The following is a 50,060-nucleotide window of genomic DNA, read 5'->3' on the forward strand; positions in this document are numbered from 1 at the left end:
ACGACCACTGACCTTCCAAGAATTTATTTACGCATCCAACGAGCAAGCACTGATCAAAGCATTTGATAGTCAAGCAAGCACACCGGCGGTACACACTAAATTGATGGATAAACTAACCGACTATTTTTTTACCGGTGGTATGCCGGAAGCCGTTTCTGCTTGGTATCAGTTTAAGGATTCAAGCATTCTAGAGCGTGTTGAAAAAGTCACAAAAATTCATGCCGATTTAGTTGAAGGTTATCGCCGAGATTTCGGTAAGTACGCGGGCAAGGTCAATGCCACACTGATTGAATCGGTGTTTAATAGCATTCCAGCCCAGCTATCACTTGTCAGCGATGAGTCGGTTAAACGCTTTAAATTTAAGCATGTGCATGAGCGTAAATCTCGTTATAGCGATTTTGAAACCGCGATCCATTGGCTTAACTGCTGCCGCTTAGCTTTGCCAAACTACCCTATTGAAGGATTGCCGAAATCTCCGTTGGCGGCCTATAAAAAAGACAATATGGTTAAACTGTTTCTGTTTGATGTGGGCCTGCTCAATCATATGCTGGGCAGCAGTTATAAAGAGATTAAGCAACAAAACTATGAATACAAAGGCTATGTGGCTGAAAACTTTGTGCAACAAGAGCTCACAGCTATTGGCGTTGACCCAAGCTATTCATGGAATGACGCCCGCGCCGAAATCGAATTTATTTTGGCGACCGATGAAGGCGATATCATCCCTGTTGAAGTCAAAAGTGGTAAACGTACAAGAGCAAAATCGTTGGCATCCTACGTTGAAAAATGTACTCCAAGTAAAACCTTTAAGTTAACGGGTACACAAGGCTCTTCAGCGTTAGAACAAACCAATATCGTGATGCCTTTGTATTTCACGCAGTATTTACCTCAGAGATGGTAAAGGCGCGTTGCCTAGCCCCGAAGGTCTACACAAAGTTGCCTTAGGGATAACAATTTGCAGACCTGATGCTTACCATTCGACACTCAGTCTTATCTCTCTTGGATACCATAGTATCCATATTGAGCTTATTTCTATTAAAATGGACACCATAATATCCATTTAAGGCTAATTGAGCTTTCTGCTGACTCATTACTATCGCGTAGAACCAGTGAAAAAATGGCAAAGCTATGTTGACGGAAATCGTGCTCGATAAAGCCCTTCAAAACTGCTATGTTTTAGCTCTAACAGCAGCATAAAAACGGCGCTGTTTTTCCATTGCTAACCACTAAGATGTAGTAAAAGCCATAGGCAAGTGGTGGGCAGTTTGGTGGGCAAACAGGCATTTTTGATCGGTTTCTTTTCGATAAATCATTGAGTTTATTAAGGTCTAGGCCACTACTGAATGAGCAGATCCGAAATGTCGAATAGTGTGTTGTCGTGTTTAACTGCAATCTAATAAATAAAAACCCTAATAAAAACCCTGATTTATCAGGGTTTTTATTTGGGTAACTCAATCTAATTCACTTTTAATAAAGCAAAACACATCACTCGTTCACAGCGCCATAGCTATGTGAATTGAAAAAACTAAATCAAAGCGATAGCACAATTTTCTGTAGTGGCTCTAACCGCTTAATCAGTGCTTTACGCTGTTTATTTTTGCTAATAAAAACATCAAAATTTTGTTTAAACTCGCTGGAAGATTGTTTTAGTTGATAAGCATCAAACAACACTTGCAAGGTACGGCTGGCATTATCATAGCCACTGGCACACCCACGAGCCGCCTCCTCAAAAGCACTATCCCAATGGCTTTGATGCGCTTTATAAACCGCTTCAAGATGTTCATTACGCAATAACGTCTCACGGGCAAGACGCTCGGCCTCAGCCATGCGATCTTCTTGCATCACTTCTTTTTCTGCTACATGCCAGAATGGATGCAACGATGCAACGGTTACCCAGTGGGAGTACTCTATTGGTGTTTCTTGCGTTCTGAGGAGCGCATACGCATCCGCCGCAAATATTTTCCCTTCATCAAATAAGCGACAAAGCAACGCGTCCTTCTCGGCATCCGTTAGCTTAGCCACCTGCTGCTGTGCCGTTAATACTGTGGTTTGAGGAGCATGTGCAGGCATTGACTGCAGCAAAAGATGTAAAGCACGTATCGATGGTAAAGGGATGTTAAAGAGTGTGGTAAATGCCAATTGCGCCTGGGTTAACTGGTGAAAATCAAAGGCTATAAGCGGCAAGGGCTCTAATCCCATATCATCGTTGGCTTGGCTTAACCAATGAAAATACAAGACGCGATAATCCCCCGCCAATAACTCCGTCCTTAGCGCCGCCAAATCAAATATAAAGGCTTCCGCATCTTCATCGTCACGGTAGTTATCGTCTTCCTCTAAAGAAAATATCAGTAATTGGTTCTGTTCATTTTCGACAAGAGACACATAATACTCAACATTTATTGCCTTGAAATCACTGGGGATTGTACCTGCTGGCAATTTAAGATACGCATTCACTTGCCCCCAATTGGTGTAATAAAAGCCAATATCAAAAAAATCCATCATCAAGGCTTCTGGATCGGCACTTAAATCACCGTAATGATATTGAACACAAAAGGAGTGGCTAGTGATCTCTGCTCGGCTAGAAATATTCCTTAATCTATTCCGCTGCGGGACCGACAAGCTACTGTTAACACATTCGAATCGATAATACTGATATTCACTCATAGCTAACTCACATTGATTTTCTAGCGCTGTCTTAATGCAGCAGGCCAAACGAACAGATATAGGTATAACTAAATTTTAACTAGGCGACTCAGAAAGCTGAAGACAACTTTTGTGCTTGTTGTTCAGCCTGACTACACTCATAAACAATCCTGAATATGTCACTCGGTTGAGGTTAAAATTGGCAGCGGCTAAAATCCCTCTCTTTTATGACGATAGAGAACATGCAGAAAAAATCATCTATGAGCTGTCACTGCACGAAGATCTCTCACTCATCAAAAAACGCCTAAAATTGGGTGATTATCAACTCAATGGTTGGCTGATTGAACGTAAAACGTTGCCCGATTTCGTGCAATCATTATGCGATGGGCGCCTATTCTCACAGGTGGCCAGATTAGCCCAGAGCCCAAATCATACCGCCCTGCTTATCGAAGGTTATACACAAGATATCGCATGTTACCAGATACGCAGAGAAGCGTTAATCGGGGCGCTGTGCTCGATTTCAATCAATTTCCACATCCCAATACTGCGCAGTTTATCGCAAACTGAAACAGCCAAAATTCTGTATTTTTGCGCCACTCAGTTAAACCGTAGAGAACATGAATTAACCCTCACGGGACGTAAGCCCAAACGCAAGAAAAATCAGCAATTATTCATCTTGCAAAGCCTACCCGAGGTAGGCCCTAAACTCGCCAATAAACTTTTATGCCATTTCGCCAGTGTCGAGGCAGTCGTAACAGCATCTGAAGAGGCATTGATGCAAGTGGGTGGTATAGGTAAAAATAAAGCAAGTAAGATCCGTGAAGTGCTGACTCGCTAAGTGACTTCACAGCATAAGCTGAGTGCCTGTTGACTTACCCGAACAATAAACTATATAGCTCTTGGTGCGAGCTCACTTGATAGTGCGGGGCGATACCGGCGGGTACATCGTGGCCGTGGACGTTATACCAGCAAGTATGAATACCGGCATTGATGCCGCCTTGGATATCTGAATGCGGGTTATCACCGACCATGAGCACAGCATCGCGCTCAGGATGGCCCATGAGTTCGAAAGCATGTTCGAAGATACCCACATCAGGTTTGGCTATGCCGACTTTTTCTGAAATCACTAAAATATCAAAATGATGCTGTAATCCTGTACGCTCTAATCGCACGGTTTGTAGCTCAGTGAAACCGTTAGTGATGATACCTAATTTGGCTTTGCCTTGGAGCGCGGCTAATAACTCGCGGGCACCGGGTAGCGGCGAACAAATTTCGGCCATTGCTGATAAAAAGGCACTATTGAGCGTCATGGCCGTGACAGATAATTTGGCAGCCCAAGGTTCGAAACGTATGGTTTGCAACTCGGCGGCAGTTATCTTGCCATCTTGATAATCAACCCAAAGTGGTTTGTTAACTAACTGATACTCGTCAAAATCGGCTTGGGTAAAATCGACCCCAAACTCACTAAACATCAACTTAAGCCCTTTTAAAGCATCGAAATAAAATAGGGTTTCATCGGCATCGAACAAAATCCATTGGTAAGGCAAGGACATAGGAACTCTCTTTCTGACAAAATAGCTAAGACCCATCCCCATGCCGTTCAGTGGCATCGAGAATGGTACATCGGCGATTGCGGCAATGCTGTGGCTAGCTGCCTAGCAGTAATCAAGATAAGCGATAAACATGAGCGATGAGCCCGAAAATAACTCGGCTTCACAGTCGACACCCGCAATCAGCAAGTGCATTAGTCTACCTTGCATCAAAGGCAATGATAACGACGATAATAAAAACTGACTGTTGAGGTATCATCAACAATAATGGCAGGGGAACGCGATAATCTAAGGACACCATGGAGCACTTTTCAGCACTACCTATCTTTGTCACTGTAGTGGAATGCGGTAGCTTTTCGCTGGCAGGTCAAAAGCTTGGACTGAGTAAATCGGCGGTGAGTAAACGCATTACTCTATTAGAACAAAGTCTGGGTATTCAACTTTTGCGCCGTACCACTCGCAGCTTAAGTCTTACCGAGGCAGGCGCCCGCTACTTCGACTATGTTCGCCCTGCAGTTAAGCTCGCAGAGGAAGGATTGGACGCCATTTCCGAGCTACAACAAGCGCCTCAGGGCAATTTACGCATTGCAGTCCCTATGGTATTTGGCCGCTTGCATATCGCCCCTTTGATCCCCGAGTTTCTGCGCCGTTACTCGAAAATACAGCTGCAAATGCAGATGGATGATAAGACAACCGATTTAATTGCTGGCGGATTCGATCTGGCGATTCGCATCGGCGAACTGCCAGATTCAAGTCTTATTGCCCGTAAAATTGCCCCTTGTTTAAGTGTCATTTGCGCCTCACCCGAATATCTCGCTCGCCACGCTGCGCCACAAACGCCGCAGCAACTCAGCCAACATAACTGTTTGTTCTACTCATATTTTCGTGATGGTGTTGAATGGACCTTCTTAAGCCCGCAGGGCCCAACTCGCATTCAGCCGAACGGTAACTATCAAGTCAACAATAGTGATGCCATCCACCAAGCCACACTCGATGGTTTAGGCATAGCCAACCTGCCCCGTTTCATGGTCGACACCGACTTACAAACAGGCCGCCTACAAGCCTTGCTCGCAGACCATCCCCTCCCAGAACATGGCATTTATGCGGTTTATCCGCAGCGAAAACATTTGCCGACTAAGGTGAGTGTATTGATCGAGTTTTTGATGGAGAAGTTAGCAGAAAGACTGGGGAAGTAGTACTTAGCCCACTGCCAGTTTAGCCGTGTCATGCCACATAACATCAGGGATTGGCTGTTCTAATCGCCATGTGACATTCATGGGTTGTGAACCGTTATGACTGACATAATGTACTTTTCCAAAATTAACAAATCCCATAGTGCGGCCATTTTCATCTTTTGATTGCTCTCGAACAAACAACAGCACGGTTTTCCCCAGCTTTTGTTGCTCAATATAACTTAAACCCCTACCTCGTTCTGGCCGTGCGCTATTTTGCGATTGCCAGTGGAATAGATGTTCGCTAATGGCATAGTCGTGATACATGGTTGTCGGTGAAAACTGCTTCTCCGATTTGTTTAACGTGACAAATAAACACTCAAGGTTTTGCTCATTAATCGCAAGCACACCCTCCCTAGAAGGCGATTTAGCTGTAAATGTGCTTGCTCCTATCGCCGCTAAAATTTGCTCACGGGTATAACGAGAGTGCACTTTCAACGCTGTGGGTTGGAGTAATTCCAAATCCATTTCTTGATGGTGTATCCGGTTGATCAGTATCGCCAATACAGCCAATAACTCTTCCTGTAATGGCTTGTTGCGTAGCATCAGCAAGCTAGCTGTTAAACTTTTAACGTTTAAAGCCGTACCTGATTTATCCCAAAAGTTGTAGTGGCACATCAAAGCAAACTGATTTTGAATAGGATCTAGCCAGTCAAATACAAAATTATTTTGGCATAACTGTTTGATAAAGATTAAATAGGATAGTGAAGTACAACTGAGTAAATGAAAGTTTATCGCACGATAATAAGCCTTGGCTAAATTGGGCAGCGCTGCAGGTTCTGCCATCTGACTCCCTTGAACAGCCTCGACTAATAAGGTCCAGCCACATTGACCATTAATCCTTATTCGATAAATGTCTTCCAAGGTCACTTGCGGGTTCATGCGCAAAAAATTGCCTAGCGTGAGCGGCAAGTCAGTTTGATGTTTAAAGTTTGCCATTAGACTGGTTAATCGATTGGCATTGAGCGTTGCGCGGCTAATATTACGCAAAATCATTGACTGCGCTTTTTCCTCAAGCTCAATTCGACACCCAAGCGGTAGATGCGGAAAGTCATTGAGAATTTCATCTTTTATCGACTGATTCGTTTTACCGACTAATGCCCTAAATTTTTGCGAGAAATCATATTCATCACGTGAATTTCCGACAAAATCTAATATTGTACAGCACTGCTTATCATCGGTGAGACGCAAGCCACGGCCAAGTTGCTGAAGGAATATGGTCAAGCTTTCCGTTGGCCGTAAAAACAACAAGGTGTCCACTTCTGGAATGTCGACACCTTCGTTAAAAATATCCACCACACACAAAATGGATAATTTGCCACTGACCAAGCTCTGCCGCTTTTGTTGCCGTTCAGAGCTATTATCACTGGTCAGCACATCGGCGCTGATCCCAGCCAAATTGAACTTCTTCGCCATGTATTCGGCGTGTTCCTTGGTTACACAAAAGGCTAACGCCTTGATATTATTTATATCTGTTACAGTTTCAACTAGGCTGCGAATAATGCGCGTCACGCGTTGTTCATTGTGAGTGTATAAATTGCTCAGCTCAGCGACATCATAACGACCACGACTCCAATTTAACTTGCGAAGATCGGTCTCATCATCGATCGCAAAATATTGAAATGGACATAAATGCCGTTGATTAATAGCTTCGGGTAAACGTATTTCAGCGGCAATGACACCGCAAAAGTCAGCCAAAATATCGACACCATCATGACGCTCTGGTGTAGCCGTAAGCCCCAGTAAAACCTTAGATTCAAAATGAGCTAAGAGTCCACGATAACTGCTCGCAGCAACATGATGGACTTCATCAATCACAATATAATCATAAAAATCAGCCGCTAATGGCAGGTTATCAAGTTGCAGATTCAAGCTTTGGATTGATGCAAATAAGTGTTTGTAACTATTAGGTTTATGCTCTGCCACCCATAGCTCGCCAAATTGATTATTCTTTAACACACCGCGATAAGCGCTGAGGGCTTGCTGTAAAATTTCTTGCCTATGGCAAACAAATAGAAAATTGGCTTCTGGATACCGTTTATAAAACCGAGCGAAATCGAACGCAGATATAATAGTCTTACCCGTGCCTGTTGCCGCGACGATGAGATTTTTAAAACGGCCATGAACGCTTCGCTCTACTGCAAGCTGTTCGAGGATTTCTCGCTGATGCGCAAACGGCTTAATGTCAAAATGAAATGAGCTCGATTCAGTGCCACTGCTTTTCGCTTCTTTGAGCGCATTGTTTAACTTTTCTTTACTGCTCGCATCACCGCTAAAAAGCTCAAATTCGTTCGATTCCCAGTAAGTTTCAAAGGTACTGAGTGATTTCTCAATGATGTGGGGAATTTCTTGGGTGGTGATCTTAAGGTTCCACTCAAGCCCGCTGGTCAATGCTGAATGCGATAAATTTGAAGAACCGATATAACCGGTATGAAAACCCGTATTTCGTAGAAATAAATAGGACTTTGCATGCAGCCTTTCACGCTTGGTGTTGTAACTTAATTTAACTTGGGTATTGGGTAAACTGGCTAGAAACTCGACGGCTTTAGCATCAGTCGCGCCCATATAAGATGTAGTGATGATGCGTAACTCTTTACCGCTGCGTGTAAATTCCTCAAGTTCATTTTTGAAGATGCGAATCCCCGCCCACTTGATAAATGACACCAGCCAATAGATTTTATCTGATGATCGGATCTCACGTTTAAGCTCACTTTCAAGTGATAATCCCGCATTACTACCGCAAAAAAGCTCACTCTGAGTGAGCCCCGTTAATGGAAATATGGCGGCCGTATATTTAGGTAAATCAGTCGCTATCGGATTTTGTTTGTTAAAAAGAGCCGTGAGTATCCGACCTTGGCTATCGATGAGATTTTCATCGATAAAGTCATCATCGTTGATGTGCTCCTTTAGCCACATCACTAACCGATTAGCCAAACTGATTTGATTGATAACTTGGTTTTCATCTGCTGGAACAGAATTAATAACATATTCAATTACTTTAGTCAGAAAACGTGAGAGCCAAATACTTGCTTCAGCAACCTCTAGCTTCCTTTCTCCAACAAAAAATATGTCCTTATCTAAACGCTTCTCAACGAGTTGAGTAATAAGCTTTTCGTAAATCCCGACCTGTTCCATAGCCAGATATGCCCCAAGACTAACAATCAAAGTTGTAGCGAATATATCACATAACAATTTGATTCAAATTGCGATTTGTAGAATGGTTTTGTCTTTTTCGATAGGGTGTTAATACTGCTTGGCTTTAGTGGAACTAATTACCTATGACTGACTCAGCAGCAACACTTTCAAAAGCGCTTTAGGCTATTGATAATTGAGCATCCAACACCAAGGTAAACTTGCCGCTATTTCCCACTCGGCAATAAGTATCTGGTACTTCGGCCGCCGGCGTCGGCTTTAACTAAAAAGCGCTGTTCGACCATTTGAGCAAGATGACGGGTGGCGGTGGCGCGACTCACCTTCGCGACTTTTTGGTACTGGCTACTATTAATCCCTAGTTCAAAATCGCCGTCTAACATCCGATTGAGTACTTTGGCTTGCTCCTGACTCAATAAAGATTGGTCGATACTTTGCCAATACTGAGTTTTCGACAGCGTTCTGCTCACATCTGCCATCGCATTGAGTAAGCAGTCATTGAGGGTTTCAAAAAACCAGACTAACCAAGGAGTAATATCTACATCGCCCCTTTGAGTGGACTCTAAAATGTCATAGTAGGCTTGGCGACGGGCAAGAATACTGACCGACATAGCGTAAAAACAAATCGAGCGTTTCTCCGCTTGCGCCAAAGCTAAATCAGTCAATAAACGCGTGATGCGCCCATTACCATCATCAAGCGGATGCAGAGTCACAAACCAAAGGTGAGTTATCGCCGCACGGATAAGCGGATCTAAACCCAGATCTTGCCGTGAAACATTAAACCATTCAATAAACTGCGAGAGTTCAGCGTCCAAAGTCGCTCGAGAGGGGGCCTCAAAATGCACCGTTGGTTTATCAATGCGGCCTGAGACAACTTGCATAGGCGTATCGCCACGTAGCGTTCCACCAATAACGGGGTTAAACAATGTATAACCCTGCGGAAATAACTGCTGATGCCAGCCCAATATCCGTTCGAGGGTTAATTCAGTCTCTAAATTTTTTAAAGCATCGAGCATAATGTCAGCTAAACCATCGGTTTGCGCTGTGGTCGGATACGGTTTTTCCTCAGTCACGCCGAGTTTTTTAGCTAAGGATGAGCGCACTGAAGCAGCATTGAGCTTTTCACCTTCGATGGCACTGGAATGGATAATGTTAGCGAGTAAGGTATCGAGTGCAGCGTCTGACGTTAACAGGCTGTCGTCGTGACTTAGCATTTGCTTGCCAAGCAGCTGGCCCTGATTGAAATAGACCTGACGCAGCAAGGCATCAATGCTGCTGGTATTCCAATGAAACTTAGGCCAATCAGCTTGCTGCCAAATCCACATATCTTACCCCACGAGTCAAATAACAAGTCTATTCTACTCACACAATGAGGCGATTAACAAGCATATTCGCCTCACATTATGAGTCGAATAGCGCTACTAATCGCCTCATTAATACCAACATGCTATCCAATGCAGGGAAATGAGCCTTGTAGGTAATCTGGGATCTCGTTTCTAAGCCTTGTGGTCATCCATTTTTATCGTACAGCGACCATACAATACTGTGGCGCATTGCCGTTGTTCGTGACTTTTATGTATATACCCAAGCTACCTGAATATACGAGTTTCAGAGCGTCTAGGGTGATTCAATTCAAGGCGCATCAATGACAGAATGTCGGCCACCTTTTGAATTGATGCAACACGGAAGTGGAGTGCCCTAGGCGCTCCGTCCCGGCGGCTGATGTTAACCACGGGGTAACGCACTTTATGCGGTATTGGTTATTTTTAACTTAGCCCGCTAGGTCTGCAAATAACCGCAATCGCCATGGATGGCGTGAATGCCATTTATGCAGGAGCAATAAATGGCCTTGCCTAAAGTGCGTTAAACTCCCGCTGAATCCTGCTTCTTCAGGTTGTTTGGGTATACTACCGACAAAGCCTTCGCGCTGAGATATACTGTCGCCGCTGATTTGACACGCCAATGCGAAACGCCGATGTGAAAACTCATTGCTTACACCGCACCACTTGCACACACATTCTGAGCCCAATCTATGCCTGATAATGCCAACAATTCACCTATCACTACTCATGTTCAACCTACTGGCAATGCAAAGCACACTGGTCATTCACAGGTTGCCACGCCAGATGAGATGAATCCTGAACAGTCCAGTACGCTCAGTAGTGAACAGGCAAGTGTAGAAAAACAGAAGGTTTTTATCATAGGCCTACCGCGTACGGGTACGACGAGTGTGAGTGTGGCGTTATTGGAGCAAGGGCTTAAAGTGGCGCACATGGCCTTTACTAAACAGGCGTTTATGTTGGCCGATGCGATTTCTGATGTGCCCTGTTTTAGTGATTATCGGCAGCTTGATGGTCTATTCCCGCAGGCCAAATTTGTCTACCTCGATCGTGAAATGGCGAAGTGGGTGCCTTCAATGCAGATGCTGCTGGGTAAAATGCTGCCGCATTTAGAAGCAAAATCGGGGCGATTCCACCCGATTATGAAACGCAGTTTTCGGCACACGTTTGCTATCGATAAAGTGGCGGATCCCGCAGACGAGGCACATCTTATTGATTGTTATCAAAGGCATCAAAACGAAGTGTTCGCTTACTTTCATGGCCGCGATGATTTTATCACGCTCGATATAAGCCATGCGGGGAGTTTGAGTCGCTTGCTGCAATTTTTAGGGTTAACCACGGATTGCCCAACCTTAGGCCAAGTGACGGATAGGGCGCTCTCGGACTCTCAAATAAAAAGTGCACCAAACCAGATATCACAGGAAGGAATAAGTCAGGCAAAGGGAAACATTCAGCCACAGAGAGTCAACACCAGCGAGCATGGACTGGATTTCCCTAAATTAAACGCTGGCACACACGTCGCGGCTTGGCATGAATATAAGCATCCTAATAAGGTGAACAGTAATAGCGCTGGCCCGCAAAGCCGTAAGTTTTTCGACTATACGCTTTAGCTGTACGCCCTATTGCTTGCGGCGTTTTACCACAGTGAGCCAATCGAGGCTCACGCCCGAAATGGCATTAAAGCCGCGGATACGGAAAATAAGTTGCAGTAGCTGCGGCCTTGGACGCACTTTAGGTTCGACCGAGCGCGGAATAAACCAGAGTGTCACTAAGGCTCGCAGTACGGTCGAGACTAAAAACACCACGAAGATAGGGCTAGATAACACGCTATTCCAACCCGACCAAACTAAAAAATCCGCCGCATGGGAGGCAATCGTGCCGCCCAATATCGCGCCAACAAATACACAGGCCGCACTCAAGGCTGCTTGCAAAGCGGCGTAGGTCGCAAAGTCACTGCGAAAGGGTCGGATATCATAAAGGTAATTTGCCGTGCTTAAGGTGAAGCCGCTCCACGCCAAGCCAGAGAAAGCTTGGATTGCTAATATATACAGATAGTTATCCGAGAATAGCCACATCAGCGGCAAGCTTGGGATCATACAACTGGTGATGATCATCACTAATCGATTGCCGAATTGGTCGCTAAAGCGGCCCCAAAATCGCAGGGTGACAAATTGAGTCGCTATCGAAGCCACACTGGCGAACACAAATTCGAGATAAGTAAACTTCAAGCCTTCCAACATATAAACGGCAAAAAATGGTGCCGAGATCGCCACCATGCCCTGCATACTGGCGACAAACAAACTGTACTGACGAAAAGTTTTATCCTTCCACGCCTCACGAAAATGACCAATCGTCTGCAAAAATACGCCGCGCTGTTTGGGCTCGCGCGGATCGGGATCGTGCATCTGCAGCAGTAACCAAGCCGACACAAACCGCCCCATCGCCGCGATAGAAAACAACAGACTAAAGCCCAGCCACGCCATCTGCATCGAGTCGGTTAAGGTGAGTATGCCGCCGCCAATAAAGAACACACTCAAAGATGCGCCCATAGTGAGCCGAGTGCGCGCGGCGAAAAAAGTGCCACGGCGCCGTTCGGGAACAATAGAGCCCATCCACGCCCGCCAATGGGGTTGAATTAGATTAATAAAGCCATGGTAACCAACAGCTAAAGCGATAAAGATCCACACCGCATGTTCAGGGCCAAAAGCGGCTAACGCGCCCATCGCCAGCACAACACAGGCCTGAAAGGCCGCACAAAAAACAATAAAAGTTCGGCGGGAGAAATGGCTAGCGAGCCAGACAGATAAAAGCTGGGAGATAGCGCCAAAAAGCTGAGGTAATCCCGTGACAAAGCCCATCTGCGCTAGGCTGGCACCGAGAAAAATAGCGTAGGCATTGAAGAAGTTATCGCTGGTCGCCGTCATCATAGACGAGGCAACCGCCTCCTGCTGCGAGCGACGCAGGGTACATCTTAACCAAGAGTTACGTTCGCTGCGCCGTGAACAAGTGACTAACGGCTGCGCCACAGATGAATCCATACCAAGCACAAATCCATATAATATTAAGGGATTAATGATTGCTCGATTATGTCGGATGAAATGCCATCTGCCTAGAACTTATAACAATCGTATTAAAGCAAAACGCCCAAAGCAAAGCCTTGGGCGTTTTGTTTATCAGTGCATTGGAACTATAAACTGGCGCAATCACAAAAATCCATATCCTGACTTAGAAATGGGCTTTAAGTACCGTCTCTTGGTCGAGCAAGCTTTGGTACAGGGTAAACTGATTGGCGGCGCGGTCCAGATTGTGGCCTTCGCGGTGAATATGGAAATACACATCACCGTTAAGATAATCCGTTAAAAAACGCACGCCTATCATCAAACAAATCACCCGCGCACCGAGCCACAGACTACGTTTTTCGTCTTCTGTTAAGACATCGCCCAACTCGCTCAAGTAGCCACGGCAAATCGCAGCGAAGATATCTTGTCGCACTTCGACTTTATCCAAGGCCGTTGAGTCTTCTTCCTCTGGCGAGCAGAAGGTGCGAACCATGTCGCCAAAGTCATACATCAGATGACCTTTCATGCAGGTATCTAAATCGATAATCGCCATGCTGGACATATCGCGTTTATCGAAAAGCATATTATTGATTTTAGTGTCGTTATGACAAATTCGCAGCGGCAGCTTTGGCGATATTTCCGCGAGTTCATCCAACAATGCCTGCTGAGATAACGCGTAATCAACCCAATGACGGCAGAGATCTAAACGGTGTTGGCTATCGAGCTCGGCGGCCTGTTGTAACAAGGCCATGCGTCCCGGTAAGTGGTGAAACTGGGGGATCACATCTTCGAGCTGAGTCGCATCAAAGTCACTCAAGGCTGAAGCAAAATGACCAAAAGCCTTGGCCGCCATTTCCGCTTCTTGTTCCGACTTAACCACTTCAATGCTGAGACTATGGGGCAAGTAACTGATCGCGCGCCAAAATCCTTGTTCGCCTAAATCGATAGCCAATTCACCCTCTTGGGTTAAACAAGGGCTAACGACTTTCAGGCCGTATTGTTGCTGCAACGACTTAGCGCATAAATGATGGCTAATTTTATCGGCATTGCTAACCAAAGCGTTGGGCGTTTTAAATACCTCAGTATTAATTCGCTGCAATACTAATTCGCCCGCAGGCCAGCGCACCAAAAGGGTGTCATTAATGTGGCCATTACCGAGGGCAGAAATTTTTGCCTCGGCGGCTTCAATACCAAAATGAGGCAACACTGACTGCCTGATGAGTTTAATCACTCAATAACTCCGTTAATTTTTGTTTTACCCAGACAGTGTCCTGCGGATAAGTCACGCCGAGCCAAGGCTCACAGGCAACATCGACATAGACAGGCAAACCTTGCTCAATGCCCGCTTGTACTATGGCGGGTAAGTAACATTCAGACTTAGGTAGTTGACCTTGTTGCCCGATAAATTCGGTTAATTCACGTTTAATAACATCAAATATGCTTGGGGAGAAGCCCCAGCAAGTCATAGAGACCAAGGACTCGGGCGGCAAACTCGCATGTCCCTGTGGGCCATCACCCACCAATTCGCCTGCTTGCTCGGCGATATTAAGCCACTCGGCGACCGATTTAAGCTGACCATTTTCAACCTGACACAGACCCCGGTTAACACCGCCGTGCTCCGACAATGTGAGTTCTATGGGATAGGCCACCATCATCCACTCTGTCGGTCTCATGCTTAAGCCTTTGGCTAACGAGGCAAAAGCGCTATCACCATAAAAATCATCGGCATTGATAACGGCCATTGGCCCTTTAACGAGATGGCGCGCACTCCACAGTGCATGGGCCGTGCCCCAAGGTTTTAGCCTGTGGCTAAGATCAGCCAGCTGCGCCGCTTCGGGTAAATCTGTTAGGTCTTGATAGCAAAAATGATAAACAAAATCGGTGGGCAAAAACCGTGTCAGTATCTCAGTTAATTCAGTTTCTAACTCGGGGCGGATCACCAGCACAGCACGCTGAAAGCCACTGCGAATAGCCGACATGATCGATAACACCAACATGGGTTCGCCAGCGGGACCGAGCGCTGCCAATTGCTTATCGCCGCCGAAACGACTACCTAGCCCTGCAGCCATAATGACTAAGGTCAATTCTGTATTCATGCTGGATTGATATATTCAGTTCAAATTTAAAGATGTTTCCCCCAAACCGCCGCGCCTAATACCAAGGCATAGCGCATTTAAAACGCGGTTTGAGAAAAAGAGGAGCAAAAGTGTAATCTACCCCTCTAATTGTGACTAGCATTTAAGCAGAAATTTTATCAACTTAAGTTGCAGGCCTAACTTGCAAACTTAATTAACGCGCGATGTAATCACCAAAAGTGCGATTCTGTTCCAATATCGCTTGGCTGCCCTTAAGGCTGAACTTATAACCACATAGGCTGATACTGCCACGGCGCGCAAGGTCCACTATGATGGCTTGGGTGTCGAGCGGGGTGAATCGCGCCTCGGTTGCTGAGTCGGCTTTCAAATCCACAGTCACAGGGCGATAGTCAGTGCCATTGTTAAAGGACAACAGGCTACAGGTTTTATCGCCCTTTGCCGTCGCTAAGGACCACAGGTTTTGCGCTTTACCTTTCTCACCGAGCCAACGCATGATCAAGATGTCATCCTCCAGCGCCACAGAAAAGCCGTCCGGTAGCGCGAGCGTCACCCGCTCACCCGCATAGGGTGCAATCGCGTTAACCGTTACCACTTCTGCGCCGTCGCCTGTCTCAGCATCGCCATTTGGCCAAAGGCCCCACACTAAGGCGAGCACGACCACAACACCACAACCTATCCCCGCAGGACGCCAATAACGGCGTTCCAGTTTAGGCAGCTTAATCTTAGGTAGTACGAAGAACCGCTTTAGCGGCGCTAAAAACTCGAACAAACCGCGAAACAGCTCGGTCATCGAGCCAGAATCTTTCGCTTCGGCGCGGCGTTGACGTACTTCTTCGGCATGATCTCGATCGTTAAAGCTATCTAGTTCGTCATCTTCTTCGGCGGCAAAACGCCAACCGGGTTCTGTACTACGTTCGGCAGGATCTAATTGGGCCGCGTTAAAGTCGACATGTTTTAAATCTACATTGGCGACATCAACGTCGACTAAATCAATGTTGGTCTGTTCAATACGACTGGCGTTAGCGGGGCGAAAATCCGCATGACTGTCGGGCACCACAAAATCGGCAGGATTTTGCGTCATCCGAGTTAGGGCATCAAAACGCAGTTCATCTTGGCGCTGGGCCTCAAGCTCGGCATCCGCCGCGCTCATAGTCGAGGCGACAATAGGTTCTGCAACTGTTGATTTAGCGACTATTGGTTCAGGGGCAATGGGTTCAACATGGGCAGATAAATCCACCTCAGGCTCAGAGGCCGTTGCGGCGCTAATGGCCTGTGCATGCGACTGCTCAACATGCGGCTCATGTCGTTCAACTTGAGGCTGCGCTTGAATATGGGCGGTCGATTTGGCTGCCTGTCTTGCGGCAACATCTTGAGTTTCTATCTCTTTAGCCGCCGCCTTTGGAACGATCGTCGGCTCCACACGGCGCCTAGGCATAGCTTGTGATGTGGGCGCATCCAGCTCAGGGCCAAAATAACCGTAGCGATAATCGACTATGGTTGGTGCCGGTAAACGCCAGCCCCAAAACGTCAGTCCAGCGGCTAACACTAAACTCAAGCCGATCAAGGCAATATGCACATCGGCCGTTAACAGCCCGATGAAAATAAATAATGGTAATAGGAATACGCCAATCAAGCCTTTTGATTTATCGGCATCAGCCAAACGACGCAAACTGGCGAGCCCTAATAAAGGTAAGCCCAACAATGCCAGTAAATACATCAGGAAATTAGCCCCAAAAGCAGCGGCGGCAAGTGCAATACAGACGTAAACGCCAACACTGATTGCGACAAAGCGGGGACGAGAATCACGCCCGTGAAGGCAGAAAAGAGATTTTAACAGCACGACCCTTCCTTTATTGTTGTAAAAACGAGATACAAAAAGACACTCATTGCCTTATTCGCACGAGCGTAACCAATTTACCCGCAATTGTCAGTGCCTACGACCCTAGTCGGATAAAAATGCGCATAATATCGAAGTAAATCTAAAATAGGCTTAAATTGCTGGCCTTCTAGCCCTAGTATTTCTATGGTCAAAATCGGTATAATGCTCGGCTTTCTGGGCCCTTCTTGCGTTAACCAATTGGATATTTAGCTCATGACCGCACGCGGAAATTTATTTATTGTGTCGGCGCCAAGTGGCGCAGGTAAATCCTCGCTGATCTCGGCCTTGCTTAAAGACAAGCCCGCTGACATGCAGGTTTCGGTATCACACACCACCCGCGCGCCACGCCCAGGTGAAGTCGATGGTCAACACTATCACTTCGTTAATGTTGAGCAATTCAAAGCCTTAATTGCTGAAAATGCCTTTTTTGAATGGGCAGAAGTGTTCGGCAATTACTATGGTACCTCGCGCCATGTGATTGAACATACGCTCACCCAAGGTATCGATGTTTTCCTCGATATCGACTGGCAAGGTGCCGAGCAAGTGAAAGCCGTGATGCCCGATGCCGTTGGTGTGTTTATTCTGCCACCCTCGAAAGCCGAGCTAGAACGCCGCCTCACCGGCCGTGGACAAGACAGTAGCGATGTGATCGCCAGCCGTATGGCACAAGCCGTATCGGAAATGTCCCACTATAAAGAATATGATTTTATTATCGTCAACGACGATTTTGACACTGCCTTAGCCGATTTGCGTGCCATCATTCGCAGTCAGCGCTTAACAGGTGCTAGTCAGATCCACGCGCAAAATGATATGCTTCACGATCTGTTGGCAGGATAGCTGTCATAGTGTACAATTTTGCGTCATTTTTTCCCTAGATAAACTGGAGTTTCAACACATGGCTCGCGTAACTGTAGAAGACGCCGTAGAACAAATCGGCAACCGTTTTGATATGATCTTGGTTGCGGCGCGTCGTGCTCGCCAAATCGCCGTGCAGGGTAAAGACCCTATGGTTGAAGAGATGAACGACAAACCAACGGTTATCGCCCTGCGTGAAATCGAACTAGGTTTAGTTAACGCTCACACCTTAGATGCCGATGAGCGTCAAACGGTACGTGAACGTGAAGCCGCTGAAATTGCAGCGGTTTCAGCCATTGCTGAAGGCCGTTCATTATAAGCGTTATTGAGTAAACACCTGTTTAGGTAAAAGGAGAGCTGCCACTTGTATCTGTTTGAAGGTCTAAAGGAGTCTGCTTCCGGTTACTTAGAACCCGAACAGGTAGAATTGCTCAAGCAGGCGTACCAGATTGCGCGTGATGCCCACGAAGGGCAAATGCGCACGAGTGGCGAACCTTATATTACTCATCCGGTTGCGGTTGCCCGCATCCTTGCTGACATGCGTCTTGATCATGAGACGCTGATGGCAGCACTGCTACACGACACTATCGAAGATACTCATGTCACCAAAGACGATTTAGCCGAACTATTCGGTGTCGCGGTGGCCGAGCTCGTCGAAGGCGTGTCAAAACTCGATAAGCTAAAATTTCGCGACAAGAAAGAAGCTCAGGCTGAAAACTTCCGTAAAATGATGATGGCGATGACGCAGGATATCCGCGTTATCCTCATCAAGCTTGCCGATAGAACCCACAATATGCGTACCTTAGGCGCCCTACGTCCCGACAAACGTCGCCGTATCGCCCGTGAAACCTTAGAAATCTACGCGCCCATCGCTAACCGTCTCGGTATCCATAACATCAAGACAGAGTTAGAAGACTTAGGTTTCCAAGCGTATTACCCCATGCGATATCGGGTGCTTAAAGAAGTCGTTAAAGCTGCCCGTGGCAATCGTAAAGAATTGATCCAAGGCATTGAAGCCGCTGTTTATACGCGCTTAAACGATGCGGGTATTCCAGGAAAAGTTAAAGGCCGCGAGAAAAACCTCTACTCCATCTATAACAAGATGCAGAGTAAAGAGCTGCAATTCCAAGAAGTGATGGATATCTACGCCTTTAGGGTGATAGTCGATTCCATCGACACTTGTTATCGCGTACTCGGCGCCATGCACGGACTGTATAAACCTCGCCCCGGTCGTTTCAAAGATTATATCGCTATCCCTAAAGCCAACGGCTATCAGTCACTTCATACCTCTTTGTTTGGTCCACACGGCGTGCCCGTTGAGATCCAAATTCGTACCGAAGATATGGACCAGATGGCCGACAAAGGGGTTGCTGCACACTGGGCCTACAAAGGCGGTGCGCAAACAGGCCAAGGCACGACGACTCAAGTGCGTGCCCGTAAGTGGATGCAAAGCTTGTTGGAATTACAACAAAGCGCCAGCACCTCATTCGAATTCGTTGAAAACGTGAAGACGGAACTCTTCCCAGAAGAGATTTATGTGTTCACCCCTGAAGGTCGCATTCTGGAATTACCCGTGAATGCCACCGCGGTAGACTTTGCCTACGAAGTGCATACAGATGTGGGGAATACCTGCGTCGGTGCCCGCGTTAACCGCCAAGCGTATCCGCTCAGCCAGCCGTTAATTTCAGGCCAAACCGTTGAAATCATTACCGCTAAAGGCGCACGTCCGAATGCCGCTTGGCTGAACTTTGTGGTAACAGGTAAGGCCCGCGCCAAAATCCGCCAAGTGCTTAAAAGCCTTAAGGGTGATGACGCGATTGCGCTCGGTCGCCGCCTGCTCAACCATGCGCTCGGCAAGACTAAGCTCGACAGTATTCCGCCTGAGCAGATTGAAAAAGTCATTCGCGATACTAAACATACCACGCTCGATTCACTGCTCGCCGATATCGGCCTTGGCAATGCCATGAGCATCGTTATCGCCCAGCGTTTGATTGGCGATAATCTTGAGAATCAAGAAAGCCGCGACGGCCACATGATGCCAATTCGTGGCGCCGAAGGTATGCTCGTTACCTTCGCCAACTGTTGCCGCCCAATCCCTGGTGATGCCGTAATTGCCCACGTGAGCCAAGGTAAGGGCTTAGTGGTGCACATGGAAAACTGCGCCAACATTCGTGGTTATCAAGGCGAGCCTGACAAGTACATTCCTGTGCAATGGGATAATGTCGAAGGCGTTGATTACCAAGCCAACCTGCGGGTCGAAATCGTTAACCACCAAGGCGCACTGGCGAAGATCACCTCGATCATTGCCGCCGAAGGCTCGAACATTCACAACCTCAGCACAGAGGAACGAGATGGCCGCGTGTATTTGATCAACCTGCGGATTTCGGTGAAAGACAGGATCCATTTAGCCAACGTGATGCGCCGAATTAGGGTACTGCCCGAAGTGCTGCGTACGTCCCGTAATCGTTAATTAACTCAACATTAGAGAGATCGTCATGGCAGAAAAAATCATTATAGCGACCGAAAACGCCCCTGCGGCCATCGGCACTTATTCACAGGCCGTCAAAGTCGGCAGCACAGTGTATTTATCCGGCCAAATTCCGCTTGTGCCAAGCACAATGCAAATTGTCAGCGATGATTTTGAAGCGCAAGTCGTGCAAGTATTTGAAAACCTAACGGCAGTTTGTACTGCTGCGGGCGGTTCAATCAACGATATCGTTAAGCTCAACATCTTCCTGATTGATTTAAGCCACTTTGCAAAAGTGAATGAAATCATGAGCCGTTACTTCAGCCAGCCATACCCTGCCCGTGCAGCTATCGGCGTGAAGCAATTGCCAAAGGATTCTCAAGTTGAAATGGATGGCGTGATGGAGCTGTAAGCTCTGGCATTCCACTTCAACCAACAAAAAGGCGCTGCGGCGCCTTTTTTGTTGCCGCCCCCCTCCTCGTTTCCGCTTACTATTCTCTTCATCTTATTTTCATACTCAGCTTGTAGGCTTTGGGCTCCATTCTCATATTTTACAATCCTGTAAACTATTTGCGCGGGCTCACAAAACTCGCCATACTGGGTGCAGCCAAAATAACAATAAAGAACAGGGAATTGCCAATGGATACAGCGATTAAGACGCCAATTGAAATGCTGGCGCACTGGGCTAAGACTCAGGGGGATCAAGTCTATTTACGCCAACCTATCAAGGGTCAATTCCTTGATTTTACTTGGGCCGAAGTGCAAGAAAAAGTACAGCAACTGGCCGGTGCCTTACAGCATCTAGGCCTAGAGCGCGGTGATAAGATTGCCGTACTCTCTAAAAACTGCGCCGAGTGGTTTATCACCGACCTCGCGTTGATGCACGGCGGCTATGTCAGCGTGCCGATTTACCCAACGGCCAATACCGATACCATTCGCTATGTGTTGCAACACAGTGGCGCAAAAGCCATTTTTCTCGGCAAGCTTGACCATTGGGCTGACCAAGAGGCTGGTGTCGGCGGCGAGCTACTACGCCTTGCCATGCCCTATGATACGATGCCAGCACAATATCAATGGGAACAATTGCTTAAACTAGGCTACCCCTTAGTTAACGCCCCGCTGCCTACTCCAGATCAAGTGATGACACTCATCTATACCTCTGGCTCGACTGGCCAACCTAAGGGCGCGATTCAAACCTTCGCCAGCTATGGCTGGACTTGCCAAGCGGTCGTCCGTGACCTGCGCACCGATGGCGACGATAGACTTTTATCCTATTTACCCTTAGCCCACATCACTGAGCGCGTTGCGATTGAAGGATCATCCTTCTACTCAGGTAGTGTGGTGGCTTTCGTTGAAAGTCTCGACTCCTTCGTTGTCGATGTTCAACGGGCAAAACCAACGGTATTCTTCTCGGTACCACGGTTATGGAGCCTGTTTCAGAAAAACATTATCGACAAAATTGGGGTCAGTAAACTTAATCTATTGCTGAAAATCCCACTGCTTAGCAGCTTTGTGAAATACAAAATCCATAAGGGTTTAGGCTTGAACCATTGTCGTCTACTCGGCTCTGGCTCGGCGCCAATTCCGCCATCACTGATCCACTGGTATCACAGTATTGGTCTTAATATCTGCGAAGCTTGGGGTATGACAGAAAACTGTGCCTATTCGATCATCAACTATCCTTTTGATGCGCGTAAAATTGGTACTGTTGGCCGCCCAGTTGAGGATTGCCAGATCCGCCAAGGCGAGGATGGTGAGCTACTGCTCAAGAGCCCGGGATTAATGACAGCTTATTATCTGCAGCCTGAAGCTACTGCAGCGGCATTCGATGCTGATGGTTTCTTCCACACAGGCGATTTGTGCTCAATTGATGCCGATGGTTGTGTCACTATTACTGGCCGTGTAAAAGACAACTTTAAAACCGCCAAGGGCAAATATGTAGCGCCCGTGCCTATCGAACGTAAATTGGCGCAGGATCCCCATGTTGAACTGATCTGCGTGATTGGTTCTGGTCTGCCGCATCCCGTCGCACTAGTGCAGTTATCCGAAGGGGCAAATCTACAAGCCCGTGAAGAAGTCCGCACCTCACTCAAAGCGACACTCGATAGCGTTAATCCGCACTTAGAGTCACACGAACATGTCGATGCGATTATCGTGGTTAACGATCCTTGGACGATTGAGAACGATGTGCTGACGCCGACGCTTAAGATCAAACGCCATGTGCTTGAAAAAGCCTTTAGCGAACGAGTTGATGGCATTCGTGGCGCCCAAGTTCGCTGGGAAGATGAGTTAACGCAAAAATAACTCGACTAAACAGAGAGATGGCCAATATGGTTATCGGCACAAATCAAGCACGCCTCGGCGTGCTTTTTTATGACATATTCTGTCAAATTTCGATAAAACCACGTATCATGTGCGCCAGTCGGCTAAGGGATGATTCCCTTGTACTTTCTCATTCAATATAGGTTTAACAAAGTCCCGTGATGCTCATTACACTCTCGATTATTGGCGGTTTTATTATTTTAACCTTAGGCGCCGAAGCCCTAGTGCGTGGCGCGAGTGCTATCGCCCTACGCTTAGGTATTACGCCACTTATCATAGGCTTAACTATTGTTGCCTTTGGTACTAGCGCACCAGAACTGGCTGTGAGTGTCAAATCTGCCCTCGCAGGAAACAGTGGTATCGCCTTAGGTAACGTTATCGGCTCTAACATTGCCAACATAGGTTTGATCTTAGCGATCACGGCGCTAATCCGCCCTATCCAAGTGCAATCCCAAGTGGTGAAGCGCGATATCCCTTTGATGATCTTGGCTTCTATGCTGTTCTGGGGACTCTTGTTAGACGGCGAACTCAGCCTGATTGACGGTGTGGTACTGCTTTCACTGCTGATTGGATATTTAACCTTTAGCTATATCAGCTCGAAAAACAGCAATAATGAGGAAGAAATTGAAGCGGGCCCCAATAACCCACTGCTTTCTGGCCTGTTCATCCTAGTCGGCATTAGCATGTTAGTTGGCGGCGGTATTCTATTTGTGAACGGCGCAGTCGATTTAGCAAAAACCTTCGGCGTGAGTGAAGTCATTATCGGCTTAACGATCGTGGCGATTGGCACCAGTATGCCAGAGTTAGTGACCTCAGTAATTGCGGCACTAAAAGGTCAAAGCGATATCGCTATCGGTAACGTTGTGGGTTCTAACCTGTTCAATATTTTGGGCATTTTAGGTGTTACCGCCATAGTGCATCCAGTGTCGTCACTCGGTTTCCAACCCTTCGACTTTATGGTGATGTTAGCCTTAGCCATAGTGATTCTGCCTTTTGCATGGACGGGATTACGCATCGGCCGCCGCGAAGGTTCTGTGCTACTACTGACCTATTTAGGTTATATGGGTTACCTGATTAACCAAGCGAGCGCTCAAGCTTTGGTATAACACTCAGCGGTAATATCCACCTAAAACACCGGAGCCTCTCCGGTGTTTTGCTATCTGAGTTTCGCACTTTTTAAAAAAGACAAGTTTAACACCCTTCAACTAATGACATTTGTCATGCGAAAGCCATGACCTTTGTGTCTGCATTTCTCCTAACGAATTTCTGATAATGAGTCCGTACCCAAGCACTGGGAAACTCACTCAATAAGGAAATACCATGAAAACATTTCTACTCGTCTCAAGCTTAGCGCTTATCAGCAGCCACGCGTTTGCAGCGTCGCCCTCTAACGCTAACATCACTAACATAGATGCAGCCTCAAACTCGATGAACCTAGCGCAGCTGCAACAACTGAGTGCCAGCACCCAAGATTACGACAAAGCCTATGCGAACTATCGCTTAGCCATCAGCGCCAATGTCATGGGGCAAAAAGCCCTCGCCAGCAGTGCTCTGACCAATGCGCAAACGGCTCTGGAAGCCTTAGAAACCAGCCAAGCTGACGCCGAATCCCTAGCGCTGTTATCGTCGGTTTATGGCATGCAAATCGCTTTAGACAATAGCAAAGGCGCAACGCTCGGGATGAAATCAGCCAATGCCATTGCCAACGCCGAACAATTAGCACCTCACAATCCGCGGGTCGCATTGGTGAAAGCCATCGCCGCCTATAACACCCCAGCTATGTTTGGCGGCAGCATGCAAAATGCTAAGACGCTCGCCACTACCGCCATAGAAAGATTCGCCCAACCTTGCGACGACATTTGTTGGGGCGAAGCCGAAGCTTATACCTGGCGCGGACTCGCTAAACAGGAATTAGGCGATACCCAAGGCGCGATTGAAGATTGGCATCAAGCCATCAAAGTGCAAGCAGATTACGGTTGGGCAAAATTTTTGCTTCAACAAAATCAGCAATTAAGTGCAAACTAGATCCCATTGTTAACAGGGACTGATGGCGCTGACCCCAGCGCCAACCCCTAAACAGAATAAATCAAGGCAGATGCCTCCTTTAGCATTCAAGGGGCAACTATGAACAATCAACACAGTTTCACAGAGGCATCATGATGAGCACTCCCCTTCAGCTCGAACGAAAACTTGCTTGGGTGTATTTGATAAACTTAGTGTTTTATCTTATCCCTCTAGCCATAAATCCCTATCCAAGCTGGAAAATCGCCCTCAGTTTTGCTGTGTTAATCCCTTTTATTGCCAGCTATTTTTGGACCTATAAGTGCAATAACCGTAGCGCCTATCGGCCCATTCTGATTATGGTGGCGATAGCAATAGCGATCACCCCAATCAACCCAGGATCTATCTCACTATTCACCTTTGCGGCTTTTTTCATTGGCTTTTTTTACCCTCTAAGGACCTGTCTATTGGCGCTTGCTGCCATCATCGGACTACTGTTTGCCCTCAATGAGATTTACCACTTTAACAGTTACTACTTTCCGCTTTACGGCTCGGGGTTAGTGCTCGGCGTGGGTATGTTTGGTGTCGCCGAACGCAGACGTTATCGGCATAAATTAAAAGAACAGCAAAGTGCCCAAGAAATTACCACCTTGGCCACTATGCTTGAGCGTGAGCGTATCGCGCGCGATCTACACGACATTATGGGCCACAGCTTATCTTCGATTGCGCTTAAGGCGGAACTGGCCGAAAAACTGCTGGCAAAACAAGAATACCAACTGGCCACAATCCAGCTTAATGAACTTGGTCAAATCGCCCGCGAGAGCCTCAGCCAAATTCGCCACACCGTATCTGACTACAAACATAAGGGGCTCGCGGATAGCGTGACACAACTGTGTAAACTATTGAGGGAAAAAGGGATCAGTGTCGAGCTGACAGGCAATATCCCTAAACTGCCCGCCAGAATGGAGAGCCAGCTGGGATTAATTGTCACTGAACTAGTGAATAATATTTTACGCCATAGCGGCGCAAGCCAATGTATTATCGACTTTATTCAGCAAGCAGATAGACTAGTCGTTGAGGTCAAAGATAATGGCACAAGTAAACCTATCGCTGAAGGCAATGGCCTCACGGGGATACGCGAACGTCTTGACAGCTTAGGCGGCAGCTTGAGCTATAATCTCGAACAGGGATATGCATTTACCGTCAGTTTACCTTTGCAGGGAGCAACAGATTAATGAAGATTTTATTGGCGGAAGATCAAGCCATGGTGCGTGGCGCACTCGCAGCACTCCTCACGCTTGCGGGAGGCTTTAATATCACCCAAGCGAGTGACGGCGACGAAGCCCTTAACCTACTCAAGCAGCAAAGTTTTGATCTCTTGCTAACAGATATCGAAATGCCCGGGCGCACAGGCCTTGAGCTGGCAACTTGGGTAAAGGAGCAACATAGCCAAACTAAAGTTGTGGTCATTACTACCTTCGGCCGCGCGGGCTATATCAAACGCGCCATCGAAGCCGGTGTCGGCGGGTTTCTACTAAAAGATGCGCCCTCAGAAACCTTAGTCAACGCGATTCAACAAGTTATGGCGGGTAAACGGGTAATCGATCCTGAACTGGCCATGATGGCAATTGGTGACGTCGACCCACTCAACGATAAAGAGCGCCGTGCCCTACGCCTCGCCAGTGAAGGCAAATCCACCGCCGACATCGCCGAAACTCTTTTTATCGCCGAAGGCACAGTGCGTAACTACCTCTCCGAAGCCATAGCTAAACTCAATGCTAGCAACCGAATCGATGCAGCACGCATCGCCAAACAAAAGGGCTGGCTGTAATCACGCTCACGGTTAACTACTCTTTCGTTCATATCGACAATTTTTGCGGCCTTAGCCGAAACCTAAGGGCCGCAAACTGACGTTAACTAGGCTGGCAAATAAGTCCCTCATTCTGCTTGAGATTGCCTTACGCTTATTCTCTGTTAATATATGTATAAATTCACAGTGATTGAGTGCTAACGACTTGCAGCAATTGGATCTTGTTCCGATCACCGACCTCAAAGGCGTCGCCAAAAAGGTCGCGGAGAAACTCGCAAAGCTCGGCATCACAACAGTACAAGATCTGCTGTTTCACTTACCCCTGCGCTACGAAGACAGAACCCAAATCTATCCGATTGCCGCCCTTATGCCCGGCAGTTACGGCACCATAGAAGCTGAAATCCAATCGACGCAAATCATCCAAGGCCGCAAGCGTATGCTGGTCTGCAATGTGCGGGACGATACGGGTAGCTTGAGCCTGCGCTTCTTTAACTTTTCCGTCGCCCAGCGTAATGCCATGCAAAATGGTTTAATGATCCGAGCCTACGGTGAAGTGCGCCGTGGTGGTCACCAAGCCGAGATAGTGCATCCAGAATACAAAGTCGTCTATCCCGGTGAAGATGTTCACCTGAGCGATACCCTAACGCCGATTTATCCCACAACTGAGGGCTTAAAACAGGCGAGTTGGCTCAAGCTGACCGAGCAAGCTTTGGTATTACTGGAAGATGGCGGCTTAACTGAGCTGCTGCCACCGCAGTTGCAACCAAACAACATCAGCCTTAAACAAGCGCTGCAGACGCTGCATCGACCTCCTGCGGGGATCTCTCAGTTCGATTTAGAGTTAGGCCAACACCCAGCACAGCAGCGACTCGTGCAGGAAGAATTACTCGCCCATAATCTCAGCATGCTACGCCTAAGGCAGCGCAGTAATTTAGACGCTGCTGTCACCATGCATGCCACGGGGCAATTGCTCAATCCCTTCCTTGCCGCTTTACCTTTTAAGCCCACGGGCGCCCAGCAAAGAGTGGTGGCCGATATAGGCAAAGATTTAGAAAAGCCGCACCCTATGATGCGCTTAGTGCAAGGGGATGTGGGCTCAGGTAAAACCTTAGTCGCGGCGATGGCTGCGCTGCAAGCGATTGAAAACGGTTATCAAGTTGCCATGATGGCGCCAACAGAGCTATTGGCCGAACAGCATGCAACTAACTTTGCCGCTTGGTTTGAACCACTCGGGCTTAAAGTCGGTTGGCTAGCGGGTAAACTTAAAGGCAAGGCAAGAGCGCAATCCCTTGCGGATATTGAATCCGGCGCAGCCCAAATGGTGATTGGCACCCATGCCATCTTTCAGCAGCATGTGGTCTTTAATAAACTCGCGTTAATTATCATAGATGAGCAGCACAGATTCGGCGTACACCAACGCTTAGGTCTGCGGGAAAAGGGCGTGAGCCAAGGTTTCCATCCGCATCAATTGATCATGACGGCAACGCCGATCCCGCGCACGCTAGCGATGACAGCCTATGCGGATCTCGACACTTCTATTATCGATGAATTGCCGCCGGGACGAACTCCAGTAACCACAGTGGCGATTGCCGATTCACGCCGCAACGAAGTGCTTGAACGGGTGCGTAACGCCGTCATCACAGATAAACGTCAGGCCTATTGGGTGTGTACTCTAATTGAAGAATCCGAAGTGCTCGAATGCCAAGCCGCCGAAGACACGGCCGAAGAACTGCGCCTCGCCCTACCCGAGCTCAATATTGGCCTAGTGCATGGCAGGTTGAAGAGCGCTGAGAAACAACAAATCATGGCCGATTTTAAGGCGGGCATCATTCATCTTCTGGTGGCGACAACAGTGATTGAAGTCGGCGTAGACGTGCCTAATGCCAGCCTGATGATCATTGAAAACCCTGAACGTTTAGGCTTAGCGCAATTACACCAACTACGCGGACGAGTCGGCCGAGGCGCCATCGCAAGTCATTGTGTGTTACTCTACAAGGCGCCATTGAGCCATACCGCCACTCAAAGACTGAGTGTACTCAGACAAAGTAATGACGGTTTCATCATAGCGCAGAAAGATTTAGAAATTCGTGGCCCGGGTGAAGTGCTTGGCACTAAGCAAACGGGACTGGCCGAGCTGAAAATTGCCGACTTAGTGCGCGATCAAGCCTTGATCCCGCATATTCAAAAACTGGCAAATCATGTGATGGCGCAGACCCCCGAAAAAGTCGATGCGATTATCTTACGTTGGCTCGGGCACAAGCAGCACTATGTGCAGGCTTAGGCAGTAAAGGGTAAAGGCCGAGGAGTGACATCTGCCTCGATACTCAAAATAAATTGTTTATGTTCAGCTAAGCGCTATAGACAAGCGCATGGAAACTTGCAAAATGAACCAGCGGTATTCCAATAGTCCGCTCTTGCACTTTAATGTTAGCTGCATGTATTCACCAAGTTACCTTGACACTCAAGCGAAGGATGTAAAATGCAAGTTAATCAAGATGATAGAATAACACCTCAAGAGACTTCTTCTAGCAGTAATCGCTTTGCGCTTTTTGCGATAGTGCTCGTCGTGCTACTTTCTGCCGGAGGATATTATTACTACAGCGGTGACTCAGATTCACCTAAACTCATCCCTAACGCGCCAATTGTATTGCCTGAAACACCGCCATCTGAGCCAATGACGCTCGAAAGTGCGCAAGAACCAGAAACCACTGAGACGACGCCTGCCGTTACAGAAACAAACACCAACAGCACAGAAGCCCCTGCGGTAACTGAGCCTGAAGTGGTTGCTGAACCAGTACCTGCACTGGCTGAAAGTGATGCATTCGTACAACAAAAAGCCCTCGCCATTATCGATAACAATGTGCTGGGTTCTGCATTAGTGCAGCAAGATCTCGCGCGCCAATTTGTGGTGTTTGTCGATAACTTAGCTCAGGGCGAATTAACCCGAAAAGTGAGTCCACTCAAAGGCCCAGAGAAGCATTTCTCGGTTTCTGAAATCACCAACAAAGTGTATTTAAATCCTGAGGGTTTCCACAGATACGATGCCTATGTTGACTCGATTGCCAAAATGGACGAACAGACGTTAATGGTCACCTATAAGCAAATGACGCCTATGCTAGAGGAAGCCTTTACCGAACTCGGCTACAGCAACGCTAAATTCAACGACAGAATGCTGCAAGCGATTAAAATACTGCTCGCGGCGCCTATCATTGAAGATCCGATTGAGCTGAGCTCTATTAGCGTTAACTATCAATTTGTTGACCCTAACTTAGAGGCACTACCCAGCGCGCAAAAACTGCTGATCCGTATGGGGCCAGAAAATACCCGCAAGCTAAAAGTAGCCCTACGCAAACTCGAGAACCAACTGGCGCAGTAAAACCTTGCCGTGGTGAAGACAAAAGGCGCTCGGTGCGCCTTTTTCATTTTGACCGTAAATCGCTAGGATAAAAAAGCCTGTCGAATGAGAATGCCATTGCGATATTTGTTACACAAATTCGATCTAACTGCCGAAAATCGCAGCACTTGATCCCATTGCATTAACCCATACAATGCAAATGGCTTCATAAAAACGCGGGGCATAGTGTAGAATGACCCCGCTGTAGAGGTCATTCCAGCGTCATTCATCAAACGCGTTTACACCTCACTATGGTATGACAATCCATCAATGTTCTAACTTAGTTAGGGATAACTAAGACAGCTTAAATTTAGTGTCGAGGCAAAGTAGTGCAACTAACATTCAGCATTCTCTCTTGGGGCGCTTGGTCTCCCCAATATCAGCACCCGCAAAGTTGGCAAACTTGGTGCAAGAATTCGGCTGAATTAAATCTCGGTACGTCACAGTCTGATAGTACAGCTCCCGCACTCAAACACCTTCCTGCCATGCAGCGCCGCCGTTTTAGTCGCTTAACTAAGATGATGTTAGAGGTGAGTTTTCAGTGCGATATGCCGGCGAACTGCCGCTCAATTTTTGCCTCGCGCCATGGTGAGTTGCAACGCACCATAGGACTGCTCGAAGACATTATCGCCAAACAGCCCTTATCGCCCTTAGGTTTTAGTCAGTCGGTACACAATACCGCTAGTGGCATTTTTGGCATAGTGGCAGCCAATACCGCGCCATCGACCTCAGTTGCAGCAGGTACCGAAACCCTATCACAAGCTATGGTTGAAGCCTTCGCCCAATTACACCAATCGCCAGAACCCTTGCTGTTAGTGTTCGGTGATGATCCTGTGCCACCTGTGTACGATGAGTTTACCCAAGAATTTGAATTGCCTTTGGCCCTCGGCTTACAGCTCGCGCCCTTCGATGCGCCCGCTTCAGTCAAGCTCACTGTCAGCCGCATCTGTGAGTCGACAGCATTAAACCCTTTGACCTATGGCGCTTTTATCCACGCCCTAGCGACAACGCAAAATATTTCAGGCTGCTTATCCCAATGGCATTGGAAGCTAGAGCATGTTTGATACAACCCACAGCCATGACGCTACCAATAGCCATGAAGATTCAATGCACAATGCCGCTTATACCCCGCCGGAAACTCGCCGCGCAGGGCTGAATTATGTGCCACGTTGGCTCGGTGGCGTGAGTTGTTATATCGCCTTTGGCTTAGGCGGCTTATTAAGCTCCTTGACCATTTTGCCTTTGCTGCGTTTTTGGCCAGGCACACCCGAGGCGCGGATTATTCGAGTCCAAAAGGCCGTGCATCTGATGTTCAAAGGCTTTGTCGCCATGCTCACTTGGGCGGGCGTGATCCACGTTAGCACCCACAGAGCACAACAATTACACGACGCAAAAGGCGTTATCGTTATCGCCAATCATCCCAGCTTAGTGGATGTCGTCGTGTTGATAAGCCTCATGCCCAATGCGGGCTGCATAGTCAAACAAGGTTTATGGCGTAATCCGTTTTTGCGTGGTGTCGTGTCCTGCGCGGGTTATATTCCCAATCGCGGCGCCGAACTTATGCTAGAGGATTGCCGCGAAGTGCTCGCGAGGGGCACCAATTTAATTATCTTCCCCGAGGGCACACGCACGGTTGTCGGCGCGACCATTAACGACTTTGCCCGCGGCGCAGCCAACATTGCCTTAAGGGCCGAAGCAGATATTTTACCTGTGGTGCTGCGTACCAATGTGCGTGGTTTGACAAAGGAGCAACCTTGGTATGAGATCCCAAGGCAAACCATGGGAATGGCCGTTGAAATCGGCGCAACAGTTTCTTACCAGAAGTACCAAGCGGCTTTAGGTGAGCATGCAAAAATGGCCCGGCAGCTGACGCGGGATCTTGAACACTACTATAAACAACAACTCGAAAATAATTATGAACTTAAACAATGAAATAAAGCAGTTAATCATCGACTGTCTCGATCTTGAAGACGTCAGTATTGATGATATTGAAACCGATGCGCCACTCTTTGGCGAAGGTCTAGGCTTAGATTCAATCGACGCCCTCGAACTCGGCTTAGCCATCAAGAAAAAATTTGATGTCAAAATCGAGGCTAATTCGGATGCCACTAAGGCCCATTTTCACAGTGTTGCCAGCTTAGCTAGCTTTATCGAATCACAGCGTCCATAGGAGAGGAATATGCAAAATCGTGAACAAATCCTCGCTATGCTGACCACTATTTTAGTGGACGAATTCGAAATTGAGGCCGAGGCGATTACGCCTGAGGCCAACCTGTATGAAGAGCTCGATCTCGACAGTATTGATGCCGTCGACTTAGTGATCAAGCTGCAGCAACTGACGGGTAAAAAGATCCAACCCGATGAATTTAAATCCGTTCGCACAGTCAACGATGTGGTGAATGCCATCGAAGGTTTAGTTAAAGACTAATGCGCGCCTTGCTACAAGTCTTAACCGCCCTCACATTGCTGGCCTATCCGGTTGCCGTGTATTTCGGGCTGAATTATTTGCCTGCTGGCACCATAGCGCTCGTGCTGTGTGTATTGCTAATTGTGCGGTTAATGCTACAAAAGCAAAAGGTTAAGACGCTAGTATTGCCCCTGTTGGTGGGGATTGCGCTTACGGCAGGCAGTTATCTTGCCAAGCGCAGCGACTGGCTTTTGTATTACCCAGTAGTGATAAATCTGACTATGCTGGCTCTGTTCAGTTATTCACTGCACACTGGCCCATGCATGATAGAGCGTTTAGCCCGCTTGAAAGAACCCGATTTACCGGATGAAGCCATTCCGTATCTTAAAAAAGTCACCCTACTTTGGTGCGGCTTATTTATCTTAAATGGCTCTATGGCGGCTTATACCGCTGGCTTTACTAGCTTAGCAACCTGGACCTTGTATAACGGTTTGATTGCATACGTACTCATGGGACTGCTCCTCGGTGGGGAATGGTTATATCGCAGCTTTTGGTTGAAGAAAACATGACACAGCTACTCAAAAACTGGTTAACCCAAGGGCCATTTGCCCAACAACTGATCAGCTTTAATCACCACGACATAGTCACAGGTGCATTATTTACCAATCAGGTGGCGTATTTTTACGAGCAACTGCTCGCCGCGCCCGAGAAAAAATGGCTGCTCGCGAGTGATACCAGCGATCTGTTTGCCGTCGGATTATGTGCCGCGCTGTTAGCGGGCAAAGAAATTATCCTGCCACCGAACACCCAAACCGGCACCTTGAGCGAGTTAACCCACCAGTTTGATGGCATATTGTCAGACAAGCCTTTGTGCGAATGCCAAGCTTTTGTGCTGCTGAAAAAGGAACTGAGCCTGCCCAACAAACCTTGGCCCGCGAGCGAGGCTATCGGCGAGTTAGTGCTATTTACCTCTGGCAGCAGCGGCGAACCTAAGGCGATCCGTAAAACACTCGAACAGTTAGATGTCGAAGTGTCTGTACTCGAACATACTTTTGCCGAGCATTTGCCCCATTGCAGTGTGGTATCCACGGTTTCCCACCAGCATATTTACGGTCTATTATTCAAGATTTTGTGGCCGCTCGCCGCCAGTCGACCGTTTTTAAGCGAACAAATTGAATACCCAGAAACCCTAAGTTATTACACTGCCTTGCTGCCAAACCTGTGTTTGATCAGTAGCCCTGCCCAGTTATCGCGCCTGCCTAAAGCGCTAGAGCACGAGCGGCAACTGCGCTCACCGAGCTTAGTTTTTAGCTCTGGCGGCCCATTAAGTTTTGTCGCGGCCAAAGGCGTCAACCAGTGCTATGGTCATCTGCCCATCGAAATCTTTGGTAGCACAGAAACGGGCGGCATCGCCTATCGCCGTCAGCATGAGGCCGATGAACCTTGGCAAGTGTTTGACCGCATCTCAATAGATCAAGATCCGACCGACGGCGCCTTGCTGCTGAAATCGCCCTATTTGGCCGACGATGAATGGCTACGCTGCGAAGATAAAATCGAACCAACCGAGAATGGCCAGTTTAGGCTCAAAGGCCGACTCGATCGCATCGTTAAGATTGAAGAGAAGCGTCTGTCGCTAGCGCAAATGGAAACCCTCATGTGCAGCCACGCCTACGTTGAGCAAGCTGCACTAGTCGTGCTGCCACAGTTTAAATCCCAACTTGGCGCAGTGGTGACCTTGTCAGAACTCGGTAAAAACGTGCTGCAAGAACAGGGCAAACTCAGTATTAACAATGCCCTAAAAGCACATTTACTGACCCAATTTGAGCGCGTCACCCTGCCACGCCGCTGGCGTTATCCCGATATTTTACCGCTTAATACTCAGGGTAAGCGTGTCACTGCACAGTTAGTCGAGTTATTTGATCATGATTAAATCGAGTTTACCGCCGATCCTGCATTCCGATATCGGCATTGATAACATTGAATTACGTCTGTTAGTGGCGGCCGACCTTGAGTATTTTAACGGCCATTTCCCCGAACAGGCCGTGTTGCCGGGCGTGACGCAATTAGATTGGGCGGTGCGTTTAGGCTGCCAACATTTCGGTTATTCAGAGGCGGTCGCTAACTTAGAAGTGCTTAAGTTTCAGCAACTCATACTGCCGGGCCAAGAAGTCACCTTAAGCATTAGCAATAATGCCGCTAAGGCAAAACTCACCTTCGCCTATAGCGATGGTGACAACCGCTACGCGTCGGGCCGTATCGCCTTTGATAGCACGCCCGTTAACAGCAAATCTGCTACCAACAATGGCGATGAGGCAAGTCAGTGCTAACGCCTCCCAGCGACCTCGTTGAGTCGGTGCCCATCAAACTCGCCTTAGTGATCCCCAATTACAATCACAGCGCCGCGATTGCCCAGACCTTGGCTGAACTGGCCCAATTTAATCTGCCCTGTTATTTAATTGATGATGGCAGCAATGACGAAACCCGTTATCTACTGCAATCCTTAGCCCAAACCTATCCTTGGGTGACTTTACTGCTGCATCCGTACAATCGTGGTAAGGGCGCCGCTGTGATGACAGGGCTGCGCCGTGCCTACCGCGATGGCTTTAGTCATGCGCTGCAGGTCGATGCCGATGGTCAACATAATCTCGCTGATATTCCGGCTATGTTAGCAAGGGCACAAGCTAAACCCGATGCGCTGATTTCGGGTAAGCCTGAGTACGATGAATCTGTACCTAAGGGCAGGCTTTATGGCCGTTACCTAACCCATTTTTGGGTATGGGTCGAAACCTTAAGCTTTGATATTCAAGATTCTATGTGTGGCTTTCGCGTTTATCCGCTGGCCGCCACCGAGCGATTACTGTGCCAGCAAGCCTTAACGGAGCGAATGGATTTTGATATCGAAATCCTGGTTAAACTCTACTGGCAAGGGGTGGAGATTCTATTCCAGCCGACTAAGGTGATTTATCCCGAAGGCGGCGTCAGTCACTTTCAAGCTGTGGCCGATAATGTGCGCATCACTAAGCTGCACACTAAGTTGTTTTTCGGTATGCTCAAACGCCTGCCTTGGCTATTGAAGCGTAAATCGCAGCAACAAGCCGTGCAAACTTCCCATTGCTCGTCAGCAACATCATCAACTTCAGCCACCCATTGGTCTGGCATGAAGGAGCGTGGCAGTTACTGGGGCATCAAACTGTTAGCCGAGAGCTATCGCTTTGGCGGTCATTGGTTGTGCCGCGCCATTATGTATCCGGTGATTTGCTATTTTTTCCTCACAGGCAAAGTCACCCGTGAAGCCTCGTTAGATTTTCTGCGCCGCGTGCAAATACTTGAGCCGCAACACCCTAAGCTCAATCAGCCTGTAGGCTGGCGCGATAGCCTGAATCACTTTTTAGCCTTTGGCAATGCCGCACTCGATAGAATCGATGCCTGGTGCGATCGCATCCAATTGAGCCAAGTGGATTTCCCCGACCGCCAAGTGCTGGCCGAGCAGCTCGAAAGCGGCAAAGGCGCGGTGTTATTAGTGTCGCACCTGGGTAATTTAGAACTTTGCCGCGCCATTTCCATCCACCAGCGCAAAGTCAAAGTCAACGTCATGGTGCTAACTAGCCATGCGGAAAATTTTAATAAAGTACTCAAACAGTTAAACCCAGATAGCACGCTCAATCTTATTCAAGTGACCGAGCTGAATCCTGCAACGTCTATGCTGTTACAGCAAAAAATTGAGGACGGTGAACTGGTGGTGATTGCGGGCGATAGAACCTCATCGAATACCCAAGGCCGCGTCATGTATGCGCCGTTTATGGGCCAAGATGCCGCGTTTCCACAAGGGCCGTTTATTTTGGCGGGCTTACTCGATTGCCCAGTGTTTTTAATGTTTTGCCTGCGGGAACAAGGGCGTTATCGGGTGCATTTAGAACGCTTCGCCGAAACACTGAAAGGCCCAAGAGCGGGCAGAATGGACAGATTACAGCAGGCCGTGAACCGCTACAGCGAACGTTTAGAATACTTTGCCAGACGCGAGCCTTTGCAATGGTTTAACTTCTTCGATTTTTGGCGCAAAGACAGCGAGCTGCAACGCGCCCCATCGCATTTAGTACAGCCTAATCCGTTACCGACAACTTCAGAATCATCGCCGATCCCAGAGCTGGATCATAAGACAGACAGGACACAGCATTCATGAGCCACACCAAAGCAGCCGACTCCGAGAGTCAATCAGACCTACAGACTGTTGAGTTCGGCCGTCAATTTCTCACCTTAGAACAAGTGGTTGCCGTCGCCAAGGGCGCGCCAGTCAAGCTCTGTGACGATGCGGATTATCAAGAATATATCCAAAAAGGTGCGCGCTTTATCGATAGCCTGCTGCACGAAGAAGGCGTGGTCTATGGGGTAACCACAGGTTATGGCGACTCTTGCACAGTCAATGTGAGCTTAGATCTGGTCCACGAGTTACCACTGCATTTAACCCGCTTCCACGGCTGCGGTTTAGGCGAGACCTTAAGCATAATGCAGGCCCGCGCTGTGATGGCTTGCCGTTTAAACTCCTTAGCCATTGGCAAATCTGGCGTGACCTATGAGCTATTAAAGCGCATCGAAACCTTGCTGAATCTCAACATAGTGCCAGTGATCCCAGAGGAAGGTTCGGTCGGCGCCAGCGGGGATTTAACACCGCTGTCGTATTTAGCCGCCGTGTTAGTCGGTGAGCGCGAAGTGATTTACCAAGGTGAGCGCCAAGCGACTCAAGCTGTGTACGCTAAGCTCAACATCATCCCGCATGTCCTGCGTCCAAAAGAAGGCTTAGCCCTGATGAACGGCACCGCAGTAATGACGGCCTTGGCCTGCTTAGCCTTTGATCGCGCGCAATATCTTGCTCGCTTGAGTAGTCGCATTACCGCCATGGCCTCGTTAACCCTAAAAGGCAACTCGAACCATTTTGATGAAATCTTATTTGCCGCCAAACCGCATCCAGGGCAAAACCAAATCGCCACTTGGATCCGTGAAGATTTGAATCACCACGAACATCCACGTAATTCTGATCGTCTGCAGGACAGATATTCCATCCGCTGCGCACCGCACATTATCGGCGTGTTGCAGGATGCCCTGCCGTTTATGCGTCAGTTTATCGAAACCGAAGTCAACAGCGCCAACGACAACCCGATTGTCGACGGCGAAGGCGAGCATATTCTCCACGGCGGTCATTTCTACGGCGGCCATATAGCCTTTGCGATGGATTCACTCAAGAATACTGTGGCCAACTTGGCCGATCTTATCGATCGCCAAATGGCACTCGTGATGGACCCTAAGTTTAACAATGGCTTACCTGCGAACTTATCCGGCTCAACCGGTCCGCGCCGCGCGATTAATCACGGCTTTAAAGCGGTACAAATTGGCGTGTCGGCTTGGACGGCAGAAGCGCTCAAGCACACTATGCCCGCCAGCGTGTTCTCTCGCTCGACCGAATGCCACAACCAAGACAAGGTGAGCATGGGCACTATCGCCGCCCGCGATTGTATGCGCGTGCTGCAATTGACCGAACAAGTCGCGGCAGCAGCCTTGCTCGCCATGACTCAAGGTATTGGACTGCGTATCGCCCAAAATGAGCTGAGCGAAGCCTCGCTCACCCCCTCATTGGCGAAAACCCTCGCTCAAGTGCGCGCCGATTTTGAAACCTTAATCGAAGATAGGCCGCTTGAAGCCGTGCTGCGCCAAACCATAGCTAAAATCCAAGCAGGCGAATGGGAAGTGTGCCGATGAAATCATTGCTCACTATCGATATGGAAATGCAAATTCCCTTCCACGATGTGGATTCTATGGGGATTACTTGGCATGGCAATTACCTGCGTTATTTCGAAATAGCCCGCTGCAAACTGCTCGATCAGTTGGGCTACAACTACCGCCAAATGCAAGCATCCAACTATGCGTGGCCGATTATCGATTTGCAGATTAAGTACGTCAAAGCCAGCACCTTCGAGCAAAAAATCACAGTGCGCGCCGAGTTAGTTGAGTGGGAAAACCGCTTAAAGATCAATTATCAAATTCGCGATGTCGAAACCGGTGCGCGCATCACTAAGGGTTATACCATTCAAGCGGCGGTCGATATGAGCACCCAAGAATTGTGCTTTGTTACCCCAGATGTGTTCCGTGACAAAATCGCCACCCTGCTCGCTAAGGTTGAAGACTAATGAACTCAGTACTAGCCAAGAGCTCTGTGCTGGCGAATAATCCTGTACTGACAAAGTGTGCATTATTTCTCTGCTTAGCTTTTGCTTTGATAAGCCTGCCACTCAAGGCTGAAACCTTAGCCGCGCCCGGCGCTTATCAAACACTCTTTAGCCAAAGTGCAGATACTGCGCAGCTTGTCGCCTTAAGCCAAAAACTTAACTTGGGCAAAACGGTGCGAGGTCACTTTGTGCAATCTCGGCTGTTAAAGGTGCTCAAAAAGCCGTTAATCAGCCAAGGTCAGTTTATCTTCGATCAAACCCAAGGGCTGATCTGGCAACAGATAAAACCCTTCGAATCCCTACTGATTTTAAAAGATAAGCAACTGATCCAGCGTGATAGCCAAGGTCGAGTGCAGGTCAGCAAGGCCGATGCCTCGGCGAGCGCCGCCGCTATGGGCGATTTATTGCCCAGCCTAGTGCGTGCTATGCTCGGCGGTGATATTTCCGGTTTAAGCGAAAACTTCGAGCTGCACTTCCTCATTACAGACAAGTTAAACACAGAAAAGTTAAGCCCAGACGGCCAATGGCAATTAGGCCTGACGCCCAAAGATCCCTTAATGAAAAAAGCCATCGCCAATATGGTGTTAGAGGGTAGCGATGTGTTGCAGTCCTTAGTGCTGCTGAGCGCCGCGCCGAATGTGAGCCCACAGGATATGACCCGCATCGACTTTAGTGCACTTTCCCAAGGCACACTCAGCGAAGCCGAATTAGCGCAGTATGCGTTGGCTGGTGAGGCGAGTAAACCTTAGCAATGGCCTCCAACTTCGCCGCGCGCGCCAATCAAGCTTTGATGCAATCTTCCCCTAAGTGGCGCCTCGTCGTTTGGTTGCTATTGATGCTGTCAGCAAGTCTGTGGACGCTGCAACTGTGGCAAAACGGCGCACGGGTGCAGAGCGATATTCTCGCCATGCTGCCGCATTTACAGCAAGACAAACTCACAGAGCGCGCCCTTAACCAAGTAGAAGCGACGCTCGCCGACCAAGTCTATATTGCACTTGTCGCCAAGAACGAAACCACAGCAATCGCTGCGGCAAAACTGTTGATGCAAACGCTTGAAGATGACCTTGTTGCAAGGGGTAAGCAAGGCGCGCTAACGGATATCCGCAGCGCCGATATACAGCTCGGTGAAGAGCTAGGGCAATTCTATTTTCCCCACAGATTTAAATTACTGACAGCGCCGCAAGCTGAAGCGTTAGCCAGCCAAAATATTGAAAGTCTGATTGAGGCGGCCACGGCGCAGCTTTACAACGCCTTTAGTTACGCCAATAGCAACTTGCTCGCCCAAGATCCGCTGCTGTTATTCCCAGCCAATTTACTCGCCCTCGCGCCGAGTTCAAAAGTCAGAGCCAGCCAAGGGATACTGCTCGCGAATCAAGGCGATAATGTTGCCGCGGTCGTCATGGCAAAAGGGCGAGAAAGCGCTTTTAATCCCAATGCGCAATTAGCGCAGATGATGGCATTAACCCAAGGATTGGATGCCGTTAAACAAAGCTACCCAGATATTACCGTGCTCAAAGCTGGCGCCCTGTTTCATGCCCTTGCGGCAACGCAAACGGCTAAGAGTGAAATATCGATCCTCGGCCTAGCATCCTTACTTGGGGTGATAGCCTTAGTCTGGTTGGCGTTTCGCTCAGTGATGCCGCTACTGTTGGCGATTGTCACTATTTCCAGCGGGCTGTTGCTCGCAGTGACTTTTACCTTAAGTGTGTTTGGCGAGCTGCATTTACTCACCTTAGTGTTTGGCACTAGCTTGATTGGCATTGCCATCGACTACAGTTTTCATTTTTACTGCGAGCGCTTAAGCGATACAGAGCGGAGCGCAAAGGCCACAGTGGCGTATATCTTCCCAACGGTGACACTCGCCTTTATCACCAGCGCCCTGGCTTACGTCGGCATAGGTTTAGCGCCGTTTCCCGGCATGCAGCAAGTCGCCATCTTCTGCGCCGCAGGTTTACTTGGGGCCTATCTCACCCTCATTCTCGCCTATCCACTGTTAGCCGGCAGTCGCTTACCCGCAGGCTCCCGCCCGTTAGCGCTCGCGGGGACTTACCTTGCCTGTCTCATTCAGTTATCGAAACGATTTACCACGCCGTTAGGCATGGGCATGTTTGCTTTAGTGATAGTGGTGTGGTGTCTGGGCGGCGTAACAAAGTTAACCGTCGATGACGATATTCGCCATTTGCAACAAAGCCCTGCGAGCGTGACTGAGCCAGAAAACCAGCTACGCCAGTTACTCAGTGGCGGCACAGACAATCAATTCTTATTGGTGCGCGCACCGAGCGAAGAAGCGCTGCTGCAACAGCTTGAGCGAGTGTCACCCATGCTTGATACCGCCATAACAAACCAAGAGTTAGGCAACTATGTCAGCCTTAGCCGTTATCTGCCCAGCCATCGAAAACAAGACACGGCTTACCGCTTACAGGGCGAAATCTATCAAACTCAGATAGATACTGTGCTCACAAGCCTTGGTTTGGATGAAAATCTAAAGCCAGAACTGCAAGCCGCCTATTTGGCCGCGAAAACAGAGTACATCACGCCTGCTGCATTCTTTACGCTAGGGGCCGGCAAGCAACTCGCGCCGCTGTGGCTCGCGCCGAATGAGGCTAACTGGCCAGTCAGTAATGGCGCGCTAAATGATGATGAGGCGAGCGCTGAGCATGGAGCAGATCAGGGTGCCGATTATGGAGCTGATTATGGAGCAATAATTCTCCTTGGCGGCATTCAGCAAATAGATACCCTTAAGGCGCGTTTTGCCCATGATGAAAGCGTACAACTTATCGATAAGGTGGCGGACATTTCAGCCGTCATGGGCCATTACCGATTGTTAACCCTAAAGCTGTTAGCCCTTGCACTTGGCATCGCACTCTTGTTGTTTAGCCTGAATTTCGGCTTTAAAAAAGCGGCGGTTGTGGTTGCCGTGCCAGCCCTTGCGGCCTTGCTCACGCTCGCAACCTTAGGCTTAACGGGCTCACCACTGAGTCTGTTCCATGCACTCGCGCTCATTTTAGTTTTCGGGATTGGGATAGACTACAGCTTGTTTTTTGCTTCAGCCCAGAACCACGGCAAGGCAGTGATGATGGCGGTGTTTATGTCCGCCTGCTCGACCCTATTGGCCTTTGGTTTACTTGCCTTTAGCCAGACCCAAGCGATTCACTACTTTGGCTTAACCCTATCACTGGGCATAGGGTTTACCTTTTTACTTTCGCCGTTGATTTTGACCACAACACTGGCTTTAACCACCAATCAGCTTCTAACGACAAAAAAGTCCTGATGACTACAAGGAACGTATTTTACATGTCTACACAGGTTCACGATTTATCAGCTATACCAAATTCACTTGATGTCGATGTGGCCATTATCGGCGCAGGGCCTTCGGGCGCCATCGCTGCCAGCCTGCTACACCAGCAAGGCAAGCGCGTGCTTGTGTTAGAAAAACAGCATTTTCCTCGCTTCTCCATCGGCGAAAGTTTACTGCCCTGCTGCATGCAGTTTATTGAAGAAGCAGGTATGTTAGATGCGCTCAATGCCGCTGGATTCCAACATAAAAATGGCGCCGCCTTTCGTCGCAATGGAACTTACACCACCTTCGATTTTACCGATAAATTTACTCCTGGGCCGGGCACCACGTTTCAAGTGCAGCGCGCCAGTTTCGATAAACTGTTAGCCGATACCGCCCACAGCCAAGGGGTCGACATCCACTACGGCGAAACGGTCGAGGCGATCGATTTAACTGAGAACCCACGCTTAACGGTGCGTAATGAACAGGGCGAGCTTTATCAAATCAATGCCCAATATGTGCTCGACGCCAGTGGTTTTGGTCGCGTATTACCCCGCTTGCTCAACTTAGAAAGTCCGTCTTGCCTGCCACCGCGCAGCGCTATCTTCACCCATGTAGAAGACAACATCAGCGATGCTAGCTTCGATCGTAATAAGATTTTGATCAGCGTCCACCCTGAACATAAAGACATTTGGTATTGGCTTATTCCCTTTAGCAATGGCCGTTGTTCACTCGGCGTGGTGGCTGAGCCGCAGTTACTTGAGCGTTTACAGGGTTCGCTTGAGCAACAATTGATGAGCATAGTCAATGAAGAGCCTGGGTTAAAAGCCCTGCTGGCAAACGCTAAAGTGGTACAGGAATGCGCCACGCTCAAAGGTTATTCCGCCAATGTGTCACGCCTTGCAACCGACAAGTTCGCGCTATTGGGTAATGCGGGTGAGTTCCTCGACCCGGTATTTTCCTCCGGTGTGACTATCGCCATGCAATCGGCGTCTATGGCAGCAAAATGCCTGACGAAACAACTCAATGGCGAAACGGTTGACTGGCAAGCCGATTACTCAACGCCTTTGATGCAGGGCGTGAATGCCTTTCGTACCTATGTGCAAGCTTGGTATGATGGCCGCTTTCAGGACGTGATCTTCTATGAAGAACCGAACGAGCGTATCAAGCAGATGATTTGTTCTATTCTGGCGGGCTATGCTTGGGATACGAATAACCCCTTCGTTAAAGACTCGGAGCGCCGCCTGAACATGATAGTCGAACTGTGCCGAAACCCAGCCGCCACTCCAGCATTCGCAGAGGTCTAACCGCATGCCGCTAAACCTTAACGCTAAATGGTTAGTGATCACCGCCCTGCTGCTCGCAAGCCTTGGGCTGACGGGCTGTAGTGAACTGCTGTTCAGGCAGACCTGTGTCGGGCTCACTAAGGATATGCGTTATTGTTTGGCTCCACTGCCCCATGACTTTGCTCCCGCGACCGATAAGCCGTTGACTCAGCCTAGGATACAGCCCGCGACTGAGTCTACAACTAAGCCCGCCATCATGGCGAGTCAGCAAACCGACAGCAATACTGGCGTATCTTCACCCCAGTCCTTTAGCCAAAAAGTCAGTATTAAAGTGGGCAAAGAATCCCACGAACTGCTCACTCAATTGGAATTAGAGGGCGAGCGCATGACGCTCGTGGGTTTAGCGCCACTCGGACAAGCTTTGTTTACCTTGGTTTATGATGGGAATACACTCAGCAGTGAGCAAAGTGTGCTGCTGGGCGACAATTTTAAAGCCGAGTATTTAATGGCGATGATGCAACTGATCTATTGGCCTGAGCAGAGTATTCGCGCCCATTTGGAAGGTGGCCATTTAGTGACTGGCCTTTGTGATGCGGCTGGAGACTCACTTGTTAACACTTCGTCCTGTCGCCAGATCTATAGCCAAGATACCTTGATCAGTAAAAGCGCCCTGCAAACCCATGTGGTGCAAATTCGTTATCAACAAAATGTCGGCGACGCCCTATGGCAAGCCCACATCAGCTTAACTATGCCACAGGCCAAGTTTGAGCTAGAAATCGAACCTATTTAACCTTTTAACACCCGCACTTCGCTGTGCCATGGTAAAAAAACGATACGCTATGATGAACAGAGTAGCCATTACACAGATTGGATTGTGTACCCCGCTAGGGCAAGATCCCCAGCAGGTTTTAGACCGCCTGATCGCGGGTGATACCAGCGCGATGCAGCGCAGTGACACACTCCTGTTCGAGCACCCAACCTTAGTTGCGCCAGTAACGGCTGCGCTGCCGGCGATTCCTGCAAAGCTCATTCAGTTCGATTGCCGCAATAACCAGTTACTCCTATGCGCGGCGCAGCAAATTGCCGCCACAGTTGAACAAGCGAAACGGGATTTGGGTCATGCCCGCATTGGCGTTGTGTTAGGCACCAGCACCTCTGGCATATCTAAAGGTGAAGCGGCCCTAAGCTATCGCAATCAACACGGCCACTTTCCGGCGGATTACCACTATTTCCAGCAGGAACTCGGCAGCACTAGCGACTTTTTGCGCCAATATTTTGAGCTAGATGGCCCTTGCTACACGATTTCAACCGCCTGCTCCTCCAGCGCCAAAGTCTTTGCCAGTGCCAAACGTTTACTCAGCGCTAACCTCTGCGACATGGTGATTGTTGGCGGTGTCGACAGTTTGTGCCAACTCACAGTTAATGGTTTTAATGCTTTGGAATCTGTATCCAAAGGCCACTGCAATCCCTTTAGTATCAACCGTGATGGCATCAATATCGGCGAAGGCGCAGCCTTATTCGTGCTAACGGCGGGCGAGTCCGATGTCATGCTGGCTGGCATTGGTGAGTCGAGCGATGCCCATCATATTTCGGCGCCACACCCCGAAGGCGCAGGCGCAATCACCGCCATGCAAGCGGCTTTGCAAGATGCGAATATTGCGGCACAAGACATTAGTTACATTAACTTGCACGGCACAGCCACCCCTAAAAATGATGCGATGGAAAGCCGCGCTGTGGTTGAAGTATTTGGCGTGAACACACCACCCTGCAGCTCGACCAAACCCTTAGTCGGCCATACCTTAGGTGCCGCTGGCGCAATCGAAGCCGCCTTCTGCTATTTATTGCTTTCGGCACATAATCACAGCCAAGCCCTGCCGCCCCATCAATGGGACGGACAAGTCGATCCACAGGATCCGTCCATTGCCTTAGTCGAACGCCATCAAGTCGCCGCAAAAGGCGCACTTAATTATGTGATGAGTAATTCCTTCGCCTTTGGCGGCAGCAATGCCAGCCTGATTTTTTGCCGTAACGAGGCCTAAAATGATGCCCTTTATTCAATTCAATTTACCCTTTGCCGAGCAGGATATTGCCGATTTCATCCCCCACAGGGCGCCGATGATCTTGGTCGATAAGATCATCTCTTATCAACGCGATACTTTAGTTACCGAAGTCACTATCACAACCCAAAGCCCCTATTTCGACGATAAACATCAAGCCGTACCCAATTATGTGGGTATCGAATATATGGCCCAAAGTATTGCCGCACTGGCCGGAGTAGAAGCTAAGCTGCGCAATGATAAAATCCGCGTGGGTTTTCTGTTGGGGTCGCGCAAATTAGCGCTACATGCCAAGCAATATGAACTCGGGCGCACCTATCGCACCCAGGTAAACCGCCTCTATCAAGAGGAGTCGGGATTAGCGGTATTCGATTGCCAGATTTATCTGCTGCCCGAAGCCGGAAGCGATCAAGAGAAAATCTTAGTGGCTACAGCCAATGTGAATGTGTTCCAACCTCAGGACACGCAAGCCTACCTTGATGGAAATCAAGACGCGGGCAATAGAAGCCTTGGGCACTGACTTAGACACTAATATCGAGGCAATGCTGAGAGCATGCTGAGACCATGTAATCGCAGCAAACTGAATTAGCCTGTCGATAAAAAGCGTTAGATTAAGCGCCTTAGCAAGCAGCCTTTTACCATAAATACATGCAACCCCATACCGACTCCTAAAGATAAAATGGGGTGGAGAAAACAAATGAATAACAGAGTATTAGTCACAGGTTCGAGCCGCGGCATAGGTAAAGCCATCGCCCTAAAACTGGCGCAAGCAGGCTTAGATATCGCACTGCATTACCACAGCAACCAAGCAGCGGCCGATGACACTGCGGCGCAAATCCGCGCGCTTGGAGTCAATGTGAGCCTGCTCAAATTTGATGTCGCCGAACGCGCGGCCGTTAAAGCCGCTATCGAAGCCGACATCGAGGCCAATGGTGCCTATTACGGCGTGATCCTCAATGCCGGCATCAACCGCGATACCGCCTTTCCCGCTATGACAGAAAGCGAATGGGACAGCGTGATCCACACTAACTTGGACGGTTTTTATAATGTCATCCATCCCTGCGTGATGCCTATGGTACAAGGCCGCAAAGGTGGACGTATCATCACCTTAGCCTCGGTATCTGGGATCGCGGGCAACCGTGGACAAGTGAATTACAGCGCCTCCAAAGCTGGCATTATCGGCGCGACTAAGGCACTGTCATTAGAACTGGCAAAACGCAAAATCACCGTCAACTGTATCGCCCCGGGCTTGATAGAAACCGACATGGTGGCCGATATTCCTAAGGATATGGTCGAGCAATTAGTGCCAATGCGCCGTATGGGTAAACCCAATGAAATCGCAGCCTTAGCCGCATTTTTAATGTCTGACGATGCAGCCTATATCACTCGCCAAGTGATATCGGTCAATGGAGGCATGATCTAAATGAGCGAGGCGACAAATCAAACACGCTTAGGTAAGCGAGTGGTCATCACAGGCATTGGCGGGATTACCGCACTAGGCCATGATTGGCCGACTATTGCCGCGAGCCTTAAGGCGCAGGAAAACTGCGTCGTCACTATGAGTGACTGGGATAGATACGACGGACTCAACACCCGTTTAGCCGCGCCTATTACTGACTTTGAAGTGCCAAGCCATTATTCACGCAAGAAAATTCGTTCCATGGGCAAGGTTTCTATCATGGCAACCCGCGCCAGTGAGCTTGCTTTAATTGATGCGGGGTTGTTGGATGACCCTATCGTATCCTCGGGTGTAATGGGCATCGCCTACGGTTCATCCACTGGCAGTACCGATCCTATTACCGCCTTTGGCGATATGCTGAAAACGGGCGATATGTCGGGCGTCACCGCCACTAGCTATATCCGCATGATGGCACACACCACAGCGGTGAACGTTGGCGTCTTCTTCGGCTTAAAGGGCCGAATTCACACCACCAGCAGCGCATGCACTTCGGGTAGCCAAGGCATAGGTTACGCCTATGAAGCCATCAAATACGGTCAGCAAACCTTAATGTTGGCGGGCGGCGGTGAAGAACTTTGCCCCACCGAAGCTGTGGTGTTCGATACCCTGTTTGCCACCAGCACTAAAAACTCGACGCCCGAACTCACGCCACGCCCCTTCGATGCAGATCGCGATGGCCTCGTCATTGGCGAAGGCGCCTGTACCCTAGTACTCGAAGAGCTAGAACACGCTAAGGCGCGTGGTGCAAAAATTTATGCTGAGCTAGTCGGTTTTGGCACAAATTCAGACGGTCAACACGTCACTCAACCGAATGCCCAGACCATGGAGATCGCCATCAGATTGGCCCTCAAAGATGCGCAGCTTGAGCCTAGCGCCATAGGTTATGTGAACGCCCACGGCACAGCCACCGACCGTGGTGATATCGCCGAAAGTCACGCGACCCACGCGGTATTTGGCACTAACATGCCAATATCATCCCTTAAAAGCTACACAGGCCACACCTTAGGCGCATGCGGCGCGCTAGAAGCTTGGGTGAGTATTGAGATGATGAATGCGGGCTGGTTTGCGCCAACACTCAATCTTGAGAATATCGACCCACAGTGCGCCGATTTGGACTATATCCGTAACGAACTGCGCCCGATCGACACAGATTATGTCATGAGTAATAATTTCGCCTTTGGCGGCATTAATACCTCGCTGATTTTTAAACGCTGGACTAGATAACACCTAAAACCCACACAAGGACATAGCAATGAAACCACTGTTTGCAGGGATGCTGCTGAGCATCAGTTTATTAACCGCACCACTGTTTGCCAAAGAATACACGGTAGAAACCTATCAAGAAGTCTTTAAGGGCGACAACGAGTTTAAACAGAAGCAAGCCATCGAATCGTTAAGCCTTGCAGGGTTATCCGATCCTGCGATTTACGACGTGCTCGAAGCAAAGCTACTCGCATCTTTGCCCCAAGCGACTGAAAAAAATGCCATCGACTACAGTGCTTGGTTAGTCAAAGGCTTAGCCTACTCGGGTAACGACAAGTACAGCGAAACCATCAACAGCATTGTGAATGGCAACTATCACAAAAAACTCAAAAAATACGCATCTCAAGCCAATGAAAATCTAGCGCAATATAAAAAGTGGAATACCATTCTTGGTGATAAAAGCCAATATGCTGCCGACCAAAGTCAGCAAAATAATGCCTGTGCCAATGCCCTACGCAGCGATGATTTAGAGTTAATGCGCCTGGCGGCTAAACGCATCATGGATGATCGTCAGTACGATGACTTTATCCTAGCCGTACTCAGTAACGAATTGAAAACACCACGCTTAATGGCCGATGATAAACTCGCCATCGATACCTATGCCAACATGGCAAAAGCCCTAGCCAGTTCAGGCAACGCAGATTACCGCGACGTGATTGAAAATATTGCGACCACAAGTTCGAACCGAAAACTGCAAAAATATGCGGCAAGCTACCTGAAGAAATTCTACTAAACCAGCCCGTTTTACGCTTAATAGAACAAATCATGGCCGAGCTTATCCTCGGCCATTTTTATATTCGCTTGGATCACTTTTTTAATTTAAAAGAAAATTTACTGTTGGCCTTAGTGTTTGCTGATATTCGCCTATACAGGCTTGCCATGGCATTAACTCACCGACACTGTGAAGGCTCTAAATTGATAAACAAGAGTTACGGAAGGCGAAGAGGCAGTTAAACACGGATGTTGTTCAAGTCCATCCGTGGATGACCTATTAAATTTATGGGAATACTTGAGTATCTCATTGATAATTAAACTATAGCTCCATATCAAACTCGCTTGAGTGAAAGTGGCTATAAAGTAGTGAGTCGCCGAGAAGCATTAAAGGCTCAAATGAAAATGGAGCTCAGCGAAATCTAGTGTGCTAACAAATAAGGATAGGCCGCGCGTAGCCGCGACCTTATCCCAAGTGTTGAACAAGCCCGATGCTGGTTGTTGACACTTTATTATGCAAATAGCTGATTGAGAATTTGAGGGTGCTAAGGTCGTACTTTGAAAGAGACTTTTTTGCAGACATGACCCGCCCTTAGCGAACGAGCTAATATTTTTATCACTTGTTCATCAAGCTGTTATCGAGTCCTCATTCAGTTTGGTTAACCCGTTATCCTTATACTTCTCGCCTTAAGCGGTGATATTAGCGCCTGTCGGTCGATGACGCATATGAACACCTATAAAATGCATAGCTTGATGGCAGCAAGGGCAATAGCGCACGGCTAAGGTACGTTTGACCTCAGGTAACATGGGGAACACTGCACCTGCGACAGCCAACATCAGTTGGATTTGTTGCCGTAGCTTTTTGGCATTGCCTCGCAGTAAGCCATAGTCTCGTACTCGCCGTAATCCTTTGGGTAACACATGTTGTAATATCAACCACAGAAATTCGACCGCGGGCAAGCTGCGTACTTGTTGGCAGCGAGTCTGACTGTCTTGATAGGTAAAGCTCACCTGATTATCGACATGACGACAAATACTGCTGTCGGGTAAAACGCCCCGATAAAGGTAGCGCGACAGATATTGCAGTGCAGGTTCGCCTTTACCCACGAACTGACAATCGACCACCCATTTCGAGTGGGATTGATGTGGTAGGGTGAGTTGAAGCGTGTCACTCAGATAAGCCAGTAAACGTGCTCGCCATACCTTGGCAAGATTAAAGGCGTTAAATAAGTAATGGGTTTGACACTTGCGCCATTGCCGCTTGCCTGAGTGGTAGCTCCCTGCTGGGATAATGAAGTGCAGATGTGGATGGTAGTCTCTGCGTCGACTGTGAGTATGCAGTACGCCGGTGAAGCCGATGTCACCACTGAGCTTAGGGGAGCGTGCGGCAAAGTCTTTGAGTACACTCGCTGCCACGGTAAACATGGCGTGATAGAACGGCTCGGGTTGCGATTTCGCTATGGCTCTTAATTCAAACGGCAAGGTAAAGGTCACCATAAAATAATTCACCGGTAATAACTTGGCTTGTTGTTTATCAAGCCAGTCACATGTTGTGCCATGTTGGCACTGTGGGCAACTGCGATGACC

Annotated in this window: 43 protein-coding genes (1 of these 43 only partly in view); 34 read left to right on the top strand and 9 right to left on the bottom strand. The window is 48.5% G+C overall.

Going from position 1 to position 50,060, the window contains the following annotated elements:
- Positions 1-898, top strand: partial view of an ATP-binding protein gene (locus tag Q4Q46_RS15855; RefSeq protein WP_311906433.1) — the 3' portion only. It extends 416 nt beyond the left edge of the window; the window shows 898 of its 1,314 coding nt (coding positions 417-1,314); its start codon lies off the left edge, out of view; it ends in the stop codon at positions 896-898.
- A gap of 629 nt (positions 899-1,527) precedes the next feature.
- Here the strand turns inward: Q4Q46_RS15855 and Q4Q46_RS15860 are convergent.
- Positions 1,528-2,661, bottom strand: coding sequence for a hypothetical protein (locus tag Q4Q46_RS15860; protein ID WP_311906434.1), 1,134 nt, complete (start codon positions 2,659-2,661; stop codon positions 1,528-1,530).
- A gap of 178 nt (positions 2,662-2,839) precedes the next feature.
- On the opposite strand from Q4Q46_RS15860, the gene Q4Q46_RS15865 reads away from it, so the two are divergent.
- Positions 2,840-3,478 (top strand): ERCC4 domain-containing protein, encoded by a 639-nt coding sequence (locus Q4Q46_RS15865; protein WP_006079856.1) that lies wholly within the window; start codon positions 2,840-2,842, stop codon positions 3,476-3,478.
- 34 nt (positions 3,479-3,512) lie between these two features.
- Here the strand turns inward: Q4Q46_RS15865 and yjjG are convergent, their stop codons facing one another.
- The gene (gene yjjG / locus Q4Q46_RS15870) at positions 3,513-4,193 is read right to left on the bottom strand and encodes a pyrimidine 5'-nucleotidase (RefSeq protein ID WP_086012224.1); all 681 of its coding nucleotides are present in this window, start codon (positions 4,191-4,193) and stop codon (positions 3,513-3,515) included.
- Between the two features lie 296 nt (positions 4,194-4,489).
- Here yjjG and Q4Q46_RS15875 point away from each other — a divergent pair, with 296 nt between their 5' ends.
- A complete protein-coding gene (locus Q4Q46_RS15875) occupies positions 4,490-5,386 on the top strand; it encodes a LysR family transcriptional regulator (protein ID WP_311906435.1) in 897 nt (298 codons plus the stop codon).
- A gap of 3 nt (positions 5,387-5,389) precedes the next feature.
- On the opposite strand, the gene Q4Q46_RS15880 is transcribed toward Q4Q46_RS15875, so the two are convergent.
- Complete coding sequence (locus tag Q4Q46_RS15880; RefSeq protein WP_311906436.1) at positions 5,390-8,557, bottom strand: DUF3427 domain-containing protein; 3,168 nt, start codon at positions 8,555-8,557, stop codon at positions 5,390-5,392.
- A gap of 224 nt (positions 8,558-8,781) precedes the next feature.
- Complete coding sequence (locus tag Q4Q46_RS15885; protein ID WP_259590842.1) at positions 8,782-9,897, bottom strand: Fic family protein; 1,116 nt, start codon at positions 9,895-9,897, stop codon at positions 8,782-8,784.
- A gap of 707 nt (positions 9,898-10,604) precedes the next feature.
- On the opposite strand from Q4Q46_RS15885, the gene Q4Q46_RS15890 reads away from it, so the two are divergent.
- Entirely contained in the window at positions 10,605-11,522 is a 918-nt protein-coding gene (locus Q4Q46_RS15890) for a sulfotransferase family protein (protein ID WP_311906437.1), read from the top strand.
- A 9-nt stretch (positions 11,523-11,531) separates the two neighbouring features.
- On the opposite strand, the gene Q4Q46_RS15895 is transcribed toward Q4Q46_RS15890, so the two are convergent.
- From Q4Q46_RS15895 to Q4Q46_RS15910, 4 genes are all read right to left on the bottom strand, one after another.
- On the bottom strand, positions 11,532-12,950 hold the full coding sequence (locus Q4Q46_RS15895; protein WP_371833784.1) for an MFS transporter: 1,419 nt from the start codon (positions 12,948-12,950) through the stop codon (positions 11,532-11,534).
- Between the two features lie 187 nt (positions 12,951-13,137).
- Entirely contained in the window at positions 13,138-14,202 is a 1,065-nt protein-coding gene (locus Q4Q46_RS15900) for a phosphotransferase enzyme family protein (protein ID WP_259506334.1), read from the bottom strand.
- Positions 14,195-15,067, bottom strand: coding sequence for a nucleotidyltransferase family protein (locus tag Q4Q46_RS15905; protein ID WP_259506333.1), 873 nt, complete (start codon positions 15,065-15,067; stop codon positions 14,195-14,197). Before Q4Q46_RS15905 ends, Q4Q46_RS15900 begins: the two co-directional genes overlap by 8 nt.
- A 193-nt stretch (positions 15,068-15,260) precedes the next feature.
- Positions 15,261-16,907 (bottom strand): hypothetical protein, encoded by a 1,647-nt coding sequence (locus Q4Q46_RS15910; protein ID WP_311906438.1) that lies wholly within the window; start codon positions 16,905-16,907, stop codon positions 15,261-15,263.
- Positions 16,908-17,159: 252 nt separating this feature from the next.
- Here Q4Q46_RS15910 and gmk point away from each other — a divergent pair, with 252 nt between their 5' ends.
- The 30 genes from gmk (at position 17,160) to Q4Q46_RS16060 (ending at position 48,495) form a co-directional block, all read left to right on the top strand.
- Positions 17,160-17,783, top strand: a complete 624-nt coding sequence (gene gmk / locus Q4Q46_RS15915) for a guanylate kinase (protein ID WP_106648352.1) — start codon at positions 17,160-17,162, stop codon at positions 17,781-17,783.
- A gap of 58 nt (positions 17,784-17,841) precedes the next feature.
- On the top strand, positions 17,842-18,120 hold the full coding sequence (rpoZ, locus tag Q4Q46_RS15920; protein ID WP_006079841.1) for a DNA-directed RNA polymerase subunit omega: 279 nt from the start codon (positions 17,842-17,844) through the stop codon (positions 18,118-18,120).
- A gap of 45 nt (positions 18,121-18,165) precedes the next feature.
- The gene (gene spoT, locus Q4Q46_RS15925) at positions 18,166-20,271 is read left to right on the top strand and encodes a bifunctional GTP diphosphokinase/guanosine-3',5'-bis pyrophosphate 3'-pyrophosphohydrolase (RefSeq protein WP_006079840.1); all 2,106 of its coding nucleotides are present in this window, start codon (positions 18,166-18,168) and stop codon (positions 20,269-20,271) included.
- Between the two features lie 25 nt (positions 20,272-20,296).
- Complete coding sequence (ridA, locus tag Q4Q46_RS15930) at positions 20,297-20,680, top strand: deaminase RidA (protein ID WP_006079838.1); 384 nt, start codon at positions 20,297-20,299, stop codon at positions 20,678-20,680.
- A gap of 227 nt (positions 20,681-20,907) precedes the next feature.
- A complete protein-coding gene (locus Q4Q46_RS15935) occupies positions 20,908-22,572 on the top strand; it encodes an AMP-binding protein (protein ID WP_311906439.1) in 1,665 nt (554 codons plus the stop codon).
- A gap of 179 nt (positions 22,573-22,751) precedes the next feature.
- Entirely contained in the window at positions 22,752-23,696 is a 945-nt protein-coding gene (locus Q4Q46_RS15940; protein WP_311906440.1) for a calcium/sodium antiporter, read from the top strand.
- 214 nt (positions 23,697-23,910) lie between these two features.
- Positions 23,911-24,615 (top strand): hypothetical protein, encoded by a 705-nt coding sequence (locus Q4Q46_RS15945; protein ID WP_311906441.1) that lies wholly within the window; start codon positions 23,911-23,913, stop codon positions 24,613-24,615.
- 131 nt (positions 24,616-24,746) lie between these two features.
- Positions 24,747-25,826, top strand: coding sequence for a sensor histidine kinase (locus tag Q4Q46_RS15950; RefSeq protein WP_311906442.1), 1,080 nt, complete (start codon positions 24,747-24,749; stop codon positions 25,824-25,826).
- Positions 25,826-26,422: a response regulator transcription factor gene (locus tag Q4Q46_RS15955; protein ID WP_311906443.1), complete on the top strand. Its 597-nt coding sequence runs from the start codon at positions 25,826-25,828 to the stop codon at positions 26,420-26,422. The genes Q4Q46_RS15950 and Q4Q46_RS15955 overlap by 1 nt, the downstream gene beginning before the upstream one ends.
- A 184-nt stretch (positions 26,423-26,606) precedes the next feature.
- Positions 26,607-28,682 carry an ATP-dependent DNA helicase RecG gene (gene recG, locus Q4Q46_RS15960; RefSeq protein ID WP_311906444.1) on the top strand — a complete coding sequence of 692 codons (2,076 nt, stop codon included), beginning with the start codon at positions 26,607-26,609 and terminating at the stop codon, positions 28,680-28,682.
- A gap of 198 nt (positions 28,683-28,880) precedes the next feature.
- Positions 28,881-29,777: a DUF3014 domain-containing protein gene (locus tag Q4Q46_RS15965; RefSeq protein ID WP_311906445.1), complete on the top strand. Its 897-nt coding sequence runs from the start codon at positions 28,881-28,883 to the stop codon at positions 29,775-29,777.
- Positions 29,778-30,124: 347 nt separating this feature from the next.
- Positions 30,125-30,859 (top strand): beta-ketoacyl synthase chain length factor, encoded by a 735-nt coding sequence (locus Q4Q46_RS15970; RefSeq protein WP_106648361.1) that lies wholly within the window; start codon positions 30,125-30,127, stop codon positions 30,857-30,859.
- Entirely contained in the window at positions 30,852-31,727 is an 876-nt protein-coding gene (locus tag Q4Q46_RS15975; protein WP_286993935.1) for a lysophospholipid acyltransferase family protein, read from the top strand. The genes Q4Q46_RS15970 and Q4Q46_RS15975 overlap by 8 nt, the downstream gene beginning before the upstream one ends.
- The gene (locus tag Q4Q46_RS15980) at positions 31,711-31,965 is read left to right on the top strand and encodes a phosphopantetheine-binding protein (RefSeq protein ID WP_006079824.1); all 255 of its coding nucleotides are present in this window, start codon (positions 31,711-31,713) and stop codon (positions 31,963-31,965) included. The genes Q4Q46_RS15975 and Q4Q46_RS15980 overlap by 17 nt, the downstream gene beginning before the upstream one ends.
- 9 nt (positions 31,966-31,974) lie before the next feature.
- Positions 31,975-32,223: an acyl carrier protein gene (locus Q4Q46_RS15985; RefSeq protein WP_006079822.1), complete on the top strand. Its 249-nt coding sequence runs from the start codon at positions 31,975-31,977 to the stop codon at positions 32,221-32,223.
- Positions 32,223-32,771, top strand: coding sequence for a COG4648 family protein (locus Q4Q46_RS15990; protein WP_012196556.1), 549 nt, complete (start codon positions 32,223-32,225; stop codon positions 32,769-32,771). Before Q4Q46_RS15985 ends, Q4Q46_RS15990 begins: the two co-directional genes overlap by 1 nt.
- Positions 32,768-34,132, top strand: a complete 1,365-nt coding sequence (locus tag Q4Q46_RS15995) for an AMP-binding protein (protein ID WP_126490999.1) — start codon at positions 32,768-32,770, stop codon at positions 34,130-34,132. Before Q4Q46_RS15990 ends, Q4Q46_RS15995 begins: the two co-directional genes overlap by 4 nt.
- The gene (locus tag Q4Q46_RS16000) at positions 34,125-34,529 is read left to right on the top strand and encodes an ApeI family dehydratase (RefSeq protein WP_011982193.1); all 405 of its coding nucleotides are present in this window, start codon (positions 34,125-34,127) and stop codon (positions 34,527-34,529) included. Before Q4Q46_RS15995 ends, Q4Q46_RS16000 begins: the two co-directional genes overlap by 8 nt.
- The gene (locus Q4Q46_RS16005; protein WP_311906446.1) at positions 34,523-36,382 is read left to right on the top strand and encodes a glycosyltransferase family 2 protein; all 1,860 of its coding nucleotides are present in this window, start codon (positions 34,523-34,525) and stop codon (positions 36,380-36,382) included. Before Q4Q46_RS16000 ends, Q4Q46_RS16005 begins: the two co-directional genes overlap by 7 nt.
- Positions 36,379-37,953, top strand: a complete 1,575-nt coding sequence (locus tag Q4Q46_RS16010; protein ID WP_259214145.1) for an HAL/PAL/TAL family ammonia-lyase — start codon at positions 36,379-36,381, stop codon at positions 37,951-37,953. Before Q4Q46_RS16005 ends, Q4Q46_RS16010 begins: the two co-directional genes overlap by 4 nt.
- Positions 37,950-38,381 carry an acyl-CoA thioesterase gene (locus tag Q4Q46_RS16015; protein ID WP_311906447.1) on the top strand — a complete coding sequence of 144 codons (432 nt, stop codon included), beginning with the start codon at positions 37,950-37,952 and terminating at the stop codon, positions 38,379-38,381. Before Q4Q46_RS16010 ends, Q4Q46_RS16015 begins: the two co-directional genes overlap by 4 nt.
- A complete protein-coding gene (locus Q4Q46_RS16020; protein ID WP_311906448.1) occupies positions 38,381-39,169 on the top strand; it encodes an outer membrane lipoprotein carrier protein LolA in 789 nt (262 codons plus the stop codon). The genes Q4Q46_RS16015 and Q4Q46_RS16020 overlap by 1 nt, the downstream gene beginning before the upstream one ends.
- A gap of 2 nt (positions 39,170-39,171) precedes the next feature.
- Positions 39,172-41,691 (top strand): MMPL family transporter, encoded by a 2,520-nt coding sequence (locus Q4Q46_RS16025; protein ID WP_311906449.1) that lies wholly within the window; start codon positions 39,172-39,174, stop codon positions 41,689-41,691.
- Positions 41,692-41,714: 23 nt separating this feature from the next.
- Positions 41,715-43,004, top strand: a complete 1,290-nt coding sequence (locus Q4Q46_RS16030) for an NAD(P)/FAD-dependent oxidoreductase (RefSeq protein WP_311906450.1) — start codon at positions 41,715-41,717, stop codon at positions 43,002-43,004.
- Positions 43,005-43,008: 4 nt separating this feature from the next.
- Entirely contained in the window at positions 43,009-43,773 is a 765-nt protein-coding gene (locus tag Q4Q46_RS16035) for a DUF3261 domain-containing protein (RefSeq protein WP_311906451.1), read from the top strand.
- Between the two features lie 49 nt (positions 43,774-43,822).
- Positions 43,823-45,022: a beta-ketoacyl-[acyl-carrier-protein] synthase family protein gene (locus Q4Q46_RS16040; RefSeq protein WP_311906452.1), complete on the top strand. Its 1,200-nt coding sequence runs from the start codon at positions 43,823-43,825 to the stop codon at positions 45,020-45,022.
- A gap of 1 nt (position 45,023) precedes the next feature.
- Positions 45,024-45,560 carry a hotdog family protein gene (locus tag Q4Q46_RS16045; protein WP_371824902.1) on the top strand — a complete coding sequence of 179 codons (537 nt, stop codon included), beginning with the start codon at positions 45,024-45,026 and terminating at the stop codon, positions 45,558-45,560.
- A gap of 177 nt (positions 45,561-45,737) precedes the next feature.
- Positions 45,738-46,463: a 3-ketoacyl-ACP reductase FabG2 gene (locus Q4Q46_RS16050; RefSeq protein WP_311906453.1), complete on the top strand. Its 726-nt coding sequence runs from the start codon at positions 45,738-45,740 to the stop codon at positions 46,461-46,463.
- Positions 46,464-47,723, top strand: a complete 1,260-nt coding sequence (locus Q4Q46_RS16055; protein ID WP_311906454.1) for a beta-ketoacyl-ACP synthase — start codon at positions 46,464-46,466, stop codon at positions 47,721-47,723. It begins immediately after the preceding gene.
- A gap of 28 nt (positions 47,724-47,751) precedes the next feature.
- On the top strand, positions 47,752-48,495 hold the full coding sequence (locus Q4Q46_RS16060; RefSeq protein ID WP_311906455.1) for a hypothetical protein: 744 nt from the start codon (positions 47,752-47,754) through the stop codon (positions 48,493-48,495).
- 665 nt (positions 48,496-49,160) lie between these two features.
- Here the strand turns inward: Q4Q46_RS16060 and Q4Q46_RS16065 are convergent.
- Positions 49,161-50,060, bottom strand: a 900-nt coding sequence (locus tag Q4Q46_RS16065; RefSeq protein ID WP_311906456.1) for an IS91 family transposase, incomplete at its 5' end; no start/stop codon positions are given.

It is taken from the genome of Shewanella vaxholmensis, assembly GCF_031932135.1.
Taxonomy (GTDB): domain Bacteria; phylum Pseudomonadota; class Gammaproteobacteria; order Enterobacterales; family Shewanellaceae; genus Shewanella; species Shewanella hafniensis.

Bases quoted from the DNA above. Each gene is read 5' to 3' on its own strand.
- Q4Q46_RS15860 (WP_311906434.1), bottom strand. From the start codon at position 2,661: ATGAGTGAATATCAGTATTATCGATTCGAATGTGTTAACAGTAGCTTG.
- yjjG (WP_086012224.1), bottom strand. From the start codon at position 4,193: ATGTCCTTGCCTTACCAATGGATTTTGTTCGATGCCGATGAAACCCTA.
- Q4Q46_RS15875 (WP_311906435.1), top strand. From the start codon at position 4,490: ATGGAGCACTTTTCAGCACTACCTATCTTTGTCACTGTAGTGGAATGC.
- Q4Q46_RS15880 (WP_311906436.1), bottom strand. From the start codon at position 8,557: ATGGAACAGGTCGGGATTTACGAAAAGCTTATTACTCAACTCGTTGAG.
- Q4Q46_RS15885 (WP_259590842.1), bottom strand. From the start codon at position 9,897: ATGTGGATTTGGCAGCAAGCTGATTGGCCTAAGTTTCATTGGAATACC.
- Q4Q46_RS15890 (WP_311906437.1), top strand. From the start codon at position 10,605: ATGCCTGATAATGCCAACAATTCACCTATCACTACTCATGTTCAACCT.
- Q4Q46_RS15895 (WP_371833784.1), bottom strand. From the start codon at position 12,950: ATGGATTCATCTGTGGCGCAGCCGTTAGTCACTTGTTCACGGCGCAGC.
- Q4Q46_RS15905 (WP_259506333.1), bottom strand. From the start codon at position 15,067: ATGAATACAGAATTGACCTTAGTCATTATGGCTGCAGGGCTAGGTAGT.
- gmk (WP_106648352.1), top strand. From the start codon at position 17,160: ATGACCGCACGCGGAAATTTATTTATTGTGTCGGCGCCAAGTGGCGCA.
- rpoZ (WP_006079841.1), top strand. From the start codon at position 17,842: ATGGCTCGCGTAACTGTAGAAGACGCCGTAGAACAAATCGGCAACCGT.
- ridA (WP_006079838.1), top strand. From the start codon at position 20,297: ATGGCAGAAAAAATCATTATAGCGACCGAAAACGCCCCTGCGGCCATC.
- Q4Q46_RS15935 (WP_311906439.1), top strand. From the start codon at position 20,908: ATGGATACAGCGATTAAGACGCCAATTGAAATGCTGGCGCACTGGGCT.
- Q4Q46_RS15940 (WP_311906440.1), top strand. From the start codon at position 22,752: ATGCTCATTACACTCTCGATTATTGGCGGTTTTATTATTTTAACCTTA.
- Q4Q46_RS15945 (WP_311906441.1), top strand. From the start codon at position 23,911: ATGAAAACATTTCTACTCGTCTCAAGCTTAGCGCTTATCAGCAGCCAC.
- Q4Q46_RS15950 (WP_311906442.1), top strand. From the start codon at position 24,747: ATGATGAGCACTCCCCTTCAGCTCGAACGAAAACTTGCTTGGGTGTAT.
- Q4Q46_RS15955 (WP_311906443.1), top strand. From the start codon at position 25,826: ATGAAGATTTTATTGGCGGAAGATCAAGCCATGGTGCGTGGCGCACTC.
- Q4Q46_RS15965 (WP_311906445.1), top strand. From the start codon at position 28,881: ATGCAAGTTAATCAAGATGATAGAATAACACCTCAAGAGACTTCTTCT.
- Q4Q46_RS15975 (WP_286993935.1), top strand. From the start codon at position 30,852: ATGTTTGATACAACCCACAGCCATGACGCTACCAATAGCCATGAAGAT.
- Q4Q46_RS15980 (WP_006079824.1), top strand. From the start codon at position 31,711: ATGAACTTAAACAATGAAATAAAGCAGTTAATCATCGACTGTCTCGAT.
- Q4Q46_RS15985 (WP_006079822.1), top strand. From the start codon at position 31,975: ATGCAAAATCGTGAACAAATCCTCGCTATGCTGACCACTATTTTAGTG.
- Q4Q46_RS15990 (WP_012196556.1), top strand. From the start codon at position 32,223: ATGCGCGCCTTGCTACAAGTCTTAACCGCCCTCACATTGCTGGCCTAT.
- Q4Q46_RS15995 (WP_126490999.1), top strand. From the start codon at position 32,768: ATGACACAGCTACTCAAAAACTGGTTAACCCAAGGGCCATTTGCCCAA.
- Q4Q46_RS16000 (WP_011982193.1), top strand. From the start codon at position 34,125: ATGATTAAATCGAGTTTACCGCCGATCCTGCATTCCGATATCGGCATT.
- Q4Q46_RS16010 (WP_259214145.1), top strand. From the start codon at position 36,379: ATGAGCCACACCAAAGCAGCCGACTCCGAGAGTCAATCAGACCTACAG.
- Q4Q46_RS16015 (WP_311906447.1), top strand. From the start codon at position 37,950: ATGAAATCATTGCTCACTATCGATATGGAAATGCAAATTCCCTTCCAC.
- Q4Q46_RS16020 (WP_311906448.1), top strand. From the start codon at position 38,381: ATGAACTCAGTACTAGCCAAGAGCTCTGTGCTGGCGAATAATCCTGTA.
- Q4Q46_RS16025 (WP_311906449.1), top strand. From the start codon at position 39,172: ATGGCCTCCAACTTCGCCGCGCGCGCCAATCAAGCTTTGATGCAATCT.
- Q4Q46_RS16030 (WP_311906450.1), top strand. From the start codon at position 41,715: ATGTCTACACAGGTTCACGATTTATCAGCTATACCAAATTCACTTGAT.
- Q4Q46_RS16035 (WP_311906451.1), top strand. From the start codon at position 43,009: ATGCCGCTAAACCTTAACGCTAAATGGTTAGTGATCACCGCCCTGCTG.
- Q4Q46_RS16040 (WP_311906452.1), top strand. From the start codon at position 43,823: ATGATGAACAGAGTAGCCATTACACAGATTGGATTGTGTACCCCGCTA.
- Q4Q46_RS16045 (WP_371824902.1), top strand. From the start codon at position 45,024: ATGATGCCCTTTATTCAATTCAATTTACCCTTTGCCGAGCAGGATATT.
- Q4Q46_RS16050 (WP_311906453.1), top strand. From the start codon at position 45,738: ATGAATAACAGAGTATTAGTCACAGGTTCGAGCCGCGGCATAGGTAAA.
- Q4Q46_RS16055 (WP_311906454.1), top strand. From the start codon at position 46,464: ATGAGCGAGGCGACAAATCAAACACGCTTAGGTAAGCGAGTGGTCATC.
- Q4Q46_RS16060 (WP_311906455.1), top strand. From the start codon at position 47,752: ATGAAACCACTGTTTGCAGGGATGCTGCTGAGCATCAGTTTATTAACC.